Origin of the sequence: Pseudomonas sp. NFACC45 (genome assembly GCF_900113505.1) — a bacterium.
In the GTDB taxonomy this organism is placed as follows: domain Bacteria; phylum Pseudomonadota; class Gammaproteobacteria; order Pseudomonadales; family Pseudomonadaceae; genus Aquipseudomonas; species Aquipseudomonas tehranensis.
Genome location: NZ_FOPO01000012.1, coordinates 1 through 56,440, shown reverse-complemented (window position 1 = coordinate 56,440; position 56,440 = coordinate 1). Strand labels below are relative to the sequence as shown.

Below are 56,440 nucleotides of genomic sequence, written 5' to 3'. Positions count from 1 at the left end.
TCCGCCAGGTGGAGAACGGCCCGGACTACCAGGCGCAGTTGGATGTCAGCCGACCGAAGGCCGACGCCACGGTGTCGGACGCCATCAGTTGCGCAATCCGGCGTATCAGCAACGTATTGCCGGTGGCGGTGCTGGTGAACTACAGCGAATCGGGCAGTTCCAGCCTGCGGGCGGCGCGGGAGCGGCCGACGGTACCGATCCTCAACCTCACGCCCAACTTGCAGGCCGCCCGCCGTCTGACGGTGGCCTGGGGCGTGCATTCGGTGGTCAACGATCGGCTGCGCCAGGTGGACGAAGTGTGCTCCACCGCCCTGGAAATCGCCCAGGCCCAGGGCATGGCCCAGCGCGGCGACACCCTGCTGATCACCGCCGGCGTGCCGTTCGGGCAGCCGGGGTCGACCAATTCGTTGCGCATCGAGACATTGATTTAGCGCGCCTGTATCGGCCTCATCGCGAGCAGGCTCGCTCCCACAGGGGTTTTGTGAACGCCACAGATCCAGTGTGGGAGCGAGCCTGCTCGCGATGAAACCAACCCGGTCCATCAGACACACCCAACCATGCCCAACACCCACTGCCCCGACTGGGCCACCGCCCTACTCAACGGCTTCAGCCAGATTTTCCTCCAGCGGCATCCGCTGTGTGGCCTGTTGTGCCTGCTGGCGATTCTCTGCACCGCCCCCGCTTTGTTGGGGGGCGCGTTGCTGGGCGGCGTGGCCGGGTTACTCACCGCCCAGCGACGCGGTTATGCCAAGGTTGACCGACAGGCTGGGCTGTTCAGTTACAACGGCATCTTGCTGGGTTTGCTATTGAGTCTCGCCATACCTTGGTCAGCCGTGTTACCGCCCTTGATTATTGCCAGCGGCGGCCTCGGCGCGATGTTGACTCAGCAGTGGCTCAAGCGCAGCCGTGGCCCTCAGTGCCTGCCCGCCTACACCGCGCCGTTCGTGGCACTGGCCTGGTTGCTGCTGAGTTTCGCACCACCACCGCCGTCACCCGTTTTGGTTGAACTGACAATGGCCAATCTTATGGCCGCTTACTGGAGGGGACTGGGCCAAGTCATGTTTCTCGACCAGCCATTGGCCGGCGCGCTGATCGCTGTGGGCTTGTTGATTGCCAACCCACGCGCCGCCGGGTGGGCGCTGCTGGGTTGCGCCGCAGGCCTGGCATTCTCCCTGCTGCATCACGACACGACCCAAGCCCTGTCGGGGCTCGGCGGCTATAACCCGGCCCTGGTGGCGCTGGCCCTCAGCCAACAAAGCCATCAGCGATGGTTGCCGCTGGCGGGCATTGTGCTGGCGGTCATGCTCACACCCGGCTTTCTCGCCCTCGGTCTGGCACCACTGACCGCCCCCTTCATCCTGGCCTGCTGGCTGGTTCATGCCACGGCCCGGGTGTGGCAACCGGCCAGTCTCGACACTGCGCCTTGCGCTTTGCGGGACAATCACCCTAGGCTTCGCTGACTATTGGTTCAGGCGAAGGTTATGGATAGCAGCAACTGGCGTGAACGCCTCTACGTGATCATTTTCCAGACCGACACCGTGGCCGGCCGACGCTTCGACAGCACACTGCTGTTGATCATCCTCGCCAGCCTGGTGATCGTGATGCTCGACAGCATCGACAGCGTGCACCAGAACTACGCCTCCCTGCTGGCCGCCATCGAATGGGGGTTCACCTTCATCTTCATCGTCGAATACGGTCTGCGCCTGTACTGCTCGCCCAAGCCCCTGCGCTATGCATTCAGCTTCTACGGCCTGGTGGACTTGCTGGCGATCGTGCCCGGAATCCTGGCGCTGTACTACAGCGACGCCCAGTATCTGCTGATCGTTCGTATCATTCGCATGCTGCGGATTTTCCGCGTGCTCAAGCTCAGCCCCTACCTCAAGCAAGCCAACTACCTGATGACGGCGCTGCGGGGGAGCAAGCAGAAAATCATCGTGTTCCTGGTCAGCGTATCGACCCTGGTGACCGTGTTCGGCACCTTGATGTACGTCATCGAAGGCCCCGAGAACGGTTTCACCAGCATTCCCAAGGGCATCTATTGGGCCATCGTCACGCTGACAACCGTGGGGTTTGGCGACATCGTGCCCAAGACGCCATTGGGCCAGGTGGTTTCGTCCTTGGTGATGATCACCGGTTACTCGATCATCGCCGTGCCGACGGGTATTTTCACGGCTGAACTGGCCACGGCCATGCGCGGTGACCAGCTCAAGCATGATTGTCCGGTCTGCAGTAAAAACAACCACGATCATGGTGCTGCTTTCTGCTCGCGTTGCGGCAATGCGCTGTTCAAGAAACTGGAATAGAAGGCACTTTCAATGTTCACAGCCCCTTGAGGCGGCCTCCATCATCAATGGCAAGCATGTCCGATATCAGCCACAAAGCCTGTTCCAGAGCCCGCTAAGTCTTTAGCCTCACGCCACTCTTCCCATTCACTGACGAGATTGCCATGAGTGCCCACTCACCCACCATACCCGCCAGCACAAGCCTGACTCGCGGCATGGTCCTGCTCTTCGCCTTCTGCTGCGGCGCCATTGTCGCCAACATCTACTACGCCCAGCCCATCATCGAACTGATCGCGCCCGATGTGGGCCTGAGCAGCACCATGGCCAGCCTGATCGTCTCGCTGACCCAGATCGGTTATGCCCTGGGCCTGTTTTTCCTGGTGCCGCTGGGGGACCTGCTGGAAAACCGTCGCCTGATGATCATCACCACCGTCGTGGCGATTGCCAGTCTGTTGGCGGCGGCGTTCACTGATCAGCCCAACGTGTTCCTGCTGGTTTCGCTGCTGGTGGGGTTCAGTTCGGTATCGGTGCAAGTCCTGATCCCGCTGGCGGCGCACTTGGCCCCGGAGGAATCCAGAGGGCGGGTCGTGGGCGGCATCATGGGCGGCCTGCTGCTGGGGATCCTGCTGGCGCGGCCGATCTCAAGCGTGGTGGCCGATCACTTCGGCTGGCGGGCGATGTTCATGATCGCCGCAGCCTTGATGGCGGCGATCAGCATCGTTCTGGCATTGACTGTGCCCAAGCGCCAACCCGACCACAGCGCCTCTTATGGCCAACTGCTGGGCTCGCTCGGCACCCTGTTGCGCCAGCAGCCGCTGTTACGGCAACGGGCGTTTTACCAAGCCTGCATGTTCGCCACCTTCAGCCTGTTCTGGACCGCCGTGCCGCTGGAACTGTCGCGCAATCATGGCCTGTCGCAAACTGAAATCGCCCTGTTCGCCCTGGTCGGTGCCATTGGCGCCATCGCCGCGCCCATTGCCGGTCGCCTGGCGGATGCCGGCCATACCCGCATGGCTTCGTTGCTGGCAATGCTGTTGGCCAGCCTGAGTTTTCTGCCAGCGTTCATCCATCCGCTCTACAGCGTCATTGGCCTGGCGGTGACCGGTGTGGTGCTGGATTTCTGTGTGCAGATGAACATGGTCCTGGGCCAGCGCACCATCTATGCCCTCGATGCCAAAAGCCGCAGTCGTCTCAATGCGCTGTACATGACCAGCATCTTCGTCGGCGGCGCGTTTGGCTCATCGATTGCCAGCGCGGTGTACGAGCACGGCGGCTGGTTGTGGGTAGTGATCGTCGGCAGTGCCTTCCCGCTGATGGCCCTGCTGAGTTTCCTGAAGGCCTCGAAAAAACACGCACTGGCGACGGCCTGATACCGCCGCGGCAGGGTCGCAATGCCCGGCGGCAAAGCCTGCCGGGCAACGTCAAAGAGCGGTCAGATCCGCACGTTGCCTCGCGGCCCGGCAATTGCCCAGATGATCAGGCCCAGCACTGGCAACAGCAGGATCAACAGCACCCACAGGACTTTTGCCCCCGTTCCTGCGCCACTCTTGAGCACATTGATGATCGCCCAGATATCGAGCGCCAGGATGATCAGGCCAATCAGGCCGTTGAAGGTGGAACCCATGGTGTCGCTCCCAGATGGTGATATGCACACTTAGGATAGCGGGGGCCCGGCGAGGGTTCCGTTTTATTGCTTCAGACGTGGATCGCAACCTTCAATGCTTCCAGGGCCGGCGCGGCGGCAATGCCGACTTCGGCGCACAGCTCCAGCACGCGCGGCACGTCGTTGCCGTACACCAGAACCATCTGCAGTTCATCGTCGAGCAACTGGCTGAAATTCATCAGCACATAGCCGCCGTTTTCCTTGTTCAGGCTGCTCATCTGGATCTGGATGCGATTGAGCGCCGTCAGGGCTTCGGTTTTCGCCAATTGCTTGGGCTTGAGATTGAAGGCCACGCCAGGGCCGAACGAGGCGACGATCTGTTCGAACAGGTCTACATAAGTGTCGGCCTGGAACAACACGGTGTCCGGCAGACTCCCCACCACCACCCATTCGCCCAATGGAATCGGGAAGCTGTCGTCGTAGTTGATGTCCGGGTTGGCCGCCAGAAAAGCCGCCGGGTCGGCGTAGGCCTGGGCCGCTTCGTCAGCAATTTTCGCAACGTCGGCATCGCCCAGGCAGCCGGAGCTTATTTTGCTGATGAGTTCGACGAGTGCGGCTTTCATGGGGAAATCCTGTGGCGATTGGGTTTTGAGGGCGCGCAGGATAGCGCATCACATCGGTCTGTAGGAGCTGCCGAGCGAAGCGAGGCTGCGATCTTTTCCCTGGCCATTGAATCTCAAGCGAAAGCTCAAAAGATCGCAGCCTCGCTTCGCTCGGCAGCTCCTACAGGGCCAGCAACTTTTCCAACTGCGCCGTGGTATCCACCGCGCCCATGGTCCGGGCTGCATCCAGGGCCGAGACGCCGTTGGCGTCCTTGGCCTTGGGGTCGGCGCCTTTGCTGATCAGGTAATCGACGATTTCCACACGATTGAACATCGCCGCCATCATCAACGCGGTGCGACCATCGAAAGAAGCGCCTTCCACCTGCGCCCCGCCATCCACCAGCGCGCTGACCACGGCCAGGTCGCCCTTGAACGCTGCGCCGGCAATCGGGCTCTGGCCGTTGTCGTTGCGGATTTCCGGATCGGCCTTGTTTTCCAGCAGCACTTTCACTGTCTCCACATGCCCGTGGTAAGCGGCCAGCATCAGCAAGGTGTCGCCTTTGTGATTACGCAGGTTGGGCGGCAGGCCTTTGCTCAGCAAGGCGGCCATCATCGCAGCGTCGCCCTGGCGCGCGACATTGAACACCTGTTCGGCAAACTCCGCAGCCTCTTCCGGGGTCATCTGGCGGCTTGTATCGGACATGGGGAACTCCACTTAAGTCTTCGCAAAGCGGCTAGTTTCCCGAGGGACTCCAGGCCTGTCATCCCTTTTTTCTCTGCACCGTGCATAGCCAGAATCAATAACGGTACTGCCCTTGCTGAATCTGCGCCGCCAGTTGCCGGTCGACCCGCACATAGGTCGCGGTGCCGGGCAGCCAGGCATAGACCGGCTCATCGCCCGTGGCGCACGGGTCGAAGGCTTCGCTCCTGAGACGGTTTTTCTGGTATTTGAAGGTGCCGGTGGTGTCCATTTTTACCTTGATGCGCAAGAACAACGGCACCGCATAGGCCGGCAATTTGCACTGCAAAAACTGCAACAGCTCAGCAAAATCCAGGGTCGCCAGGGATTCGGACGGGGTAATCGCCGCCATGCCGGCGCGGCCATTGGTGCCATTGATCTCGACGCCATAGGCCACCGCCTCGGCGACCTGCGGGTGCTGCAGCAATACATTTTCGACTTCCGTGGTGGAAACGTTCTCGCCTTTCCAGCGATAGGTGTCACCGAGGCGATCAACGAACTGCCCATGGCCAAAGCCGATGTTGCGCAACAGGTCACCGGTATTGAAATAACGGTCGCCAGGCACGAAGACATCTTTGAAGATGGTTTTTTCGGTCTTGGCCGGATCGGTGTAGCCGTCCAGCGGCGCCTTGTCGTCGATGCGCGCCATCAGCAGGCCCGCTTCGCCCTTGGGTACTTTCTGCATTCGGCCTTGCAGGTTGCGCAACGGCGCCCCGCTGTCATGGTCGTACTGCACCAGCTCCCAGCCCATCAGGGAAAACCCGACGGTGTTGTCGAAATTCAGCACATTGGTGAAGCCGATATTGCCGTCGCTGGCCGCGTACAGCTCGCAGATATGGTCGACACCAAAACGTGTCTTGAAGGCCGACCATGCCCCGGGGCGCAAGCCGTTGCCGATCATCTTCCTGACCTCATGCCGCCGGTCCTCGGCACTGGCGGGCTGGTCGACCAGGTAGCGACACAATTCACCGACATAGCCAAGGGTAGTGGCCCGGTAACGGCGAACGTCACTCCAGAACTGGCTGGCGCTGAACTTGCGCCGGATCGCAAATCCCGAGGCGCCACAGATCGCCGCCCCCCAGCACACGCACAGCCCCGTGGCGTGGTACAGCGGCAACGTGCAATACAAAACATCCGCAGGCTGCATGTCCAGGGCGATCAGGCCGAAACTGGTGGAAGTGCGCATCCAGCGCCCGTGACGGAACACCCCTGCCTTGGGCAAGCCGGTCGTGCCCGAGGTGTAGAGATAAAAACACGGGTCGTTGAAAAAAACCTGCTGGCTGCTGGCCGGGTTTTCGCCTGGGTGACTGGCGCTGCTGCTTATCAGGTCGATGAAACCGCAAGGCACGGCAGCGCTGTCCTGGTCGGCTACCCACCAGGTTCGCTCGCCTGACAGCGAAGTGCGGGCTCGCACGTCGTTGAACGCCGCGACCCGTTCTTCCCCGACCACCACTGCGACCGGGGCGACCAACGCCAGGCTGTGCACCAGCGCATCCCCGGTCTGTGAAGTGTTGACCATGGCGCTGACCGCACCCACTTTCGCCACCGCCAGCACCGTCACCAACAACTGTGGCCGGTTCTCGATGAAAATCGCCACGCAGTCGCCCTTGCCGATCCCCTGCGCCAACAGGTAATGAGCGATGCGATTGGCCTGTTCATTGGCTTGTGCATAACTCAACACCGTGTCGCCACACAGCAACGCCGGCCCTTGGGGATTGCGCTGGGTGGCCTGTTCGAAGCACCAGCCCAGGCCGCAAGGCTGGGTCGGGTCCTGGACGTTGGCCAGCTTCATGCCTCTGACGATACGGGGAATGGCCCTGGCAATAGTGGGTAGCTTGCGCAGCATCTTGCCCCAGGTAATGGCGTCGCTGGGTGTACGACTCATGGTCACTCCCGTTTGACCTCGTGGGTCTGGGTTCTTGTTGTCGGGCTGGAGCTCAATTGCGGTCGAAATTACGCCAGCGATTCCGGCGCTGTACATGCGGTTTTTGCAATGTTTTGTATCCACCCCTCCAGACAGGCGGAACAAGAGCGCCAGAAATTCAATTGGTTCAACAAAAGATCGCCCGACCACGCAAAATGCAGGATGCACGGTGGCCATTCATGCAAGTTGCACGAAAGCAAAAATGAGGGGAAATGTTAACCGATTGTTTTATAACGATTTTTAATCAAGCCCAACGCTGGCACAGACACTGCAACACCCTCTCCACGGTTTGCCACCACCCTGGAGCAGTCAAATATGAACATGATTCAAGAAAAGTTTGCGTCCCTGTTTTCCAACTACGAAGTGACCACCCAGGCCCGCCCGGATGGCGGTATCCTGCTGACCTTGCGCAACAGCGAAGGCAAACTGTTTAAACGCACAATTTCCTACGCCCAGTTGCACGCCGGGGACCAACTGTCCTGGGCAATCAGCGCCATCCGTCGCGACCTGGCGGAACAAGCCAGCGAATTGCCACAGATCGCCATGCTGCAAAGCCAGCATCGTTTTGCGCTACCGACCTATCACAGCGCCTGATTCTCTTTGCAGAATCGTGTGGGAGCGGACTTGCTCGCAAAGGCGGTGTGTCAGCTAACCGATATGCCGCCTGACACGCAGCCTTCGCGAGCAAGCTCGCTCCCACAGGTATCAAAAGGCTGAAGGTTCAATCCGGGCAAAACTGTCCACCGTGACATGCCCTTGCAGTTCACCGCCCTCGCGCGCCAATCCGCACGTCGCCATGCCGGCATCACGAGCCGCGTCCAGCTCCTGGACGATATCCGACAGAAACAGAATCTCCCCCGGCGCTACGCCCACCGCCGCGCTGATGCGCTGGTAGGACTGCACCTCCCGCTTGGGCCCTGATGTGGTGTCGAAATAACCACTGAACAACGGCGACAGATCGCCCGCCTCGGAACAGCCGAAAATCAGCTTCTGTGCCTGGATCGAGCCCGAGGAATAAACGAACAGTTGGAAACCTTCCTGATGCCAGCGCTGTAGCGCCTGCACCGCATCCGGGTAGACGTGCCCTTTCAACTGCCCCGCCTGATACCCCTGCTCCCAGACCATGCCCTGCAACGCCTTGAGCGGTGTGGCCTTGCGGTCTTCGGCGATCCACTCCAGCAGGATCGCGATGACGCGCTCCAGGTCAGCCCCCAGCTCACCGGTGTCCTGACGCACCGCTGCCAATTGCTCGGCCACATCGGCGCGGTCGGCATGCTGGCGAACGAAATCCGGGAGATGTCTGGCGGCATAGGGAAACAACACATCGAACACGAAACTCACCGCGCTGGTGGTGCCCTCGATGTCAGTGAGAATGGCTTTGATCGGCACAGGCTCAGTCCTCCAGGCGCGGGAAACGGCTGGCGATGTCGTCGCCAGTGAACTTCGCCACCCAACCTTCCGGGTTGTTGAACAGGCGAATGGCAACGAAATGCGGATGCTCGCCCATGTCGAACCAGTGCGGCGTGCCCGCGGGCACCGAGATCAGGTCGTTCTTTTCGCACAGCACCGCGTAGACGTAGTCGTCGATGTGCAGGGTAAACAGGCCACGACCGGCGACGAAAAATCGTACTTCGTCTTCAGCATGGCGATGTTCATCGAGGAATTTGGCCCGCAGCTCGGCTTTTTGCGGGTGATCGCTGTTGAGGCTGATGACGTCGACCGTGACGTAGCCACGCTCGCTCATCAACCGGTCGATCTGGGTCTGGTAGGCGGCAATCACTTCGTCCTGGCCGGCGCCGGGCTGGATTTTCGTCGCCGCTTCCCAGCGGTCGAAACGAACACCTTTATCGGCCAGAGTCGCGGCGATGTCTTCGAAGTGGGTCAGCACCTTGTTCGGAATGTCGGGGCTTGAGACGTGGTAGACGGACAGGCTGCTCATGGTTAGGGCTCCAGCAAATTAACGGTTCAGGAGTGCGCGGGTCTTGAGCTCACACTCAAACAGGAACTCGAACGCTTCGATCTGGCGCAGGGCATCGTTCATGCTCGGCCCCCAGGTATACAGGCCATGACCGCGAATCAGGTAACCGACGCAATCGGGGTGAGCCTCGAGCCACGGCTGCACCTGGCCGGCCAGGCGCGCGATGTCCTGGTCGTTGTCGAAAATCGGCACGCGGACACAGGATTCGTGGGTCGACACACCGCTGAAGGCCTTTTGCAATTCGTAGTCTTCAAAATCGATGAAAGTCTGGTGAGTCAGGCGCGACAACACCGTGGCATTCACCGAATGGGTGTGCAGCACCGCGCCGATCTCCGGGCGCCAGCGATACAGCTGGGTGTGCAGCAGGGTTTCGGCGGAGGGTTTCTTGCCGCGCTCCAGGCTGTTGCCGTCCAGGTCGGTGGCGAGCACATCATCGAGGCCCAGTTGCCCCTTGTGCTTGCCGGACACGGTGAGCAAGGCCTGGTCAGGGGCAAGCCGGGTCGAATAGTTGCTGCTGGTGGCCGGGGACCAGCCACGGCCATATAAAAAACGCCCGGCGTCGATGATTTCCCGGGCGAGCTGTTCACGGGTAAGGCTCATGGCCTGTCCTCTTGCATACGTGTGGCAATGATAACGGCTGCAGCGAAGGCTGCGAGGCTGGCGATGCTGAAAGTCCAACTGGCACCCAGGGCGTTCCAGCTGTAGCCGGAATACAACGCGCCCAACGCCCCGCCCATGCCGGCCAGGGCGGCGTACAACGCCTGGCCCTGACCTTGCTGGCGAGGGCCGAAGCTACGTTGCACGAAATGGATGGCAGCGGCGTGAAAACTGCCGAAGGTCGCCGCGTGCAGCACCTGGGCAAACAACAGAACCCAGAGAAACTCGGCCAGTGAACCCAGCAGCAGCCAACGCAACGCCGCCAGCAGGAAACTCACCAGCAGCACCCGACGCACGGAAAACCGCGCCAGGATCCGGCTCATCAGCAGGAAGATCAAAACCTCCGCCACCACGCCAATGGCCCAGAGCATACCGATCAACCCGCGACTGTAACCCAGGCCTTCCAGGTGCAGCGTCAGAAAGGTGTAATACGGCCCGTGACTGACCTGCATCAGCCCCACGCAGCCATAGAACGCCAGCACGCCAGGGTTACGCAACTGCCGCAGAAAACCCTCCCCCGCCACCCGCGGCCCCTGGGTCGGCTGGGCATTGGGGACCCAGAAACTGGCGAGCACGATGCCGCCCATGATCAGCACCAGCGCCACCGGGTAGATGTCCAGGCTCAGCCATTCAAACAGCCGGCCGAGCGCGACCACGGTGATGATGAAGCCGATGGAGCCCCACAGGCGGATCTGGCTGTAGCGCGACGTCTGCCCGCTCAAGTGGGCCAGGGTAATGACTTCGAACTGCGGCAACACCGCATGCCAGAAGAACGCGTGCAGCGCCATGACCAAGGCCAGCCAGGCGTAGCTCTGGTCGATGAAGATCAGCGAGAACGTCAGCAGCGTGCAAATGGCACCAAAGCGCACGATCGCCAGGCGCTGGCCGGTGTAGTCCCCCAGCCAGCCCCAGATATTCGGTGCCACGCAACGCATCAGCATGGGGATCGCCACCAGCTCGCCGATGCGCGCCGCGTTGAACCCCAGGTGATCGAAATACAACGCCAAAAACGGCGCCGTCGAGCCGAGCAGCGCAAAATAGAACAGATAGAAACTGGAGAGCCGCCAGTACGGCAGAGCCGCCATGGTCGTCAGGCCACGGCGGTCGGCAGGCCAACCATCAAAGCTGGCCCAGCACCGGGGTGCTGACCCGCACGTCGGCGTTCTGGCCGCGATGACGCAACAAGTGATCCATCAGCACGATCGCCATCATCGCCTCGGCGATGGGCGTGGCGCGGATGCCGACGCACGGGTCATGGCGGCCCTTGGTGATGACGTCCACCGGGTTGCCATGGATATCGATGGAGCGCCCCGGCGTGGTGATGCTGGAGGTTGGCTTCAAGGCCAGGTGCGCCACGATCGGCTGGCCCGAGGAAATGCCACCGAGGATGCCGCCAGCATTATTGCTCAGGAAACCTTGCGGGGTCAGTTCGTCACGGTGCTCGGTGCCGCGCTGGGCGACACAAGCGAAACCGGCGCCGATTTCCACGCCCTTCACCGCGTTGATGCTCATCAGCGCGTGGGCCAGTTCGGCGTCGAGGCGGTCGAAAATCGGCTCGCCCAGGCCCGGCATCACACCTTCGGCCACCACGGTGATCTTCGCGCCGACCGAATCCTGGTCCCGGCGCAGTTGGTCCATGTAGGCCTCCAGCTCCGGCACCTTGTCTGGATCGGGGCAGAAAAAGGCGTTCTGCTCCACCGACTCCCAGGTCTTGAACGGGATTTCGATGGGACCCAACTGGCTCATGTAGCCACGAATCACGATGCCCTGGCTGGCCAGGTACTTCTTGGCAATCGCGCCGGCCGCCACGCGCATGGCGGTTTCCCGGGCCGAACTGCGGCCGCCGCCACGGTAGTCGCGCTCGCCGTACTTATGGTGATAGGTGTAGTCGGCGTGGGCCGGGCGGAACAGATCCTTGATGGCCGAGTAGTCCTTGGACTTCTGGTCGGTGTTGCGGATCAGCAGGCCAATGGCGCAGCCGGTGGTGCGTCCTTCGAACACGCCGGACAGAATTTCGACTTCATCGGCTTCCTGGCGCTGGGTGGTGTGGCGGCTGGTGCCCGGCTTGCGCCGGTCCAGGTCACGCTGCAGATCGTCCAGGGAAATCTCCAGGCCCGGCGGGCAGCCGTCGACAATGGCGACCAACGCCGGGCCATGGCTTTCGCCCGCGGTGGTGACGGTGAACAGCTTGCCGTAGGTATTGCCGGACATGCAGGGTGCTCCGTGAAATCGCTGAATTCGTGATGGGCGCCAGTATACGCAGGCTCCCTCAGTAGTTCATCCTCGAACCTTATCGGTGGACGCCAGTCCAACCGGCACCTTCGTAACCAATGGCGTAATGATGTTAAAGCTGCTTGCCTTAAGCCTTGCCCTGTTTACCGGCCTGCTTTCCAGCCTGGCCCAGGCCACCGTCCTGCAACGACCGATCAGCCTTGACACGGGTAACGGCGAGCTTTTCGGATCGCTGCTGTTACCCAAGTCCGACGCACCGGTGCCGGTTGTCCTGATCATTTCCGGGTCGGGTCCTACAGATCGTGACGGAAACAACCCCGAGGGCGGGCGCAACGATAGCCTCAAACGCCTGGCCTGGGTGCTGGCCAAACACAACATCGCCAGCGTGCGCTATGACAAACGCGGGGTGGCCGCCAGCCTTGCGGCGACCCCGGACGAACGCAACCTGAGCGTCGAAGCCTACGTGGCCGACGCCGTGGCCTGGAGCCGCAAACTGACTGCCGATCCGCGAATGGGTCCATTGATTCTGCTGGGTCATAGCGAAGGCGCGTTGATCGCCAGCCTCGCCGCCCCCCAGGCCAATGCAGCCGCGGTCATCTCGCTGTCCGGCAGTGCCCGGCCGATCGATCAGGTGCTGCGTCAACAACTGAGCAGCCGCCTGCCTCCCCCCCTGATGGCGCGCGCCAATGAACTGCTGGACAGCCTCAAGGCCGGTCGCCTCGACCAGAACGTACCGCCACAACTGCAGGTCATCTTTCGCCCCAGCGTGCAGCCCTACCTGATCTCGCTGTTCCGCCAGGCGCCGGCCCAGGCTTTCGCGGCGCTGAAGATGCCAGCATTGATTATCCAGGGCAGCCATGACATTCAAGTCAGCGTCGATGACGCCAGGCAGTTGCAAGCCGCCAAACCCGATGCCGAGCTGGCGCTGATCACGGGCATGAACCACGTCATGCGCATCGTTCCCAAGGAGATGAAAGAGCAATTGGCTTCCTACAAAAATCCAAACCTGCCCCTGGCGGCCGAATTGGGTACGAAAATCCTCGGTTTTATTAGCTCATTACCCGCTCGATAGACGGTTTTTCCCCTCCAGTCCTGGCAAAAACGGCCGATAGACCGGTGTCGGACAGCGCTATGGCTGCCGATCAGCCGGCCTGGACAGGATTTTGCCGTTATGACTGACACTCAAACTTCACCCGACACCCCCGCCGAAACGCCCGCCGCTCCAGTGGTGGAGCTGCCTTGGGCGGATGTGCAGGCCGAGCACCATAAAATGCTCCGCCTGGCACCGCTCAAGACCGACCGAGCCACGGGTGCGCGACCGCTGCGGTTTGTCGAGTTCAGCTACGTCGAGCGCCACAGCAAGGAGCGCAGTTTGCTGCGCATGAGCATCCAGTTGCCGGGCCAACGGGTGCGCAAGGAACAGAATCATCTGGACGTCTGGGCCGATCACGTCGAAAAACGCCTGTATTTTTCCCCGGACAGCTTGCAGGTCGAGCCGCTGAACCGTGGCATTGGCCGCTTCCTCGCCGCACAGGGCATTACCTGGGCCAAGAAGCGCTGGTCGAGCTACCGGGTCGATGGCAGCGATCTGAATAACAAGGACGCGCTGAACGAAGACACCCGCCTGCGCCGCGACCACTTCCTGAAAGCCCACGGTTTCGAAGTGGTCTACGCCGACGCCCAGCACCTCAAAGGCAGCGTCAAGCCAGCGCAGGTGGGTAATCTGCTGGGGGACTGGAACACCGAAAAACTGCAGTTCGTGGAAATTCTCGAAGCCGCGCAGATGCTCCAACAAGCCGAGCAGAACCTGGCGGAGCAGGAAGTCAAACTCAAGCAGCAGGAAGAAAAGGTCGCCAAGTTCAAACGCGAAGACAACGGCCTGCGGTTCACCATTACCTGCCTGGTGGCATTTGCCATGTTCCAGGCTGGGTTGTTGATCTGGATTGCGACGCGGCACTGATTGCCGGCTGCTTGACACATAACCCTGTGGCGAGGGGATTTATCCCCGCTGGGCTGCGCAGCAGCCCCCTGCAAGAATTCTGATACTCCGCAGGTGGCTGGTTTTAGGGGTGTTTCGCACCCAGCGGGGATAAATCCCCTCGCCACAAGGACAGTTCCGCCAGATCGACTAGGTCAAACCCGCGAAGCAAACAACCCCTGATGCTGACGGCACTGTTCAGCACTGAGCATGAACACACCGTGCCCGCCACGTTCGAAGTCCAGCCAGGCAAAATCGACTTCCGGGTACAACGCCTCGACGTGAACCTGACTGTTACCGACCTCGACAATCAACAAGCCCTTCTCGGTCAGATGGTCGGCGGCCTCGGCCAGCATCCGGCGTACCAGGTTCAGGCCATCATCGCCACAGGCCAGACCCAGCTCCGGTTCGTGCTGGTACTCCTGGGGCATGTCGGCGAAATCTTCGGCATCGACGTAGGGCGGGTTCGACACAATCAGGTCGAAACGCTGGCCCGGCAATCCCTCGAAACCATCCCCCTGGACGGTGAATACGCGCTCGTCGACGCCGTGACGCTCGATGTTCTGGTTGGCCACTTCCAACGCTTCGAACGACAGGTCAGCCAGCACCACCTCCGCCTCCGGGAACTCAAAAGCGCACGCGATGCCGATGCAGCCGGAACCGGTGCAGAGGTCGAGAATCCGTGCCGGTTCCTGTCCCAGCCAGGGCGCAAAGCGGTTTTCGATCAGCTCCCCGATGGGCGAGCGTGGAATGAGCACGCGCTCGTCGACGATGAAAGACATCCCGCAGAACCAGGCTTCACCCAGCAGGTAGGCCGCCGGGATACGTTCGGCGATACGTCGGCGCAGCAGGCGCTGCACATGAACCAGCTCTTCGTCCTCGAGACGGCAGTCCAGGTAGCTATCGGCAATTTCCCACGGCAGATGTAACGCGCCCAACACCAACTGGCGGGCTTCATCCCACGCATTGTCGGTGCCATGACCAAAAAACAGATCCTCTCCATGGAAACGGCTGACGGCCCAACGTATATGGTCGCGCAGGGTACGGAGACGGGAAGTGATCACGGCGGCAAACTCCAGAAAAAACGACTGGCGAGTCTACCAGCCAAACACTCCCCTCACCAAAACACGCCTCAAACACGCCTCAAACACGAACGAAAAAGGCCTGGGCAGATGTAGGATTTATCCGTTTTTCGCGCCGACTATTGAACAAGACGGACATCTTGACAAGGCTGTAGGCCAGCAACGACGGCCCTTGCGATGGAAGCGATTCACAGAACCGCTCAGCCAGAGGAGAATGTCGCAAAAGCCCCACTCGAAGGAGCCCCAGAATGTCCGTTCCAAAAACGATGTTTCAACTCAGCGGTCGCGGTTACGCGGCGGCCAATCTGAGTCAAGCGACGCTGATCATCATCGATGCCCAGAAAGAATACCTCGCCGGCCCCCTGGCGTTGAGTGGCATGGATGCAGCGGTCGCGAACATCAAGCAATTGCTCGGCGCGGCCCGTGCCGCCGGCCGGCCGATCGTGCATGTGCGTCACCTGGGCACCCATGGCGGGCTGTTCGATCCACAGGGCGAACGCGGGGAGTTCATTAGCGGCCTGGAACCCCAGGGCGACGAAACCGTGGTGGAAAAACTGCTGCCCAGCGCGTTTCACGGCACCGAACTGAAAAAGCGCCTGGAGGACCTCGGCCCCCTGGACCTGATCGTTTGCGGTTTCATGAGCCATTCCAGCGTCAGCACCACCGTGCGTGCCGCCAAGAACCTGGGCTTTCGTTGCACCCTGGTCGAAGACGCCTGCGCCACTCGCGATCTGCCGCACAAGGGCGGTGTCCTGAGCGCCGAACACGTGCACCAGACCGAGATGGCGATCATGGCGGACAACTTCGCCACCCTGGCCCTGACCCGCGATTTCATCTGACACCCCTTCGATAAGCGGCCCGTTGCGCCGCTTATCCGCAAAAGCCTCTCATTTGCCGCAATTGCCGTAGTGTCAGGAACAACCCGAACATCTTCCGGTCGAAGGGCCGATACCCATTGAGGAAGGTCGGAATGAAGTTATCCGATGGTTTTGACGCACGTCGCTTGCGGCCCAAAGGCCCGAGCAACTGGCGCTTGCGTTTCGGTGCCGCGCTCGCGGCGCTCCTGGCAACGCTCGGTGTACTGCTGGCGATGGCCGGTGCCGCCAGCCTGCTGGGTCGCCCGCCCGCCCTAGGCGAGTTGAACGCAACCGCGCTCGGCTCCACGATCATTCTGGTGATCGGCTTGCTGGTACTGCTTTTGGGCGTCTGGCTGTGGCGTCTTTGCCGCCGTCGGGCCCGCCAATCCCTGGAGCTGGCCATGGCTCCTCACTTGATGAAAAAGCACGACTGACCCGCCGCCCGACGTTTTGTCGCGCCGGATCCCGCAGGAGTTGGGTAAACTGGCCGGCCTTCGCGGAGGCTGACATGCAAGACGACGACTTTTCCCTGTTCAAAAGTGCGATCCAGGGCGTTAAACCGATCAAGCACGACCGTGCCGAGACCGGCAAACCCAAGGCGGATCGCGCACAAATCGCAAAGCTGCGCCAGGCCGCCACGGTGCGCACCGATGCCACCACGGTGGATGGCTTGTCCGACCAGTTCGTGATCGACGTAGGTCCTGAAGACGAGCTGATGTGGGCTCGCGACGGCGTTCAGGAAAGCCAGATGCGCAAGCTGAAGGTTGGTCAGATCCCCTTCGAAGGCAGTCTTGACCTGCACGGCATGACAGTGGAAAAGGCCCGGGAAACCCTCTGGGCCTTCCTGGCCGAAGCCACCCGCTTCGAAATCCGCTGCGTGCGCGTCACCCACGGCAAGGCCGTACGACTGGACGGCAAGCGGCCGATGATCAAGAGCCACGTCAACACCTGGCTGCGCCAGCACCCGCAAGTGCTGGGCTTCACCTCCTGCCAGGCAAAACACGGAGGCGCCGGGGCGGTGTACGTGATGCTCAAGCGCACCATGATGGAAGGCCGCGACGAGTAGCGCCCGATTGCCGAGCTTGCAGCGCCGTGTCCGCCACCGTACCCTTGCCCTTTGCGTAAAATCCCACAGGTAGTTTCATGTCTCTGGAACAGAATTACACCGCGATTCTCGGCCAACTGGGCGAGGACGTTTCCCGCGAGGGCCTGCTCGACACGCCCAAGCGCGCTGCCAAGGCCATGCAGTACCTCTGCCGCGGTTACGAACAGACCCTCGAAGAAGTCACCAACGGTGCCTTGTTCAGCTCCGACAACAGCGAAATGGTGCTGGTCAAGGACATCGAGTTGTACTCGCTGTGCGAGCACCATTTGCTGCCCTTCATCGGCAAGGCCCATGTGGCCTACATTCCGAGTGGCAAGGTGCTGGGGCTTTCGAAAGTCGCACGCATCGTCGACATGTACGCACGTCGCCTGCAGATCCAGGAAAACCTCAGCCGCCAGATCGCCGACGCGGTCCAGCAGGTGACCGGTGCCTTGGGCGTGGCGGTGGTGATCGAAGCCAAGCACATGTGCATGATGATGCGCGGTGTGGAGAAGCAGAACTCCTCGATGATCACCTCGGTGATGCTCGGCGAGTTCCGCGAAAACGCCGCGACCCGCAGCGAGTTCCTCAGCCTGATCAAGTAACCCCTGCATGAAAAAAACCGGCATTGATCGCCGGTTTTTTTTGCCCGTGAAAAATCAGGTAAGCTGCGCGCCCTCTTCTTCCCTGTCGCGAGGCTTAATACCGTGATCGTCAAAGCGCTGCGAGTTGGCCTGGGCCAGCTGATTATTTTCATCGACTTCATCACCCGCCCCGGCAAGAAGCAACGTCCGGCCGAGGCCCAGGCGCAAGTCAATCAGGCCGCCCGCAGCCTGACGCTCTATCAGTTCCACGCCTGCCCGTTCTGCGTGAAGACCCGCCGCACCCTGCACCGCCTCAACGTGCCGGTGGCCTTGCGGGATGCAAAAAACAACGAGCAGGATCGCCAGACGCTGCTGGAGCAAGGCGGCAAGATCAAAGTGCCATGCCTGCGTATTGAAGAGAACGGTGAAACCACCTGGATGTATGAGTCCAAGGTGATCATTGAGTATCTGGATCAGCGGTTTGCGGCAGTCTGATAGTTTTATGGTGTATTTGCGGGCTCTATCGCGAGCAGGCTCGCTCCCACAATGGAACTGTGGGTAACTGGGTTTTGTGATCGACTCTGAACCCTGTGGGAGCGAGCCTGCTCGCGATGGGGCAAGTCCAGTCGCCACATAAGTCAGGCTGCTTTTACCGCCAAAGCCTCCCGCACCACCCCCGCCAACCGCTTGAGCCCTTCATCCAGCCGCGCCGGGTCGATGTGGCTGAAGTTCAAACGCAGGTGCCCCGGATGCATGTCCGGCTCGGGAAAGAATGGCTCCCCCGGCATGAACGCCACGTCGGCAGCCAGGGCGGCGTCGAGCAAGGTGCGGGTGTCCAGCGGTTGTTTGAGTGTCAGCCAGAAAAACAACCCGCCCTGGGGCACGTTCCAATCCGCGATGTCGGCAAAATGCTTGTGCAGTGCGGTCTGGAACCGGTCGCGACGATCCCGGTAGAAATCTCTCAATTCACTCAAATGATGGCGATACTGCTCGGTGCCGATCCATTGCAATGCCTGCCATTGACCGATGCGATTGGTGTGCAGGTCCGCCGACTGCTTGAGCCGCAGCAGGTGTGGGAACAGATCCGGGCTGGCGATCAGGTAACCCACCCGTAGCCCGGGCAACAGGGTTTTCGACACCGTGCCGGTGTAGATCCAGCTGGCCTTGCGCAAGCGACTGACAATCGGCGTGGCGCTGGCGCCGTCGAAGGTCAGCTCACGATAAGGTTCGTCTTCAATCAGGGTCACGCCAAACTCATCCAGCAACGCCGCCACCGCGTCGCGCTTGGCCTCGCTGTAGCGCACCGCCGACGGGTTCTGGAAGGTGGGAATCAGGTAGATGAACGCCGGTCGATGCTGTTCCAGCCGGGTTCGCAACTGTTTCAGATCAGGCCCATCGGTCTCCAGGGGCACCGTGATGCAGTCGGCGCCAAACAGCTGGAAAATCTGCAACGCGGCCAGATAGGTCGGCGCTTCCAGCATGACTTGGGTGCCGACATCGATGTGCAGCTTGGCCGCCAGGTCGAGGGTTTGCTGAGAGCCGCTGACCACCAGCACCTGACTGGCCTCACACGCCAGGCCCAATGACCGCGCCTGTGCCGCCAGGGCTTCGCGCAAGGCCGGTTCACCTTCGCTCATGCCGTATTGGCCCATGGACACCGGCATGGCCTCCCATTCGACTTTCGGCAGCATGGCTTCGGCCGGCAGGCCGCCGGCGAACGACATCACTTCAGGGCGCTGCGCCGCGGCGAGGATTTCTCGAATCAAAGAACTTTTGAGGCGCGAGACACGTTCGGAAAAAGCCATGGGAGTCACCTGTAGCGGGTCGCTGGGAGAATGAGTCAAACTAGTTGACCGAAATTACTCCGACCTCCGTGGATACGTCAACATGATTGACCTTAAAAACCCGACCTCCCAGCAGATGGCCATGGAAGCGTTCTTCTTCGGTTACCAGGCGTTTACCGCCAAGGCCGATGAAATGCTTGAGCGTCGCGGGCTGAGCCGGGTGCATCAGCGCATCGTTTTTTTTATCGCCCGCTATCCATCCTTGAGCGTGAAGGAGTTGCTGACCCTGCTCGGCGTGAGCAAGCAGGCGTTGAACATGCCGTTGCGCCAGTTGATGGAAATGCATTTGGTGAACAGTGTTGCGTCCGAAACCGACAAACGTAAGCGGCTGCTGGCGCTGACGGCCGAGGGCGAGCGGTTCGAACAGGCGTTGCGTCGTGAGCAGGTGAAATTGCTGGAGCGCGTGTTTGCCGAGGCTGGAGACACGGCGGTGAATGGGTGGCTGGCGGTGAATCTGGGGTTGGGCAAGGGTTCGGCGAGCTGAGGGATTTGTAGCGTCAGAACCGGCGCCACCGCGAGCAGGCTCATTCCCACAGGGGAGCGGCGTCGTTCACAAAATTTGTGCGCATGGGGATCCATTGTGGGAGCGAGCCTGCTCGCGATGGCGTCCTCACAGTCGATATATCCCTATTCCCCAGACTTTTCGTCGACAACATCAAAAACATTATTTGCTTTATTTGTATACAAAAGCATAATTCGCTTCGTGCGGGTTCCTGACCATCAGGTCAAAAAAACTCGCCAGCCTTACCTGCCTCAAAGCGACGCCGCCACCCTCAGGGGGCGGGCGTGCTGGAAATAACAATAAAACTCTTGAGGAGTACTCGCTGTGGAAAGCCGCAAACCCGAAGCCCGGACGCTGGACCTCTCGCCGCCACTACGCACTGGCTGGCTGGAGCGCATCTTCAAACTCAGCTTGCATGGCACCACGGTGAAGACCGAGCTGATTGCCGGTCTGACGACCTTCATCACCATGGCCTACATCATCTTCGTCAACCCCAACATCATGGCCGACGCCGGCATCGATCACGGCGCCGCATTCGTCGCGACCTGCATCGCCGCCGCCTTGGGTTGCCTGTTGATGGGCCTCTACGCCAACTGGCCGGTGGGCCTGGCACCGGGCATGGGCCTGAACGCGTTCTTCACCTACACCGTGGTCGGCACCATGGGCTACAACTGGGAAACCGCATTGGGCGCGGTGTTTATTTCCGGTGTGCTGTTTATGTTCCTGACCCTGTCGCGGGTGCGTGAATGGCTGCTCAACAGCATTCCGGTGAGCCTGCGTTATGCCATGGGCGCGGGAGTCGGGTTGTTCCTCGGACTGATCGGCCTGAAGACCGCCGGCATCGTCGTGGACAGCCCCGCTACCCTGATCAAGCTCGGCTCCCTGCACGAGCCCGGCCCGTTACTGGCTGCGGTGTGTTTCCTGATGATCGCCGTGCTCAGCTATCACCGCGTGTTCGGCGCGATCCTAATCAGCATTATTGCCGTGACACTGGCCGGCTGGGGCCTGGGACTGGTGCAATACAACGGGGTCATGTCGACTCCACCGAGCCTGGCGCCCACCTGGATGGCGATGGATGTGGTCGGTGTATTCAACGTCAGCATGATCAGCGTCGTGCTGGCCTTCCTGTTCGTGCACATGTTCGACACCGCCGGCACCCTGATGGGCGTTGCCCAGCGTGCCGGGCTGGTCAAACCTGATGGCAAGATCGAGAACCTGTCCAAGGCCCTGAAAGCCGACAGCGCCTCCAGCGTGTTCGGCGCCATGGTCGGCGTGCCGCCGGTGACCAGCTATGTGGAAAGCGCCGCCGGTGTCGCGGCGGGTGGCCGTACAGGGCTTACCGCGGTGACGGTCGGTGTGCTATTTATTGCCGCGATGTTCTTCGCACCACTGGCCGGGATGATCCCCGCCTACGCTACCGCGGGTGCCTTGATCTATGTCGCCATGCTGATGATGGGGGGCATGGCCCACATCGAATGGGACGAAGCGACCGACAGCATCCCGGCCATCGTCACGGCCATCATGATGCCCCTGACCTTTTCGGTCGCCGACGGTATTGCGTTGGGCTTCATCACCTATGTGGTGCTTAAGGCCGGCACCGGTAAACACAAGAAAATTTCTGTCAGTCTGTGGGTGCTTTGCGCGATTTTCATCGCCAAGTTCATCTTCTTGTAGGCACGGGATTATTCATCAGCCTCACCCCGTCGGGTGAGGCGTTCTTGCATCAGGAGCAAAGCAATGAATCTGGAAACCTGGCTGTTGTTCAGCGGCGCCGCTCTGGTGGTGATCCTCATCCCCGGCCCACTGTCGTTGCTGATGATCGGCAACAGCCTGAACTATGGCCTGCGCCGCTCGTATCCGGCGTTCCTGGGTGGCGTGATCGCCTCGATTTGCCTGCTGAGCGCATCGGCGCTGGGGCTCGGCGCTCTGTTATTGGCGTCGGAACAGCTGTTCAGCGCCCTGAAGATGGTCGGCGCGTTGTACCTGTTTTATCTGGCCTGGCAGAGCTGGCAGCAATCGCGCCAGCCGTCCCAGGGTGCCGAAGTGCCCCAGGCCGCTGCCATCCCACGCTTTCGCGCCCTGTTCGGCCGGGCGTTCGTGCTGGGTGCCAGCAATCCCAAGGACATTCTGTTCTTCGCCGCTTTCCTGCCGCAATTCTTGAGCGCCGAACAACCGTTCCTGCCGCAACTGCTGATCATGATCGCCACCTGGACCGCTCTTGATCTGCTCTGCAAGCTGGCTTACGGCCTCGGTGCCCACGGCGCGGCGCGGTATCTGCGCACGGGTAAAGGCCAGAGTTGGTTCAATCGCGTCAGTGCAGGACTCTTTGGCGGTGCAGGCGCGGCCTCTTTGATGTCCACTCACTGAGTCCCTGATTTTGCGAAACAGCCTCATTTTCTATTCGAGGCTTTCGCAAAACGTAGAAACAACCCATCGATATACACCCCGCCAGGAAGCATCTTACATATAGGGCCACTCAATCATCGTTGAACAAGGACGTTCACAATGGCCCAGATTTTCCAGCCCGGCTCCGTGCCCGACGACTATGCCGTAGTCATTACCGATTTAGGCGTGCGTACAAATAAACACGCCATGGAAACACTCGATTTCAAGACTGCCGATGGGACGCAGTTGAGTTCGGAGCACAAACATAGACAAACCCAACTTGAAATCGTCGATAAACTTTACGGCCCGATGCACATCGGTTCCGTGACTGTCACCCGTTCAGCCCTGGATGCGCTGGGCGCAACCACCGATGGACAGCCGCTGAACGGCGACAATACTTTTTTCCGCAGTCCCAATCGCTTTTTCGTGAACTCGTTACAATTCAACGCAAGCAATATTGAAACACGGCTCAAACTAACCGCCGACGCAAACGACTATCGGTTACCCACGTTGCTGTTTGAAATGGCGAGCCAGCGCTTACCCGCCGCGCCCCCATTATTGAGGCAAACGCCCGAAACCCAGGCCGAACCTGCCAGCCATCGAAGAACGCTGGAGAAACTCCTGAATTCTGCCCAAAAGCTCGATATACAAGGGCTTAGCCATAGAGCATTCAGTTGGGCAAATACGACCAAGAGCAATATCCTCATCCCTACAGGGCTTGGACTTCAGGCCTTCGGCATCTACAGCGGTCTGCGAGGCCTGCAAGACGCCATCCGTAACAAGGACGCCTACCAGACCATTTTCAATGGGACCAGCGTGGCCGCCGAAGTCGCTTCTATCGGTGTCGAAGCTGCGGTGACCAGACAAGCCTCTCAGATGATCAGGGCCGGCCAACGCTCCCTCGGGGATTTTGCCAAAACGACCTTTGCCACGCGCCTCGCTCGTGGAAGCGGGCTGATTGCCAGCGTCCTGACACTTCCTTTCGATGTCATCGCCGCGGTCGATTCTTTCAAAGCGGCCGCCCACGCCACCGGCAAAGAAGCCACCGATCACTATGTCAGCGCAGCCTTGAGCGTCACCAGCGCCGCGATGACCTTAACCATTGGCATAGCGGCGCTGGCGGGATTTGGGTCAGCCGGTCCTGCGGGCCTTGCCGCCGGGCTTATCCTGGTGGTGGGCTCACAAATCTGGGGCGCGATTCGTCAAGTCGATGAAATCGATGACTATATAGAACTCACCGTACACGAGCGTCTGCGCACCGGTTGGTTCGCCTTCTGGGCAATGGGCCCTGATAAAGATATCCAGGATCGCTACACCATCACCAAGGCTACCGCCGAACATACAAAGCTGCTGCAGGCCAATGCCTCGCACTTGCTCAAAGGCCCACTAAGAGACAGCACCGAGGCAATCGTAAACGGTACATTCACCGTGGAACTCGAACCGGTGCCCTACAACACTTGGAACTGGTGGACCGGTGCCAGGTATCGGGCGACGACAGTCCGTCCGAAGATCAAAGACAACGACGACCGGGTCGATGCACGCACAGGGGTTACTGCTCGGACGCCGGGTGCAGTCATTGAGGCGTCGGCGGAGCATAAAGCTATCCACTGGTACATAGGCGGCGGCAACGACACTGTAGAAGGCGTCGAAAACAAGCCGAACGTCTTTCACTACGGGGCGGGTCATAAAAAACTCACCGGTGGCACAAAAGACGACGTGTTTATCTTCGAAGGCTCGACAGAGGCCCTCAGTGAAACTTCGGCTAATAAACTGGCAGGTGGCTTGGGCAATGACACTCTCGTGTTATCGGGCCGTAGCCGCAGTCACCACGAGCCACGCCTGGGTTATCAGGTCGATCTGGACGCCGGGCAAGTGTCCATCATCACTCAAGCAAGTCATGACACGCAGAGCAAGCATCATCGCCATGCGGACCTTGAAAGTATTGAAAACGTAGAAATCCCTGAGGGCGGTGCCAACATCATCAAAGGGACAGCCGGCCCAAACATCATCAAGTCCCGCGGCAATGATTCAATCGAAGCCGGCGCGGGAGACGACCGAATTTATATTCTCAATGGAAATAACCGTAACGCAGACGGCGGACCTGGCGAGGATATCTATGCCATCGCTCATAAACCCGGCCACGTTTCCATCACCGAAGATGGCGTGGACAACAGCGTCATCGCACTGGAGTGGAGAGCTGACTTGATTGAAAGCTGGCGAATTGAAGAAGGTCATCTGGTCATTACTTCATGCTTTGATGCAAGCGATCGGGCGTTTTGCAAAGTCACCATCAGGGAAGTCTATGAAGACTCTGATTTTCCAAGAACCCTACAAAACAACAGGCTGACGTTCATCACTCAGGATGGCTACCATTTGGTACCCGACCTGCCCGACACGATCGAAAGCAGCCCGCTCGACATTGAAACAGTCGTGGTGCAACCCGGCACCCCCCGAAACCCGGCTATCCTGCCCGATCGAAGCGAGCAGCAGATCAGCCATGACAAAGACACCAGCTACTATGTTTCACATCTCAATGAACTGACCACACTCAAGGTCAAACAAAAAAGCGAGTTTTCCACCACCCTTCATCTGGACTACGCCAACGCCGAGCTGAGTCGTATCGAGGCCTACTACAAGGCTCATGTCACTCAGAAAGATGAAGGGGACAGTATCAAATACGGCGAATGTGGCCTGACCTTACACTTTGGTGCTCGCCGAGTCGTATTGAAAAATCTGGCAAGTTCCGATGAGCGCTATAGCGCGCAAAACCCGAAGACCGGCCGGCGTGCATTTTCCACCCTGGGTTCGCATCATACTTTTATCCTCACCATGAACGACGGCTCGTCCTACCGCCTGGTCCAACCCTCGCCCGACTACGGCCTGTTGCTGGACGAAACATTCATCGGTAAAGATCCGGTGGAATGGAAAACAGACGCTCCATTGCCATTGACGCCTACCAAAAAGAAATACGCCTATCTACCACCCTTGGACAAAAAACCTTATTACATGCGCAGATGGGCAACCTGCGCCATGCTGACATCGCCCACAGAACAGACGGGTATCGAAGTCCTGATTGGCGAAGGCTCCACCTACCTTGTTCACCTGAGCCCGAACATGACACTGCGCCTGTCCACGCCGGGTGCATTGGCCGGCGCCAATCCTCGGTTACCCCGTGCCTCCCTATGGGAGTTGGATGCCACGCGCCTGGGTCAAGTCGAGATAAAACTGTCCTCCAACCTGCTTCAAATGGGTGGAACGACTATCCATCTTCCCGTCTATGAAGCTGAAGACCTTGTCGACCCGATACGAGTCATCACTGCACAAGGCGTTGTTTATGCTGTCGACAGCCTGTTTGAGCGGGTTTATGTAGAAGCGCTTGATGGCCGCTATTTTACCCCGTTAACCGACCCCAACACCGCATTGCCCAGCGAACTGTCGAGCCTGACATCCGAAGAACTGAAGGTGCTTCACGTTGCACTCAAAGACGGCTCTCCCGGCACATTGAGCTACAACCTCAGAACCCGCAAATGGATCCTGGACACCGATAAGTCCCGAGTCATTGAAGTGGCGAACCTGAGAAAAACAGACCTGTGTGACCACGCCCTCAAGATCTATCAGGATCTGGCTCGCGAGGGGCTCAATCAGTCGCCCCCCCTGGGTGATGACGCACTTCGTCTGTTGCGGGAGAAGTGCGTGGAGCTGATAGAAAGCTTCACATTGGACAACTCAGTGATGTTTGCGCGGGCGTTGGCGCTGAGCGCAGTCTTCGGCATAAGGCTCTCGCAATTGAGCTGGTTCCTCTCATTGGCTGAGGCGTCTCCCGAACCTACCTGACCTTGAAAAACGTCTTCGACGGTTTCTTTCACACGCCATACATATGTAGTGCACCTGTCTGCTGGTTTTCCACGAACATTCTTGAACCCAGGGCCTGTCAGCCTCCGGCTATACGACAGGCCATGAGCTTGATACCTACATGAATCATTCATATTCAAACTCAAGAGCAGACATTTTCAATGAGTCCAAGACGAAACACCCGCCCCTCTCTTACAAAGTCGTCCCCTGATACGCCTCACTCCAGTCGCGATACGTCGCTGGACACAATACTCGGCAATCCCACGAGAGGCGCGGACACCGATCAGGCATCCGGTTCGCCAACCGGACGACAACTTGATGCAACTGAATCGCAGCACCCGACTATTCAGGTATCCGAAATCACATCCGCGACAGCTATCCGTGATGGCTCCCTGTCGGTATCGCTGGACAATTATTACCTTTCACCCGAGCTGATACCCCTGTTATCGGAGCCGGACGCAACCTCTGGAATCCGCACGTTCAAGACACGCACCTACGTTGAGCTTGAAGAAGGTGGGACGGTGCTGCTTGGTCGCGACTCCGAACAGAACTACAGAGCCCGAGCAGGCACTGAACTTGTTGCCTCTGGACCACGCCTGGAACAAGTGGAGGGCAGCCTCCTATGGCGTCGAATTGCGCACCTCGACGTGACACAGCACGCAGACTCCAATCTCCCGCCTACACGGGCATTCAGGAAGAACTGGGGGGTTGACCCAAGATTCACATTGTCCGAATTGCTCACCATCGACAATGTTCACTATAAGGTGGTGACACGTACCGACGCGCGAGAATCCCCAATCACCTACATTCAGTCACCCGCCCATCCCATTTATGATTTTGACCTGCTCGAAGCCACCCTCAGGCATGTGCCTGACGAACAACCCCGAGGCGCAATACAAGTTCCGCCGGACCAGCATTGGGAAATTGACGCCAGACTACCCTTTGAAAAACCACTGACCGCTTACGTCCGGGATTTTTTTCCAGAAGTCACCACGGTCACCCTGGAAAACATCGCAAGAAAGCAATTTGAACTGAGCAATGACTCGCCGTTCGCCGACGCTGCGGGTTTGACCGCACTCCGGCAGATTTACAGCAGTTGGCAAAACGCGACCCTCTCGCCACATCCGCAATGGTCCGATCCACTACTGATGCTTCCGATTCTTCCCACCTCTTCGGCATCCCGAGGCGCTGCCCGCTCGATAGCCCTGCCCCATCCTTCCTCAACAGGAACATTGAATCGATTGGATTTTGATCCCCTGCGGTTCCAGCGACAGTGGCTTCTTTATCTGACGTCGTACTCGCCAGTGGAATTCAAACGCTTTATGGCCGCCCTTCTGACGCGTAATGGCTACACCGTCATTGAGCCCAACTCGTTCAATAGCTTTCCAGCATTGGTATTTCGCCGCACAGGGCATGACTATGTATTTTTCATGAGCCTGCACCGCACCAGAATTCCGAAGATTTCCCTTCCCATGTATATGGATCCCAAGACCGCCGACCTGCGTCTGGAAACCCAGGTCGGCGGAGTCGCTGCGAAAGCCGTCAACGATGCCCACAGTGCCAATAAAATCATCTGGCTCAAGGGCGGTACGGAAATTCGTCCAGGCGTTGCAGACACGATTTTTATCATCCGGGATGACAATGCCAGGCTGTAAATACATGGCTCAAAAAAAAGCCCGCAGTGTGAGCGGGCGAAAAACCAAAGAAGCTACATGCGCAGTCGCTTCCAGGACAAGGCAACGACTTGGGGGATCAGCTGCCTCGATACGTTGAATAAGCGTAGGGCGAAATCAGCAGGGGCACGTGGTAGTGCTCCTGCTCGGCCGAAATGCCGAAGCGCAGCACCACCACATCCAGGAACGCCGGCTCGGACAGCTGGACGCCACGGGTGCGGTAGTAATCGCCGGCATGGAATTGAATCTGATAGACGCCGCTACGGTAGTCATCCCCTTGCAATAACGGTGCATCGCAACGGCCGTCGCTGTTGGTCAGCGCGCTGGCGACCCATTGCAGTTGCGCACCTTCGACGCGGTACAACTCGACCTTGATCGAGCTGCCCGGGCAGCCGTGCGCGGCATCCAAAACGTGAGTAGTCAAACGTCCCATTGATTGTGCGCGCCTCGCTGCAAGCAGTCCGGCCCGACGCCTCCTGAATCAGTTGAAAGACAGGCCGCACCATTTCGGAGCGCGAAACGCTGCGGCGATGAGCGAATTAAGACACTTCAAACGAAAATTGTACACAATAAAAAACAGAAATTTATCCCTTTCCTCATTCGCGGCGGGTTCTGACCCGATCGGCAATCAAACCAGCCTATACAATGGATTGTCCTGATTTAGCTGACCAAGTGGGCAGGTTTCTTGCAGTGTAGACCCGCAAGGGACGGCGATGAAAAATGCAAAAATTCAGGCTTACAAAGCGCACATAAAGTTGTATACAATCAATCCATCGCTGTGACGCCATCCTGTGACTCATCCCCCAGGGCGCCACCTACATGGCTCGAACAAGAAGGAAAACTGCAGTGAGCGCTGACTACCCACGCGACCTGATCGGTTACGGCAGTAACCCTCCCCACCCTCAGTGGCCGGGCAACGCCCGCATCGCCCTGTCCTTCGTGCTCAACTACGAGGAAGGCGGCGAGCGCAACGTGCTGCATGGCGACAAGGAGTCCGAAGCGTTTCTCTCGGAAATGGTTTCGGCACAACCGCTGCAGGGTGAGCGCAACATGAGCATGGAATCGCTCTACGAGTATGGCAGCCGCGCCGGTGTCTGGCGGATCCTCAAGCTGTTCAAGGAATTCGATATTCCGCTGACGATCTTCGCGGTGGCCATGGCTGCCCAGCGCCACCCTGACGTGATCCGTGCCATGGTCGCCGCCGGTCACGAAATCTGCAGTCACGGTTATCGTTGGATCGACTATCAATACATGGATGAAGCCCAGGAACGCGAGCACATGCTCGAAGCGATCCGCATCCTCACCGAAATCACCGGCGAACGCCCGTTGGGCTGGTACACCGGCCGCACAGGCCCCAACACCCGCCGGCTGGTCATGGAAGAAGGCGGTTTTCTCTATGACAGCGACACCTACGACGACGACCTGCCCTACTGGGAACCGAACACCCCCAACGGCAAGCCGCACCTGGTGATTCCGTACACCCTGGACACCAACGACATGCGCTTCACCCAGGTCCAGGGTTTCAACACGGGCGACGATTTTTTCCAATACCTCAAGGATGCCTTCGACGTGCTGTATGCCGAAGGCAGCGAGGCGCCGAAGATGCTTTCCATCGGCCTGCACTGCCGCCTGATCGGCCGTCCTGCCCGCCTCGCAGCCCTCAAGCGGTTTCTTGAATACGCCAAGGGTCATGAGCATGTCTGGTTCAGCCGTCGCGTCGACATCGCCCGCCACTGGCAGCAGACCCACCCGCATCCGGGCGCTTCGAAATCAGGGGCTTCAAAATGACCGCATTCCAGACCCTCAAGCCTTCGACCTTGAGCCGCGAAGCGTTCGTCAAAGCCTTCGCTGACATCTACGAACATTCGCCATGGGTCGCCGAAAAGGCTTTCGACCTGGGCCAGGACCCCTCGATCGACCAGATCGAGACCCTGCACCAGCGCATGAGCGACATCCTGCTGTGCGCCGATCATGCCAGCCAACTGGCACTGATCAACGCACACCCGGACCTGGCCGGCAAAGCCGCCGTTCAGGGCCAACTGACCGAGGCCAGCACCAACGAACAGGCTGGCGCCGGTATTCACCAATGCTCGAGCGATGAGTTCCAACGCTTCACCGAGCTGAACGAGGCCTACAAAGCCAAGTTCAAGTTTCCCTTCATCATGGCGGTAAAAGGCAGCAACCGGCATCAGATCCTCGCGGCGTTCGAAACGCGCATCCACCATTCGGCAGATACCGAGTTCAAATGCGCGCTGGCAGAGATCAACAAGATCGCGTTGTTCCGATTACTGATTCTTTAGCGCGCAGCCCTGAGACCCAGGCCCCTGCAAGCATCCCCAGCCAACTTACTAAAGGCAGACAAGAAGAATGAAAGCTTACGCCGTACCCTTCGAGAAGTTCGTCAACCTGGCCGACGCCCGCCTGGGCACCAAGATCATCTCGGTCACCGATGACTGGTTCGCCGACGCCAACCGTCTGTTCCAGCCGACACCGGCCGTATGGAAGGAGGGCGTATTCGATGACAACGGCAAGTGGATGGACGGCTGGGAGTCGCGCCGCAAGCGCTTCGAAGGCTACGACAGCGCGGTGATCCGCCTGGGCGTGCCCGGTTCGATCAAGGGCGTGGACATCGACACTTCATTCTTCACCGGTAACTACCCGCCGTCGGCGTCCCTGGAAGCCTGCTTCCTGGCCTCGGGCGAGCCAGACGAACATACCCAATGGACTGAAGTGCTGTCGGCCGTGGAACTGCAAGGCGACAGCCACCACTACCATGAAATCAGCAATGACCAGGCCTTCAGCCACCTGCGCTTCAACATCTACCCCGATGGCGGCGTGGCCCGCCTGCGGGTCTACGGCATTCCGTACCGCGACTGGTCGGCCGTGGGCGACAATGAACAGATCGACCTGGCCGCGGCCCTCAATGGCGGTCGCGCCCTGGCCTGTTCCGACGAACACTTCGGTCGCATGAGCAACATCCTCAACCCCGGTCGCGGAGTGAACATGGGCGATGGCTGGGAAACCGCCCGTCGTCGTACCCCCGGTAATGACTGGGTAATCGTCGCCCTGGGCCATGCCGGCGAGATCGAGAAAGTCATCGTCGACACCTTGCACTTCAAGGGTAACTACCCGGACAGTTGCTCGATCCAGGGCGCGTTCGTCAAGGGCGGCACCGACAGCCAGATCGAAACCCAGTCGCTGTTCTGGCGCGAATTACTGCCCAGCCAGAAGCTGGAAATGCACGCCGAACACACCTTCGCCGAGCAGATCAAAGCCTTGGGGCCGATCACCCACATCCGCCTGAACGTGTTCCCGGATGGTGGCGTGAGTCGCCTGCGGGTGCTCGGCAAGGTCGCGAAGTAATGCTGAGCCTGTAGGAGCTGGCGAAGCCTGCGATCTTTTGATCTTTGTTTCTCAAAGGGCAAGATCAAAAAGATCGCAGGCTTCGCCAGCTCCTACAGGGAATGCAGTGAACTGAAAATACATTTCAAAGATAAGAAGACCAGCATGCGCACACTCAAGATCGAACCGTTGACCAAAGAAGCCTTCGCCCCGTTCGGTGACGTGATCGAAACCGACGGCAGCGATCACTTCATGATCAACAACGGTTCGACCATGCGCTTCCATCGCCTGGCGACGGTTGAAACCGCCGAGCCGGACGACAAGGCGATCATCAGCATCTTCCGCGCCGATGCGCTGGACATGCCGTTGACCGTGCGCATGCTGGAGCGCCATCCGCTGGGCAGCCAGGCGTTTATTCCGCTGCTCGGCAACCCCTTTCTGATCGTGGTCGCGCCACTTGGCGATGTACCTGTATCAGGTTTGGCCCGCGCCTTCGTCACCAACGGCAGGCAGGGCATCAATTACCATCGCGGCGTCTGGCACCACCCGGTGCTGACGATCGAAAAGCGGGATGACTTCCTGGTGGTTGATCGCAGTGGCACAGGCAATAACTGCGATGAGCATTTCTTCAAAGAGGATGAGTGTTTGATCCTCGCCCCCCACCAATAAGAGAAGCGTCCGATCACGCGAAAACAAGCGTGACGGGCGAGAGGTAAAGACTGTGGAAGCACATATGCTGGAATGGCTGAACCTGAGTGTGCGCTGGGTTCATATGATCACTGGCGTGGCCTGGATCGGCGCGTCGTTCTACTTCGTCTGGCTGGAAAACAACCTCAATCGCGTCAACCCCAAAAGCGGTCTGGCCGGTGATTTGTGGGCCATCCACGGTGGCGGCATCTACCACCTGGAGAAATACAAACTCGCGCCGCCGTCCATGCCGGACAATCTGCACTGGTTCAAATGGGAAGCCTACTTCACCTGGATGTCGGGCGTCGCCCTGCTGTGCCTGGTGTTTTATTGGAACCCGACCCTGTACCTGCTGGCACCGGGCAGCAGCCTGAGCGGGGCCGAAGGCGTCGCCCTGGGCATCGGCTCGTTGTTCGTCGGCTGGTTCGTGTATTCCTTTCTCTGCGACTCGGCCCTGGGCAAACGCCCTGCCCTGCTCGGCCTGATCCTGTTCGTGCTGTTGATCGCCGCGGCCTACGGGTTCAGCCAGGTGTTCAGCGGTCGCGGTGCCTACCTGCATGTCGGGGCAGTTATCGGGACGATCATGGTCGGCAACGTGTTCCGCATCATCATGCCGGCCCAACGCGCGCTGGTGGCAGCCATTGCCGAGAACCGCACCCCGGATCCGGCACTGCCGGCCAAGGGCCTGTTGCGTTCGCGCCACAACAACTACTTCACCCTGCCGGTGCTGTTCATCATGATCAGCAACCATTTCCCGAGCACTTATGGCAGCCAGTACAACTGGTTGATCCTGGCTGGGATCGCCGTGGCGGCGGTGTTGGTGCGGCATTATTTCAATACCCGTCACGACAGCAACAAGTATGCCTGGACGCTGCCGGTCGGCGCGCTGGCGATGATCTGCCTGGCTTATGTCACGGGTCCAAAACCCATGGCCACAGCGCCGGAAGTCGCCAAAGCCCCTGGCGTGATCGAGTACCAACCGTTGCCGGAAACGGCAGTGGGCGGCGGCGCGAAACCGGCAACGCCCGCGGCCGCACCGGCATCGACGCCGGCCCAGGCCGCCAATGTCCAAGGTCCTTCCTTCGAGAAAGTCCATAGCGTGATTCAGGAGCGCTGCTCGGTCTGCCATTCGGCCAAACCCACCAGCCCGTTGTTCAGCGCCGCGCCGGGCGGTGTGATGTTCGATACCCCGCAACAGATCCAGCAACAAGCCGCGCGCATCCAGGCCCAGGCCGTGGCGACGCAGATCATGCCTCTGGGCAATATCACCCAGATGACCCAACAGGAACGCGACCTGATCGGCGCGTGGATCACCCAGGGGGCGCGGACCAACTGAGTCCCGCCGACATCAAACCTGACATCACCCGCTACACGTAATACCGCTGACAGGCAGACCGGCACACCACCGGTCGCCCGTCAGCGACTGCCTGCGCCTCAACAATAAAAACAAGAGGAAAGCATCAGATGACCCAGCCCCGCCATCACGCCCCAAATTTGCCACGAATGCGCCGTTGCAGGGCACTTGAGCCCATGAATGCAGGGCCGTATCCTGCGCGGCCGTTTGAATCCGGTACCGCATAAAACCAGCAGATCCTGACCGATACGCCAACTATTGCAGTGTTGGCAGATATCGGCTCCCGCTGAACACACTTTTTCGACCGCTTCACACCACTGAACAAGCCATTTTTCCGATTTATCCCGGTCTTGGCTCAGCTCTTGCTGTCAGCGCTTGTCACAAACAAAAAGCTGACCGAACGGATGTTTTTTCCGTAGAAAAAAGCGCCACACCAGAGCGCTGATCTTAAAAAAAAAAGCAGTACCACTTACCTTTGGGAGCAAACCGAATGAAACATACGTGCACCAGCCTGATACTTGCGGGATCTTTGCTGACCGCCGGCCAAGCGATGGCCGACGACCTGTTCCAATGGCAGAACAACAGCCTGACTTACCTCTATGGCAAGGATTTCCAGGTCAACCCGCGCATCCAGCAAACCGTGACCTTCGAGCACGCCGATGCCTGGAAATACGGCGACAACTTCTTCTTCCTCGACCGGATCTTCTACAACGGCCAGGACGACAGCAATTCCGGCCCGAACACCTACTACGGTGAGTTCAGCCCACGCCTGTCGTTCGGCAAAATCTTCGACCAGAAGCTGGAACTGGGTCCGATCAAAGATGTGTTGCTGGCCATGACCTATGAGTTCGGTGAGGGTGACAACGAGTCCTACCTGATCGGTCCGGGCTTCGACCTGGCGATCCCCGGTTTCGATTACTTCCAGTTGAATTTCTACAACCGCCAGACCGAAGGTCCGCGCGCTGGCGACAACGTCTGGCAGATTACACCGACCTGGGCCTACACCCTCCCGGTGGGCTCATCCGACATCCTGATCGACGGCTTCATCGACTGGGTGGTGGACAACGACAGCAACTCCAAAGGCACCTACCACGCCAACCTGCACATCAACCCGCAGATCAAATATGACTTGGGCAAGGCACTGAAGCTGGGCGCCAAACAGTTGTATGTGGGTGTGGAATACGACTACTGGAAGAACAAATACGGGATCAAAGACAGCGAGGGCTTCAAGACCGATCAGAGCAATACCAGCTTCTTGCTCAAGTATCACTTCTGATTGATTCACCTGAACTCTGGAAACACAAGGATCCAGGTGGGAGCGAGCTTGCTCGCGATGGCGGTGGGTCAGGCTAAATAGCTGTTGGATATGCCGCCGTCATCGCGAGCAGGCTCGCTCCCACAGTTTTTTCCGGGTGGCTGCAAGATTCACATCCACCACAAATCCCCTGTGGGAGCGAGCCTGCTCGCGATAGCGGTGGGACTGCTTGCATCAATCTTCAGGACAACCGCAAAAACCGGCTCAACGCCTCGCGCTGGGCCAAGGCATCCTGGCGCCCCAACTCGATCAGTTCACTGCAATAGCCCGCTTCGAACAGCAGATAACTCAGCACCCCGGCACCGCTGGTCTTGGTTGCGCCCGGCCCGCGCAGGAACATGCGCAGCGCGCGGGGCAATTCCAGGCGATGGCGGGCGGCGATTTCGTCGATCGGCTGGCTCGGCGAAATCACTAACACCTCCACCGGCGCCGCGCCCAGCGCATGCGCCGGCACGTCATCGGGCAGCAGATGACTGAAGCCATTCAGACGCTCCAACAACTCGATGTCGCTTTCCAGGCTGTCAATGAACGTGCTGTTGAGCATGTGGCCACCGATCTGCGCCAGCGTCGGTTGCTGGCCGGTGTAACTGCGCTGCAACGGCTCTGACGAACCAAGGCCACGCGGATTGCCGCTGACCCCGATGACCAGCACGCGATTGGCCCCCAGGTGCAGGGCCGGGCTGATGGGAGCCGATTGACGCACCGCGCCGTCGCCGAAATATTCCGGGCCGATCCTGACCGGCGCGAACAGCAGGGGGATCGCTGAACTGGCGAGCAGGTGCTCCACCGACAACAGCGCCGGTACGCCGATTCGCCGATGCCGCAACCAGGCGCCGATGGTGCCGCGGCCCTGGTAGAAGGTCACAGCCTGGCCGGACTCATAACCGAACGCAGTCACCGCCACGGCCCGCAATTGCTGCTGCGCGATCGCCTGTTCGATACCGGAGGCGTGGAATTGAGACTGGAGCAGTTCGCGCAACGGCGAACTGTCGATCAGCGCCACCGGTAACCGCGCGCCCAGGCCCAGCAAGCTGTGGCTGATGAAACGGGTTGCCTGGGCAATCACGCCCCACCAGTCGCTGCGCATCACCTGATGGCTGCGCACCGCTTGCCAGAAGGCAGTCAGGCGCTCGATGGCCGTTTTGAAGTCCATCGCCCCGCTGGCCAGGCTGACCGCGTTGATTGCCCCGGCTGAGGTGCCGACAATCACCGGGAACGGGTTATCCGCCCCGTCCGGCAACAATTCGGCAATCGCTGCCAATACCCCCACTTGATACGCTGCCCGCGCCCCGCCGCCGGAAAGAATCAAACCTGTCACCGGTTCAAGTGGGGTCATCGCAACGCTCCGTGTTCAATAAGTGGACGACAGGCCTAACCGCGTTTGTCATACAGCTTCGGCTCGCCCGGCGGACGGCTCTTGAAGCGCCGGTGAGCCCAGAGGTATTGCTCGGGGCATCTGCTGACCGACTGCTCCACCCACCGATTGATACGGATGCAATCGGCCTCTTCGCTCTCCCCTGGAAAATCTTCCAGTGGCGCCTGGATCACCAAACGGTAACCACTGCCATCAGCCAGACGCTCCTGGATGAACGGCACCACCCGTGCCTTGCCCAGGCGAGCGAACTTGCTGGTGGCCGTAACCGTCGCGGCCTGGATTCCGAACAGCGGCACGAAGACGCTTTGCTTGGCGCCGTAGTCCTGGTCCGGCGCATACCAGATCGCCCGACCGGCCCGCAGCAGCTTGAGCATGCCGCGCACGTCGTCACGTTCCACCGCCAGGGAATCAAGATTGTGTCGCTCGCGCCCACGCCGCTGGATGTAGTCAAACAGCGGATTCTTGTGCTCGCGGTACATGCCGTCGATGGTGTGCTGCTGGCCGAGCAAGGCCGCGCCGATTTCCAGCGTGGTGAAGTGCAGCGCCATCAGAATCACCCCTTTGCCCTCGCGCTGGGCCTGCTTGAGATGCTCCAGACCTTCGACATGGGCCAGCTTCGCCAGGCGCGAGCGCGACCACCACCAACTCATGGCCATTTCAAAGAAGGCGATACCGGTGGAGGCAAAATTTTCCTTGAGCAGGCGCTTACGCTCGGCAGCGGACTTTTCAGGAAAACACAGTTCCAGATTGCGCTGGGCGATGCGCCGTCTGTCGCCGGCCACACGATACATCAGCGCACCCAATACACGACCGGCGCGCAGCAGCAGCGGATAGGGCAACTGAACAATCAGCCACAACAGCCCCAGACCGCACCACAGCAGCCAGAAACGCGGATGAAAAAATGCAGCTCGAAAACGCGGGCGATCCATTACAGCTTCCATAAAGACATGGGCCGCGCATTCTACATCGTTCGACCCGGCTTGCGGCCCGGGGACGATCTCGTTATAAGTCTCGGCACTTTTAGTGACAAGCCGTTGTACGCCGACCATGAGCCAAACCGAACCGCTAGACCAAGATCCCGTGTTCCAGCTGAAGGGCAGCATGCTCGCCATTACGGTGCTGGAGCTGGCCCGCAACGACCTGGAGAGCCTTGACCGGCAGTTGGCGGCCAAAGTCGCCCAGGCCCCGAATTTCTTCAGCAATGCCCCGTTGGTACTGGCCCTGGACAAGCTGCCGGCCGGCGAAGGCGCCGTGGATCTGCCGGGCCTGATGCGGGTTTGCCGCCAGCACGGCCTGCGCACCCTGGCGATCCGGGCCAGCCGTATCGAAGACATCGCCGCCGCCATCGCCGTGGACATTCCGGTGCTGCCGCCCTCCGGCGCCCGGGAACGGGTGCTGGAGCTAAGTCCGGCCGAGCCCCGGAAAAAGCCGGAAAAACCGCCAGAACCGACCATCAAGCCGACCCGGGTCATCACCTCTCCGGTACGTGGCGGGCAGCAGATCTATGCCCAGGGTGGCGATTTGGTCGTGGTGTCCTCGGTCAGCCCGGGCGCGGAACTTCTGGCCGATGGCAACATCCATGTATACGGCCCGATGCGCGGCCGTGCCCTGGCCGGTGTCAAGGGCGATACGAAAGCCAGGATTTTCTGTCAGCAGTTGAGCGCTGAACTGGTCTCTATCGCCGGACAGTACAAGGTTTCCGAGGATCTGCGTCGCGACCCGCTGTGGGGGGCCGGTGTCCAGGTCAGCCTGTCGGGCGACGTGTTGAACATCATTCGGCTTTAACGGATACTGCCGCATTTTCCAAGCATCTCTAAAACGTAGCGAAAACGGCTTAAACGACGTAGGAAAAAGGATAAGGCAGTGTTTACCGGAGGTAGACCCGTCCAGCATCCGATTCCAGCCAAGCCTGTCCAATTGCAGCAGTTTCAGAGATGTTTTTCAGGGGCTGAAAAAGTCCTTTTTCCTTAGGGGTGAAACACCTTGGCCAAGATTCTCGTGGTTACATCCGGCAAGGGTGGTGTGGGTAAGACCACCACCAGCGCCGCTATCGGTACCGGCCTCGCTCTGCGCGGCCATAAAACAGTCATCGTCGATTTCGACGTCGGCCTGCGTAACCTCGACCTGATCATGGGTTGCGAGCGTCGCGTGGTCTATGACTTCGTCAACGTGGTCAACGGTGAAGCGAACCTGCAACAAGCCCTGATCAAGGACAAGCGCCTTGAGAATCTGTACGTGCTGGCCGCCAGCCAGACCCGCGACAAAGACGCGCTGACCCAGGAAGGCGTGGAAAAAGTGCTGATGCAACTCAAGGAAGACTTTGAGTTCGTGGTGTGCGACTCCCCGGCCGGTATCGAGAAAGGTGCCCACCTGGCCATGTACTTCGCTGACGAAGCGATCGTCGTGACCAACCCGGAAGTCTCGTCGGTACGCGACTCCGATCGCATGCTGGGCCTGCTGGCGAGCAAATCCCGTCGCGCCGAGAACGGCGAAGAGCCGATCAAGGAGCACCTGCTGCTGACCCGCTACAATCCGCAACGCGTCAGCGATGGGGAAATGCTGGGCGTCGAAGACGTCAAGGAAATCCTCGCTGTTACCCTGCTGGGTGTGATTCCTGAATCCCAAGCGGTACTCAAGGCCTCCAACTCGGGCGTGCCGGTAATTCTCGACGACCAGAGCGACGCCGGTCAGGCGTACAGCGACGCGGTCGATCGCCTGCTGGGCAAAACCGTAGAGCATCGATTCCTCGATGTAACGAAGAAAGGTTTCTTCGAGCGCCTGTTTGGAGGTAGGTAATGAATCTTTTTGACTTCTTTCGTGCCAACAAAAAGCCAAGTACCGCCTCGGTCGCGAAAGAGCGTCTACAGATCATCGTGGCGCACGAGCGCGGCCAGCGCAGTACCCCTGATTATCTGCCAGCCTTGCAGAAAGAACTGGTGGAAGTGATCCGCAAGTACGTCAACATCGGGTCTGATGATGTGCATGTGGCGCTGGAAAGCCAGGGCAGTTGCTCGATTCTGGAACTCAATATCACCCTGCCGGATCGCTGATAGATCCTGCGGGAGCCACGGCGGCTCGGGCCTCATCGCTCTGTGTGTGTAGGAGCTGGCGAAGCCTGCGATCTTTTGATCTTGCACTTGAGACTCAAGTAAGTTCGAAGATCGCAGGCTTCGCCAGCTCCTACATACAGGACGGCGATAGGCCCGAGCCGCCGTTGGCGTTTGTTACGAGACTGTTTGAATGCCCCTGTCCAACATCCGCATCATCCATCAGGACGCCGCCGTCCTGGTGGTCGACAAGCCGACCCTGCTGCTGTCCGTGCCCGGCCGGGCCGACGATAACAAAGACTGCCTGATCACCCGCCTGCAGGAAAACGGCTACCCGGAAGCGCGAATCGTGCACCGGCTGGACTGGGAAACCTCTGGCATCATCCTGCTGGCCCGAGACCCGGACACCCATCGCGAACTGTCTCGGCAGTTTCATGACCGGGAAACCGAAAAGGCCTACACAGCATTGTGCTGGGGCCAACCGGAGCTGGACAGCGGCAGCATCGACCTGCCCCTGCGCTACGACCCACCGACCAAACCGCGCCACGTGGTGGATCATGAGCACGGCAAGCACGCCCTGACCTTCTGGCGCGTGCTGGAGCGTTGCGGCGACTGGTGCCGGGTCGAACTGACGCCGATTACCGGGCGCTCGCATCAGTTGCGCGTGCACATGCTGTCCATCGGTCATCCGCTGCTGGGCGACGGCCTCTACGCCCATCCCCAGGCCCTCGTTGCGCGGCCACGGCTGTGCCTGCACGCCAGCATGCTCAGCTTCACCCACCCGCAAAGCGGCGAACGCCTGCGCTTCGAGTGCCCGGCGCCGTTCTGAAAAATAGCGGCGCTTGCATCGCGAGCAGGCTCGCTCCCACATTGGATTGCAGGCGTACACAAAATTTGTGTTCACCCTGAGCCCCCTGTGGGAGCGAGCCTGCTCGCGATGGGGGCGGCACATTCAACGCAGATATCAATCACTGGCCACCCTCCCCATCGCCCCCCAATACGGTAAACTCCCGCGCATTGCTGTCTGGAGTTATTTATGCGCGCAGAGTTGAACCAGGGCCTGATCGACTTTCTCAAGGCCTCTCCCACCCCGTTCCATGCCACCGCCAGCCTTGCCCAACGCCTGGAGGCGGAAGGTTATCAGCGTCTTGACGAACGCGAGACCTGGACCACCGAGGCCAACGGCCGTTACTACGTCACGCGCAACGACTCTTCAATCATCGCCTTCAAGCTGGGCCGCAATTCGCCGCTGCACGACGGCATCCGCCTGGTCGGCGCCCACACCGACAGCCCCTGCCTGCGGGTCAAGCCCCAGCCGGAACTGCAACGCCACGGGTTCTGGCAACTGGGCGTGGAAGTCTATGGCGGCGCGTTGCTGGCGCCGTGGTTCGACCGCGATTTGTCCCTGGCCGGGCGCGTGACCTTCCGCCGCGATGGCAAGGTCGAAAGCCAGTTGATCGATTTCAAGGCGCCGATCGCCACGATTCCGAACCTGGCCATCCACCTCAATCGCGAAGCCAACCAGGGCTGGGCGATCAATCCACAGAATGAGTTGCCACCGATCCTTGCCCAGTTCGCCGGTGACGAGCGCGTCGACTTCCGTGCCGTGCTCACCGATCAACTGGCCCGCGAGCACGGCCTGAACGCCGACGTGGTACTCGATTACGAGCTGAGTTTCTACGACACCCAAAGCGCCGCGCTCATCGGCCTGCATGGCGATTTCATTGCCGGCGCACGCCTGGACAACCTGCTGTCGTGCTACGCCGGCCTGCAAGCCTTGTTGAACGCAGACACCGAAGAGACCTGCGTGCTGGTGTGCAACGACCACGAGGAAGTCGGCTCTTGCTCGGCCTGTGGCGCCGACGGTCCGATGCTGGAACAGACCCTGCGTCGTTTGCTGCCTGAAGGTGAAGAGTTCGTACGGACCATTCAGAAATCCCTGCTGGTTTCCGCGGACAACGCTCACGGCGTGCACCCCAACTACGCCGACAAACACGACGCCAACCACGGCCCGAAACTCAACGCCGGGCCGGTGATCAAGGTCAACACCAACCAGCGCTACGCCACCAACAGCGAAACCGCCGGGTTCTTCCGTCACCTGTGCATGGCCGAGGAAGTACCGGTGCAGAGCTTCGTGGTGCGCAGCGACATGGGCTGCGGCTCGACCATCGGCCCGATCACCGCCAGTCAGTTGGGTGTACGCACAGTGGACATCGGCTTGCCGACGTTCGCCATGCACTCGATCCGCGAACTGTGCGGCAGTCACGACCTGGCGCATTTGGTGAAGGTGTTGAGCGCGTTTTATGCCTGTCGTGAGTTGCCTTGAGCCTTTGTGGCGAGGGCGCTTCCTCCCGCTAGACCTGTAGGAGCTGCCGAGTGCAACGAGGCTGCGATCTTTCCCCAGACACTTGAGTTTCAAGCGAAAGATCAAAAGATCGTCCGAACGCGGCCCGAGCCTTCGGCAGCTCCTACAGGTCTAGCGGGAGCTTGCTCCCTCGCCACAATGATGTCCGCCTCAAGATTCGAGGTGGCCATGACCCACATCATCACACCCCGGCAAAACCCCAACTAAACTGACCTTATCGCCCCCCGACAAGGCCGTCGCCATGATCCCGATGTCTGCATTCAACGCCATGCTGGTGCCCATCATCGCCGGCATGATCCTGCTGGCCATCGGCTTCAACTTCCGAGACAAGAACGTCGGGGTGTTTGCCATGTGGATCGGCATGTTGTTGATCCTCGCCACGGTGGTGTTCAGGATCCTGGCCAAACTCAACGAGTCGATCTGACCTCACCTCAGGCAGCCGGGGGTTGTTCCGGCACGTCTACCCCAACGTGAATCGCATCGTGACGCCAGAACTCCAGGTCACAATCGATCAGCCGCTGATGCTGGTCATAATTGACCCGGGCAATCCGCAAACCAGGGCTGCCAACCGAGACTTTCAACGCCGCCGCCGCTTCAGGCTGTAGCGAGGTCGGCACAATCTCGAACTTCACCCGACCGTAGTGCAAGTCGTAATGACGGGCGTACAACTCGGTGATGGACTGATTGAGGTCGAATTCGAGGATGTCCGGAAAGTACTGCGGGTTCAGGTAGTGCTCGACATACAGCACCAGCCGCTCATCGATACGCCGCACACGGCAGATCTGGATCACACTGGACAGCGCCGGTAATTGCAGCCAGGCACACACTGCCGCCGAAGCCGGCTGCAGGCGGGCCGAGATCACCTGAGTGGAAGGCACTCGCCCCTGGGCGGTCACCATGGCGTGGAAATGGCTGCGCTGCATCAGGTTATAGGCCAGGCGTGGCGGCGAGACAAACCAGCCACGGCGCTCCTCGCGATAGATCTGCCCCTGGGCTTCGAGCTGCAACAACGCTTCACGCACGGTGATACGGGTAGTGCCGAACAATTCGCTGAGCTTGCGCTCGGCCGGCAACTTGCTGCCGGGCGCCAGTAAGCCGTGGTCGAGCTGCTCCTGCAGGACTTGCCCGATGGTTGTCACCGCTTTGGTTGTTTCGATGCGCATCAACGTTACCTATCTGGACTAGACCAGCACTCTTTCGGGGCGAAATCGATGGAGCATCCATCCGTTTCTCATGCTTGCAAGCCTAGGCACTGCACATGACTGGTAGATGACAGAACCGCCGAACGGTTCATTGTCATGCCTGCAAGTTAGCGGCCAAGTCCTTGCATATCAGCCGGTTAACCATGGTCTACGCTTAGTTGGCAGCCACTTTGCCCCAGCCTGACACGGGCTAACCTTTCCTGCACCGACATCAAAATGTCACAGGGCTCGCCTACATTGGCTCAGGTATTGCTGACCTAGACCAACACAACCGCAATCGCAGCGTTGAAAACGCCCATAGGAGCTTCGGATGAAACAGTTTTTCCTGGCATCACTGTTAGGCTCGACCATTGCCATGTGCACTGCTGCCATGGCCGCTGACACCGATTTGAAAACACTGGAAGCCGCTGCGAAAGCGGAAGGCACCGTGAACAGCGTCGGCATGCCCGATGACTGGGCGAACTGGAAAGCCACCTGGGATGACCTGGCCAAAATCTATGGTTTGAAACACATCGACACCGACATGAGCTCGGCCCAGGAAATCGCCAAGTTCGCCGCCGAGAAAGACAACGCCAGCGCCGATATCGGTGACGTTGGCGCCGCTTTCGGCCCGATCGCGGTCAAGCAAGGCGTGGTTCAACCCTACAAGCCGAGCACCTGGGAACAGGTTCCGGACTGGGCCAAGGACAAGGACGGCAACTGGGCCCTGGCCTACACCGGCACCATTGCTTTCATCGTCAACAAGAAGCTACTGCATGGCTCCGAAGTGCCGACCAAATGGGCCGACCTGAAAACCGGCAAATACAAAGTTTCCATTGGTGACGTGAGCACCGCCGCCCAAGCCGCCAACGGTGTGCTGGCCGCAGCCCTGGCCAATGGCGGCAACGAGAAAAACATTCAGCCGGCGCTGCTGATGTTCGCCGATATCGCCAAACAAGGGCGCCTGTCCATGGCCAACCCGACCATCGCCACCATGGAAAAGGGTGAAGTCGAAGTCGGTGTGGTCTGGGACTTCAACGGTCTGAGCTACAAGGCCAAGATGGCCAATCCGGATGATTACGTCGTACTGATTCCGTCCGACGGCTCGGTCATCTCCGGCTACACCACCATCATCAACAAATACGCCAAGCACCCGAACGCCGCCAAACTGGCTCGCGAGTACATTTTCAGCGACGCCGGCCAGATCAACCTGGCCAAGGGCAACGCCCGTCCGATCCGCGCCGAGCACCTGACCTTGCCTGAAGAGGTCAAGGCCAAGTTGCTGCCCAACGAACAGTACAAAGGCGTGACCCCGATCAAGGATGCGGATGCGTGGGAAAAAACCTCCAAGGAACTGCCGCAGAAGTGGCAGGAAGAAGTGATCATCAATATGGAGTAAAGGGGTGATGCCCCACTCGGATATCTGAAGATCATCCAACTGTGGGAGCGAGCCTGCTCGCGATAGCGGCAGGTCATTCAACATCATTGTTGAAGGTCGGCCGCCATCGCGAGCAGGCTCGCTCCCACAATGGATCCAGATAAACCCGAAATCTAATCGATACCTGCTGGAGTCCCGGTACCCATGAAGCACAACGTCATCCTGGTGGTGCTCGACGGCCTCAACTATGAGGTCGCCCGGCATGCCATGGGGCATTTGCAGGCCTATGTCAGCGCAGGACGCGCGGCGCTCTACACACTGGAATGTGAACTGCCCGCCCTGTCCCGTCCGCTCTATGAATGCATTCTCACCGGCGTTGTGCCGCTCGACAGCGGGGTCGTGCACAACAACGTCTCGCGCCTGTCGAACCAGCGCAGCATCTTCCACTACGCCACTGCAGGCGGCTTGAGCACGGCAGCCGCGGCCTATCACTGGGTCAGCGAGCTTTACAACGCTTCGCCGTTCGTGGCCGGTCGCGATCGTCATACCGACAACCCCGATCTGCCGATTCAACACGGCCATTTCTACTGGAACGACCATTACCCTGACTCTCATCTGTTCGCCGACGCCGAACACCTGCGTCAGCGCTACCTGCCGAATTTTTTGCTGGTGCATCCCATGAACATCGACGATGCCGGCCACAAGCACGGCCTCGACAGCCCGCAATACCGCAACAGCGCCCGCTCGGCCGACATCAACCTGGCGGTTTACCTGCAAGCCTGGCTCGACGCCGGTTATCAGGTGCTGGTGACATCCGACCACGGCATGAACAACGACCGCTCCCACAACGGCCTGCTGGTTGAAGAACGGCAAGTGCCACTGTTTGTCCTGGGCAGCGGCTTCAGCCTCAACCCCGATGCCGCGCCCAGGCAGACCGAACTGTGCGGCAGCATTTGCCAACTGCTCGGTGTTGCCCACGACAAACCCTATTGCCAGGAGTTGCTCAAGTGAATGCCATGACGCGCGGCAAATGGCTGGCAGCGTTGTGCCTGGTGCCCTTCGCGATTTTCTTCATCGTGTTCCAGATCGCCCCGCTGCTGTGGGTGCTGGTCAACAGCCTGGAATCGCAAGAATTCGGTTGGGGCCTGGCCAATTTCAGCAAGATTTTCAGTTCGAAGTTCTACCGCCAAGCGATCCAGCACAGCCTGGAAATCAGCTTCTGGTCCAGCGTGTTCGGCATCATCATCGCCGTACTCGGCAGCTATTCCTTGCGTCGGGTCGATTCGCGCCTGCGCAACTTCGTCAACGCCTTCGCCAACATGACCAGTAACTTCGCCGGCGTGCCCCTGGCTTTTGCCTTCATCATTTTGCTGGGGTTCAACGGCAGCATCACCATCATGCTCAAGCAGGCGGGGATCATTGAAGATTTCAACCTGTACTCGAAAACCGGGCTGATCATTCTCTACACCTACTTCCAGATTCCCCTGGGCGTGCTGCTGCTCTATCCGGCGTTCGATGCGCTGCGCGAGGACTGGCGCGAGTCCGCCGCGCTGCTGGGCGCCAAAGGCTGGCAGTACTGGCGGCACATCGGCCTGCCGGTGCTGACCCCGGCGCTGCTGGGCACCTTCGTGATCCTGCTGGCCAACGCCCTCGGCGCCTACGCCACGGTGTATGCGCTGACCACGGGCAATTTCAACGTTCTGCCGATTCGCATCGCCGCCATGGTCTCCGGGGACATTTCCCTGGACCCGAACATGGCCAGTGCCCTGGCCGTGGTGCTGGTGGCGTTGATGACCCTGGTGACCGTCGTCCATCAGTTGCTGCTCAAGAGGAGCTACCATGTCTCGCGCTGAATCGAGCTCTGCCGGGCTCTATCATCGGGTGGTGGTGTACCTGCTGTTCGCCATCCTGCTGCTGCCCCTGGCCGGCACGCTGATCTACTCCATCGCCAGCAGTTGGTCGGCCACCGTGCTGCCCAGCGGCTTCACCTTCAAATGGTATGTGCAGTTGTGGAGCGATCCGCGCTTTCTCAACGCCTTCGGCCAATCGCTGATCGTCTGCGTCGGCGCACTGGTGCTCTCGGTGGTGTTGATCCTGCCGCTGCTGTTTGTGGTGCATTACCACTTCCCGAAACTCGACGCGCTGATGAACATCCTCATCCTGCTGCCCTTCGCGGTGCCGCCGGTGGTGTCGTCGGTGGGGCTGTTGCAACTCTACGGTTCCGGGCCGCTGGCGATGGTGGGCACGCCGTGGATCCTGATCGGTTGTTACTTCACCGTCGCCCTGCCGTTCATGTACCGGGCGATCACCAACAACCTGCAAGCGATCAACCTGCGCGACCTCATGGATGCCGCCCAACTGCTCGGCGCCAGCACCTTCCAGGCGGCTTTGCTGGTGGTGCTGCCGAACCTGCGCAAGGGCTTGATGGTGGCGTTGCTGCTGTCCTTCTCGTTCCTGTTCGGTGAGTTCGTGTTTGCCAACATCCTCGTCGGCACCCGCTATGAAACCCTCCAGGTGTATCTGAACAACATGCGCAACAGCAGCGGTCACTTCACCAGTGCGCTGGTGATTTCCTACTTCTTCTTCGTACTGGTCCTGACCTGGGCGGCCAACATCTTGAACAAGGACAAAAGCCAATGAGCTACGTCAGCGTCCAACACCTGCAAAAAAGCTATGCCGGCACACCAGTGTTCAGCGACATCAATTGCGAAATCCACAAGGGCGAGTTCGTCACCCTCCTCGGCCCTTCCGGCTGCGGCAAGTCCACACTGCTGCGCTGCATCGCCGGCCTGACCACAGTGGATGCCGGTCAGATCCTGCTGGACGGCCAGGACATCGTCCCGCTGAGCCCGCAGAAACGCGGGATCGGCATGGTGTTCCAGAGCTACGCCTTGTTTCCCAACATGACCGTGGAACAGAACGTCGCCTTCGGCCTGCGCATGCAAAAGGTTGCGACCGAGGACAGCCGTCAGCGGGTGCTGGAGATTTTGCGGCTGGTGGAGCTGCACGACTTCGCCGCTCGCTACCCCCATCAACTTTCCGGCGGCCAATGCCAGCGCGTGGCCCTGGCCCGCTCCCTGGTGACCCGCCCGCGCCTGTTGCTGCTGGACGAACCGCTGTCGGCCCTGGATGCGCGGATTCGCAAACATTTGCGCGAACAGATCCGACAGATACAACGCGAACTTGGCCTGACCACAATCTTCGTCACACACGATCAGGAAGAAGCGCTGACCATGTCCGACCGGATTTTCCTGATGAACCAGGGAAAGATCGTACAAAGCGGCGATGCCGAAACCCTTTACACTGCGCCGGTCGATGTCTTTGCCGCCGGCTTCATCGGCAACTACAACCTGCTGGACGCCGACAGCGCCAGCAAACTGCTGCAACGGCCAGTGACCGGTCGCATCGCCATTCGTCCGGAAGCCATAGAACTGAGCCGCAGCGGCGAGCCCGATGCACTGATCCGCAGCCACAGCCTGCTGGGCAACGTGATCCGCTACCGGGTCGAGGCCCGCGGCGTAGAGCTGGTGGTCGACGTACTCAATCGTTCCGCCGCCGATTTGCACCCCGATGGCACACGACTGTCACTTTCCATCGATTCGACGGCGCTGTGTGAGGTAGCCTGATGGCTTTATTGATTTTGAAATTGATTTTGAAAAGGGAAACGCGCTGATGGCCCTGGCAATTTTTGATCTGGACGAAACCCTGATCCACGGCGATTGCGCCACCCTCTGGAGCGAGCAGATGGGGCGCCTGGGCTGGGTCGATCCAGAGTCGTTCATGCGTCGCAACAACGAGCTGATGGACGCCTACAGCCACGGCAAGCTGCGCATGGAAGAGTACATGGACTTCAGCCTGGAACCGATGATCGGCCGCACCCCGGAAGAAATCGAACACCTGGTGGCGCCATGGGTGGAAGACTTCATCGAACCGATCATCTTCAGCGACGCCACCAAGACCATCGCAGAACACCGCAAGGCCGGTGACCGGATCCTGGTGATCTCCGCCTCCGGCACGCACCTGGTCAAGCCGATTGCCGAACGCCTGGGCATTGATGAAATCCTGGCGATTGAACTGGAAGTGACCCATGGGGTGTACAGCGGCAAGACCGTCGGCACCCTGACCTATCGCGAAGGCAAGATCGCACGGCTGCTGGATTGGCTGGATGCCGAGGAAGAAAACCTTGAGGGTGCGAGTTTCTATTCCGACTCGCGCAACGACCTGCCGCTGCTACAGCGGGTGGATTATCCCCATGTGGTGAACCCGGATGCGGTGTTGAAGGCCCATGCCGAATCGGCCGGGTGGCCAATCCATACCTGGAAATGAACACTGAGCAGTCCCAGGAAGAACACCCTGGCTTTTGTGGCGAGGTGTGTCGGTAACTCCCGGCAATAAGGCTCCCACAGGTCAGCCTAGCCCAGCAGCAACCACAAGCTCCAGCCGAGCAACAACACACCGCAGATGCGACTGAGCCAGAGTCCCTGCGGCAGGTTTTTCTCCAGCAGGATGAAGGCGCCGATCACTGCGACCCAGAGCAGGTTCATCACGCCGACAACGAACAACAGGCCCATCAGGGCCCAGCAGCAGCCCAGGCAGTAAGCGCCATGGGCCAGACCCATGCGCCAGCCGCCGAGCACGTCGGGGCGCCAGTAGCTGAGAAGAAAATGCAGCGGACCGCGACAATGCTCAAGGCAGACCGCCTTGCTTGGCAGCCACTGATAGACGCCTGCGACCAGCAGCAGGCCGGCGCCCAACGCGGTACTGCTGACGCGCATCCCCGGACTGAGCAGAGTGAGCTGCTCGAGCGCCCATTGCAGCGCCGTGGCGCCCAAGGCGAAACCAACCCAGACCAGGCCATAGGCGCTGCAGAACAGCAGCAGGGCCAGGTGTCGCTGCGGTGCCGGCATGCGCTTGCGCAGCATCTGCTGGTAGATCAACAGCATAGGCAGGGCGCTGGGCAGCATCATGCCGATCATCATCACCACCCACATGGCGAACATCAGCAGCGCATCGCCCAGGCTCCAGGGCATGAGCATACCGGCCATTGCCGCATCGGCCATGCCGCCCGGCGCACTCATGTCGCGAGCCATCTGCAGCAGTATCAACCAGGCCAGGGCAGTCAACGCGAGCAGGCAGAGCAAGAACAACAACTGCTCGCCTGTCAGTCGCTTGCTCTGCGTCACCGCCTGAGGCTCTGCCATCTTTACGGCTCTATGCCATGACCGGTGAAGTGCACGTGGGCGAGGTGGCTATGACTGCCCTGGGATTGTAGTTTGAGGGCTGCATGCGTCTGGTAGCTGCCGCTGGCGACTTCAGCTTCAAGGAACTCGAAGCCGTCAGGCAGGGACAGGCGGACTCGATGCGGCGAACCGTCGATGGGGCTGCGGATCGGCTCGCCGCTGGCCTGCAGCACGCCGGGAATGTCCAGGTGCGCCAAACGCTGATCGACATCGATGGACAGGGTGATGGGCACGAACTGCGGTTCGAACATTTCACTCATGGTGCTGCTGAACACCTGAAACACGTTGGCCCCGGGGTCGCTCTCCAGACCAGAGAGGATGGTCAGCAGGGCCTGGCGTTGCGCCTCATCGGCGCGTTCATCGATGAACACCTGACAACTGCCGTTGCCCTCATGGATGGCGCCCGGCCAAGCGAAAGTGGCGGCCCAACACAAACCTCCCAATGCCACCTGATTGAAATACCCCTGTTCCACCCGCATCGACGCCACCGCATGGCAGTGGCCATGGGTCGGTGGTGCATTGAATTGACACGGGCAGCCCCAGTTGCAGTTGCAGGCAATGAATTCGACGCCCTGCATGCGCCATTCGGCGATGGCCATGATCAACCTCTTCACCTGGTTGGTGAAATGAAAGCTGCGGTTACCCCATCCCTCCATTAGTTAACGCTAGCAGGGCACATGAATCGGATACGCGCTACCGACCAAAGGTCGGCTTGCCCGTGGGTGCCGGTCAGAGGTGCGAGTCATGTCGGCAGCGGCCTGTAGGAGCTGGCGAAGGCTCGGGCCGCGTTCGGACGATCTTTTGATCTTTCGCTGAGATTCAAGGGCCTGGGGAAAGATCGCAGCCTCGTTGCACTCGACAGCTCCTACACCGCTGCCGCAGGGCACACATAGCTGCCGAAATCAGCTCAGGCTCTCATCGATTATCAGCACCAACTTGCCTGAAACCTTATTGGTCGCCAGCTCCGCGAACGCCGCTTCGGCATCCTTGATCGCAAAGGTCCTGGCCAGTTGCGGACTCAGGCGTTTGTCGGTGAACAGCGGCCACACCTGCTGCCCCAGCTCACTGATCAGATCGGCCTTGAACTGATCGTCACGACTGCGCAAGGTCGAGCCGAGCAATTGGATGCGCTTGCCCAGCACTTGCGCCAGATCGAGTTCGGTCGAGCGCCCGCCCATCAGGCCAATCAACACCCAACGGCCGTCAACTGACAAAAGTTTCACGTTCAACGCGGCGTAGTTCGCGCCCACCGGATCGAGGATCACATCGAAAGGGGCGAAGTCGTTCAGGCTCTCGAGGCCATCGGTGCGCACCACCCCGCCCTGGGCCCCCAGCGCCTCGCAATAACTCAGGCGATCAGCCGAACCGACGCTGACCCAGCACGGGTTGCCGAAGGCCTTGCACAACTGGATCGCGGCCGAACCGACACCACTGGCCCCTGCGTGCAACAGCACTTTCTCACCCGGTTTGAGGGCAGCCAGCTGAAACAAGTTGAGCCACGCGGTGCTGTAAACCTCAGGCAACGCGGCCGCTTCAGCCAGGGATAACCCTTCGGGCACCGGCAGGACATGCCGGCCATCGACCACCACCTCTTCGGCCATCCCGCCGCCAGCCAGCAGGGCACAAACGCGATCGCCAACCTGCCACGAGGAACCCGGTCCGACCTCGCTGATCACCCCGGAGCACTCCAGGCCCAGCACCTGACTGGCACCGGGCGGCGGCGGATAATGCCCGGCCTTTTGTAACAAATCGGCTCGATTCAGACCGGCGGCCGCCACGCGGATGCGAACTTGCCCTACATCACACGTCGGACTTGGCTCATCTGCCCATACCACTTGGCCTTCAACGCCTTGCAATGCTTTCACGGTGCCTCCATAGTGAGTCTCGACTGGGCCCGCTGCTGTAACGCCGGGCTTTCTTGCATTATGCGCCCGGGCCACATGGAACCGGCGACTTCAAAGACGGCCTAATATGCGTTATCAATTGTCCCTGCGTCGAATCAGCATGAAGCACCTGTTCCCCAGCACCGCCCTCGCGCTTGTCATTGGCCTCGGTCTGTTGCCGCTGTCGAGCGATACGTTCGCAGCCAATAGCTGGGACAAGCTTCAGCCTGATCGCGACGAGGTGATTGCCAGCCTTAACGTCGTTGAATTGCTCAAGCGCCATCACTACAGCAAGCCGCCGCTCGATGACGCGCGTTCAGTCATCATCTACGACAGCTACCTGAAGCTGCTTGATCCCTCGCGCAGCTATTTCCTGGCCAGCGATATCGCTGAATTCGACAAGTGGAAAACCCAGTTCGACGACTTCCTCAAGAGCGGCGACCTGAACGCCGGGTTCATCATCTACAAGCGCTATCTGGATCGCGTGAAGGCGCGTCTGGATTACACCCTTGCCGAGTTGAACAAAGGTGTCGACAAGATCGACTTCAATACCAAGGAAACCTTGCAGGTGGATCGCAAGGACGCCGCCTGGCTCAGAAGCACCGCTGAACTGGACGACCTGTGGCGCAAACGCGTCAAGGACGAAGTGCTGCGCATGAAGATCGCCGGCAAGGACTCCAAGCAGATCCAGGAAACCCTGACCAAGCGTTACAAGAACCAATTGGCGCGCCTGGACCAGACCCGCGCCGAAGATATCTTCCAGGCGTACATCAATACCTTCGCCATGTCCTACGACCCGCACACCAATTATCTGTCACCCGATAATGCGGAAAACTTCGACATCAACATGAGCCTGTCCCTGGAAGGCATCGGCGCGGTGCTGCAGAGCGACAACGATCAAGTGAAGATCGTGCGCCTGGTGCCGGCGGGACCTGCCGACAAGACCAAGCAGGTCGGCCCGGCGGACAAGATCATTGGTGTCGCCCAAGGCAACAAGGAAATGGTCGACGTGGTCGGCTGGCGCCTGGACGAAGTGGTCAAGCTGATCCGCGGGCCGAAAGGCTCCGTGGTGCGCCTGGAAGTCATCCCGGCCAGCAATGCGCCGAACGATCAGACCAGCAAAATCGTGGCCATCACCCGTGAAGCGGTGAAGCTGGAGGAGCAGGCGGCCAAAAAATCCGTCCTCAAACTGAAACAGGACGGCAAGGACTACAAGCTCGGTGTGATCGAGATCCCGGCCTTCTACCTGGACTTCAAGGCCTTCCGCGCCGGTGATCCGAACTACAAGAGCACCACGCGCGATGTGAAGAAGCTGCTGACCGAGTTGCAGAAGGAAAAAGTCGACGGTGTCGTCATCGACTTGCGCAACAACGGCGGCGGCTCCCTCCAGGAAGCCACCGAGCTGACCAGTCTGTTCATCGACAAGGGCCCGACCGTGCTGGTGCGTAATGCCGATGGCCGTGTGGACGTGCTGGAAGACGAAAACCCGGGCGCGTTCTACAAAGGCCCGATGGCCTTGCTGGTCAATCGCCTGTCGGCATCGGCCTCGGAGATTTTCGCCGGCGCCATGCAGGACTACCACCGGGCACTGATCATCGGCGGCCAGACCTTCGGCAAAGGCACCGTACAGACCATCCAGCCGCTCAACCATGGCGAACTGAAGCTGACCCTGGCCAAGTTCTACCGGGTTTCCGGCCAGAGCACCCAGCATCAGGGCGTGCTGCCGGACATCGACTACCCGTCGATCATCGACACCAAGGAAATCGGTGAAAGCGCCCTGCCCGAGGCCATGCCGTGGGACACCATCCGGCCGGCGATCAAGCCGGCGGTGGATCCGTTCAAGCCGTTCCTGGCGCAACTCAAGGCTGATCACGATGCTCGCACGTCCCAGGATGCGGAGTTTGTCTTCATCCGTGACAAGTTGGCTTTGGCGCAAAAGTTGATGCTGGAGAAAACCGTCACCCTCAACGAAGCCGAGCGTCGCGCGCAGCATGCCGACATCGAAGCCAAGCAACTGACCATGGAAAACCTGCGGCGCAAGGCCAAGGGTGAAGCGCCGCTCAAAGAACTGAAGAAAGAGGATGAAGACCTGATTGCCGAGCCGGAAAAAACCAAACCGGAAGACGATGCCTACCTGAGCGAGACCGGTCGTATCCTCATCGATTACCTGAAACTCAACACGGCGATTGCCAAGCACTGACGTGATGGCCATTTAATGCTGACGCTCCCCGGAGCGTCATCAAACTGACATCATTCTGTCGTGAAATACAGGACCGGGCGCCCCCTTGAACGGGTGGCGCCCAGTCCTTTTTTTATCGCCAGAGATTGCCATGACCACGACAGAACAGCTGAGTGCCTTGAGTTCAATCCTGGCTCAAAGCGGTTTACACAGCCTGTTCCAACCCATCATTTGCCTTTCCGAACGGCGTATCGTCGGCTATGAAGCCCTGACCCGGGGCCCCTCCAACAGCCCGCTGCACTCGCCCATCGCCCTGCTCTCCGTAGCCCGCCAGGCCGGACGCCTCAGTGAGCTGGAACTGGCCTGCCGACGCAGCGCCTGCCAACGTTTCAATGAACAGAAACTGCCGGGCAAGCTGTTTCTCAACGTGTCCCCCGAATCCTTGCTCGAAGCCGCCCACCAGACCGGGCGCACCTTGCAACTGCTGCAAGACTTCGGCATCCCGCCCAGCCAGGTGGTGATCGAACTGACCGAACAAACGCCGATCGACGACTTCCAACTCCTGCAAACCGCCCTGCATCATTATCGGGCCATGGGTTTCTCCATCGCCCTGGACGATCTAGGCGCCGGGTATTCGAGCCTGCGGTTGTGGTCCGAATTGCGCCCCGATTACGTGAAGATCGACCGGCACTTCATCGATGGCATTCACCAGGATGCCCTAAAGCGCGAGTTCGTCGGCTCGATCCTGAAAATTGCCCGGGCTTCCCGTGCCCAAGTGATTGCCGAGGGCATCGAACTGCCGGAAGAACTGGCGGTATTGATAGAGATGGGCGTCGATCTGGTTCAGGGTTATCTGCTCGCCCGCCCTCAGGAGCAGCCATCCCGTGACGCCAGGGCGCTGATGCCCCGGCAGGACGCCGGTGCGGTGGCGTTGACCGACGAAGTCAACGACCTCGGGGCGCTGCTCAACGAACAACCGGCGGTGACCCATGACACGCCGACGGCCACCGTACTGGAGGCATTTCGGCGCCAGGCCAACCTCAACTCCCTGGCGGTATTGGATGATCAGGACCAGCCCTGCGGCATCGTCCATCGTCATTCGCTTTCGGACGCCTTGCTCAAACCCTTCGCCACCGACCTCTTCGCCCGCAAACCCATCAGCCGCCTGATGAGCGATGACTTCCTGGCGGTGGAACTGAACCAGTCGTTGCAACAGGTCAGCCGCCTCATCACCAGCCGCGCCCGACAACGCATCGAAGAAGACTTCATCATCACCCTCAACGGCAGTTACCTGGGCCTGGGCCGGGTGATCGACGTACTCAAGCTCATCACCGAACTGAAAATCCAACAGGCCCGCTACGCCAACCCGCTGACCCTGCTGCCGGGCAACGTGCCGATTCAGCAGTGCCTGACGCGGCTGCTGCAACAACGACAGGAATCGGTGATCTGCTACGTGGACATCGACAGCTTCAAACCCTTCAACGACATCTACGGCTACGGCCGCGGCGACGAAGTCCTGCTGTGCCTGGCCCAATGCTTGAACGAACGCATCGACCCCAGCCGCGACTTCGTCGGTCACATCGGCGGCGATGACTTCCTGCTGGTTCTCGGTCCGGAAGACTGGCGCAAACGCCTGAATCAGCTACTGAGCGACTTCCAGACCCACTGCCGGCGCTTCTACCGTCCTGAACATCTGGAGGCCGGATGTTTTACCGCGTTGAATCGCCAGGGGGTTCGGCAGGAATTTGCCTTGCTGTCGCTGTCGATCGGGGTGGTGCATTTACGCTCGGAGGCTTGTGGGGAGTTGGATGCGAGCCAGTTGGCGGAACTGGCTTCGCAGGCCAAGCATCATGCCAAGGAGATTTTGGGCGGGAGTGTTTATTTGGTTGATGGGTTGGCTGAGCGCGTGCCTTTGGTGGAGGTGGGTTTGTCGGTGTGATGACGGCTACACCGCAGGATTTTGTAGGAGCTGGCGAAGCCTGCGATCTTTTGATCTTGATCTTTCGCTTGAGATTTAACTGTCTGGAAAAAGATCGCAGCCTCGCTTCGCTCGACAGCTCCTACAGGCCCAGTGGGAGCAAGCTTTGTCGCCACAAGCGCAATTCGCTGGAGTGTTGATTAAGAAGTGGGAAACCGCTCATATCCTGATTACCAGGTGGATGAGTCTTCTAGGGCTGCTTTTTGAAGATCTTCTTTCCAAGTTTCTTTTGCCAACACGAACACCGCCTGAAAAAACTCTCGAGGATTTTCCAGGTTGTACCACTCATCACGAGGCCAGCTACCTGCACAATCCTCATCTATCTCAAATAATTTTTGAAAGTCAAAATCCTGTTCACTAAGCCTATCTTCCAAATACGCCACAAGCACATATTTATGCCTATAGGACAAACACTCTAGATCCAAGCCATATTTAACGATCAGTTCGGACCGATCACACTTATCATTCGGGTTGTAGACTTCCAGAGTAGCTCCACGTGTTTCTTCACGATCATAGACGTCGAACTGACCAATAAACCACATAAGATCAGGAACGAATTTCTCATTTAGAAAAGGATCTTTCAGCATCATTTCCTCCCCGTAGGAAAGCCAGTGTACGGCACTTTATTTTTGTCAAACCTAACCTCAAACCAATTTAGGTTTTCGTTCAGCTTTGGATTTTTCATATCTTTCTTATTTGGCCTATAACCACGCCCCGCCCCCGGTAACTCTTGCCTTACAATGCCATCTTTTTTGTGGTCCCGCCCCGTAAATGGTTCCAATCCAAGATTTTCTCGCGTCATAGCTTTATTCAGTGCATTGAAATGAATCCGCCAATTACTAAATTGGGAGCTTAAACTCCCATAAGCGCCTTTTGGGATCTTTCCAGTATGCGGATTCGCACCATCAATAGCCCTCTGTTTTAGCGCGGCATCTGATATTTCTGGACTATGTTTTTCAACGGTATGCATACGGTACTCTTCTTCCATTCGAATGACTCGCCCTCGAGCATTCGCCTCCCCCAACTCATCAATCCGAGCCCGCCGCTGCTCCGCCGTCATCGGCAGCGCCGGCTCACCCTCATCCACCCCGACCTTAACCGCCGGATCCCGCTCCCCAACCGCCGACCTGCACCCACCCTTCCCCGGACAATCCACCAACCCCAACGGATCCACCCACCCCGTCGGGTTCAGGGTGTAGCGATATCCGTTAAGCCCACCCGCCAGTTTGCTCGGGTCGGGCGTCAAGTAACGGCCGGT

Annotated in this window: 57 protein-coding genes (1 of these 57 cut by a window edge); 37 read left to right on the top strand and 20 right to left on the bottom strand. The window is 59.6% G+C overall.

Annotated features, from left to right (window positions below):
• The 4 genes from pyk to BM132_RS21490 form a co-directional block, all read left to right on the top strand.
• Window positions 1–431: the final stretch of a pyruvate kinase gene (pyk, locus tag BM132_RS21505; protein WP_092458636.1), read on the top strand. 985 nt of this gene lie to the left of the window's left edge; the window shows 431 of its 1,416 coding nt (coding positions 986–1,416); its start codon lies beyond the left edge, outside the window; its stop codon occupies window positions 429–431.
• A 126-nt stretch (window positions 432–557) separates the two neighbouring features.
• Window positions 558–1,460, top strand: a complete 903-nt coding sequence (locus BM132_RS21500) for an urea transporter (RefSeq protein ID WP_092458634.1) — start codon at window positions 558–560, stop codon at window positions 1,458–1,460.
• A 21-nt stretch (window positions 1,461–1,481) separates the two neighbouring features.
• Window positions 1,482–2,303, top strand: a complete 822-nt coding sequence (locus BM132_RS21495) for an ion transporter (protein ID WP_092458632.1) — start codon at window positions 1,482–1,484, stop codon at window positions 2,301–2,303.
• Window positions 2,304–2,446: 143 nt separating this feature from the next.
• The gene (locus BM132_RS21490; RefSeq protein ID WP_092458629.1) at window positions 2,447–3,652 is read left to right on the top strand and encodes an MFS transporter; all 1,206 of its coding nucleotides are present in this window, start codon (window positions 2,447–2,449) and stop codon (window positions 3,650–3,652) included.
• A 62-nt stretch (window positions 3,653–3,714) separates the two neighbouring features.
• Here the strand turns inward: BM132_RS21490 and BM132_RS21485 are convergent, their stop codons facing one another.
• From BM132_RS21485 to BM132_RS21470, 4 genes are all read right to left on the bottom strand, one after another.
• Window positions 3,715–3,906, bottom strand: coding sequence for a PLDc N-terminal domain-containing protein (locus tag BM132_RS21485; RefSeq protein WP_047229615.1), 192 nt, complete (start codon window positions 3,904–3,906; stop codon window positions 3,715–3,717).
• A gap of 71 nt (window positions 3,907–3,977) precedes the next feature.
• The gene (locus tag BM132_RS21480) at window positions 3,978–4,508 is read right to left on the bottom strand and encodes a hypothetical protein (protein WP_092458627.1); all 531 of its coding nucleotides are present in this window, start codon (window positions 4,506–4,508) and stop codon (window positions 3,978–3,980) included.
• Window positions 4,509–4,668: 160 nt separating this feature from the next.
• The gene (locus tag BM132_RS21475; protein ID WP_092458625.1) at window positions 4,669–5,190 is read right to left on the bottom strand and encodes an ankyrin repeat domain-containing protein; all 522 of its coding nucleotides are present in this window, start codon (window positions 5,188–5,190) and stop codon (window positions 4,669–4,671) included.
• Window positions 5,191–5,284: 94 nt separating this feature from the next.
• Complete coding sequence (locus BM132_RS21470; RefSeq protein WP_092458623.1) at window positions 5,285–7,111, bottom strand: long-chain-acyl-CoA synthetase; 1,827 nt, start codon at window positions 7,109–7,111, stop codon at window positions 5,285–5,287.
• 354 nt (window positions 7,112–7,465) lie between these two features.
• On the opposite strand from BM132_RS21470, the gene BM132_RS21465 reads away from it, so the two are divergent.
• Complete coding sequence (locus BM132_RS21465) at window positions 7,466–7,744, top strand: DUF3509 domain-containing protein (RefSeq protein WP_042732342.1); 279 nt, start codon at window positions 7,466–7,468, stop codon at window positions 7,742–7,744.
• A gap of 111 nt (window positions 7,745–7,855) precedes the next feature.
• Here the strand turns inward: BM132_RS21465 and mtnC are convergent, their stop codons facing one another.
• The 5 genes from mtnC to aroC are packed head-to-tail and all read right to left on the bottom strand — an operon-like array spanning window position 7,856 to window position 11,996.
• Window positions 7,856–8,539 (bottom strand): acireductone synthase, encoded by a 684-nt coding sequence (gene mtnC / locus BM132_RS21460; RefSeq protein WP_092458621.1) that lies wholly within the window; start codon window positions 8,537–8,539, stop codon window positions 7,856–7,858.
• A 4-nt stretch (window positions 8,540–8,543) separates the two neighbouring features.
• On the bottom strand, window positions 8,544–9,089 hold the full coding sequence (locus BM132_RS21455) for a 1,2-dihydroxy-3-keto-5-methylthiopentene dioxygenase (RefSeq protein WP_092458619.1): 546 nt from the start codon (window positions 9,087–9,089) through the stop codon (window positions 8,544–8,546).
• Between the two features lie 18 nt (window positions 9,090–9,107).
• Window positions 9,108–9,728, bottom strand: coding sequence for a methylthioribulose 1-phosphate dehydratase (locus BM132_RS21450; RefSeq protein WP_092400220.1), 621 nt, complete (start codon window positions 9,726–9,728; stop codon window positions 9,108–9,110).
• Window positions 9,725–10,870: an MFS transporter gene (locus BM132_RS21445; protein WP_047229622.1), complete on the bottom strand. Its 1,146-nt coding sequence runs from the start codon at window positions 10,868–10,870 to the stop codon at window positions 9,725–9,727. The genes BM132_RS21450 and BM132_RS21445 overlap by 4 nt, the downstream gene beginning before the upstream one ends.
• Before the next feature lie 34 nt (window positions 10,871–10,904).
• Complete coding sequence (gene aroC / locus BM132_RS21440) at window positions 10,905–11,996, bottom strand: chorismate synthase (RefSeq protein ID WP_024618518.1); 1,092 nt, start codon at window positions 11,994–11,996, stop codon at window positions 10,905–10,907.
• Between the two features lie 127 nt (window positions 11,997–12,123).
• Here aroC and BM132_RS21435 point away from each other — a divergent pair, with 127 nt between their 5' ends.
• Both BM132_RS21435 and BM132_RS21430 read left to right on the top strand, forming a co-directional pair.
• Complete coding sequence (locus BM132_RS21435; protein WP_092458617.1) at window positions 12,124–13,089, top strand: alpha/beta hydrolase; 966 nt, start codon at window positions 12,124–12,126, stop codon at window positions 13,087–13,089.
• Between the two features lie 99 nt (window positions 13,090–13,188).
• Window positions 13,189–13,977, top strand: coding sequence for a hypothetical protein (locus BM132_RS21430; RefSeq protein WP_092400226.1), 789 nt, complete (start codon window positions 13,189–13,191; stop codon window positions 13,975–13,977).
• Window positions 13,978–14,150: 173 nt separating this feature from the next.
• On the opposite strand, the gene prmB is transcribed toward BM132_RS21430, so the two are convergent.
• Window positions 14,151–15,059: a 50S ribosomal protein L3 N(5)-glutamine methyltransferase gene (prmB, locus tag BM132_RS21425; protein WP_092400228.1), complete on the bottom strand. Its 909-nt coding sequence runs from the start codon at window positions 15,057–15,059 to the stop codon at window positions 14,151–14,153.
• A 266-nt stretch (window positions 15,060–15,325) separates the two neighbouring features.
• Here prmB and BM132_RS21420 point away from each other — a divergent pair, with 266 nt between their 5' ends.
• The 5 genes from BM132_RS21420 to BM132_RS21400 all read left to right on the top strand — a co-directional run bounded on the left by BM132_RS21420 (window position 15,326) and on the right by BM132_RS21400 (window position 18,097).
• Window positions 15,326–15,916 (top strand): cysteine hydrolase family protein, encoded by a 591-nt coding sequence (locus BM132_RS21420; RefSeq protein WP_047229626.1) that lies wholly within the window; start codon window positions 15,326–15,328, stop codon window positions 15,914–15,916.
• A 131-nt stretch (window positions 15,917–16,047) separates the two neighbouring features.
• Window positions 16,048–16,368, top strand: a complete 321-nt coding sequence (locus BM132_RS21415) for a hypothetical protein (protein ID WP_092400230.1) — start codon at window positions 16,048–16,050, stop codon at window positions 16,366–16,368.
• Between the two features lie 74 nt (window positions 16,369–16,442).
• The gene (locus BM132_RS21410) at window positions 16,443–17,000 is read left to right on the top strand and encodes a Smr/MutS family protein (protein WP_045156639.1); all 558 of its coding nucleotides are present in this window, start codon (window positions 16,443–16,445) and stop codon (window positions 16,998–17,000) included.
• Between the two features lie 77 nt (window positions 17,001–17,077).
• Window positions 17,078–17,623, top strand: coding sequence for a GTP cyclohydrolase I FolE (folE, locus tag BM132_RS21405; protein WP_003204506.1), 546 nt, complete (start codon window positions 17,078–17,080; stop codon window positions 17,621–17,623).
• 102 nt (window positions 17,624–17,725) lie between these two features.
• A complete protein-coding gene (locus BM132_RS21400; RefSeq protein ID WP_092400302.1) occupies window positions 17,726–18,097 on the top strand; it encodes a glutathione S-transferase N-terminal domain-containing protein in 372 nt (123 codons plus the stop codon).
• 143 nt (window positions 18,098–18,240) lie between these two features.
• Here BM132_RS21400 and BM132_RS21395 read toward each other — a convergent pair whose 3' ends face one another.
• The gene (locus BM132_RS21395; protein WP_092458615.1) at window positions 18,241–19,407 is read right to left on the bottom strand and encodes an aminotransferase-like domain-containing protein; all 1,167 of its coding nucleotides are present in this window, start codon (window positions 19,405–19,407) and stop codon (window positions 18,241–18,243) included.
• An 82-nt stretch (window positions 19,408–19,489) separates the two neighbouring features.
• Between BM132_RS21395 and BM132_RS21390 the strand changes: the two genes are divergently transcribed.
• From BM132_RS21390 to BM132_RS21370, 5 genes are all read left to right on the top strand, one after another.
• Window positions 19,490–19,930 carry a MarR family winged helix-turn-helix transcriptional regulator gene (locus BM132_RS21390; protein WP_092400234.1) on the top strand — a complete coding sequence of 147 codons (441 nt, stop codon included), beginning with the start codon at window positions 19,490–19,492 and terminating at the stop codon, window positions 19,928–19,930.
• Window positions 19,931–20,272: 342 nt separating this feature from the next.
• The gene (locus tag BM132_RS21385; RefSeq protein ID WP_092458613.1) at window positions 20,273–21,622 is read left to right on the top strand and encodes an NCS2 family permease; all 1,350 of its coding nucleotides are present in this window, start codon (window positions 20,273–20,275) and stop codon (window positions 21,620–21,622) included.
• 63 nt (window positions 21,623–21,685) lie between these two features.
• Window positions 21,686–22,315, top strand: coding sequence for a LysE family translocator (locus tag BM132_RS21380; protein ID WP_092458610.1), 630 nt, complete (start codon window positions 21,686–21,688; stop codon window positions 22,313–22,315).
• A gap of 138 nt (window positions 22,316–22,453) precedes the next feature.
• Complete coding sequence (locus BM132_RS21375; RefSeq protein WP_177218203.1) at window positions 22,454–26,167, top strand: calcium-binding protein; 3,714 nt, start codon at window positions 22,454–22,456, stop codon at window positions 26,165–26,167.
• A gap of 743 nt (window positions 26,168–26,910) precedes the next feature.
• The gene (locus BM132_RS21370; RefSeq protein WP_092458608.1) at window positions 26,911–27,840 is read left to right on the top strand and encodes a hypothetical protein; all 930 of its coding nucleotides are present in this window, start codon (window positions 26,911–26,913) and stop codon (window positions 27,838–27,840) included.
• 97 nt (window positions 27,841–27,937) lie between these two features.
• Here BM132_RS21370 and uraH read toward each other — a convergent pair whose 3' ends face one another.
• Window positions 27,938–28,291: a hydroxyisourate hydrolase gene (gene uraH, locus BM132_RS21365; RefSeq protein ID WP_092400242.1), complete on the bottom strand. Its 354-nt coding sequence runs from the start codon at window positions 28,289–28,291 to the stop codon at window positions 27,938–27,940.
• Between the two features lie 413 nt (window positions 28,292–28,704).
• Between uraH and puuE the strand changes: the two genes are divergently transcribed.
• The 6 genes from puuE (at window position 28,705) to BM132_RS21335 (ending at window position 34,517) form a co-directional block, all read left to right on the top strand.
• Window positions 28,705–29,646, top strand: a complete 942-nt coding sequence (gene puuE, locus BM132_RS21360) for an allantoinase PuuE (RefSeq protein ID WP_092458605.1) — start codon at window positions 28,705–28,707, stop codon at window positions 29,644–29,646.
• Window positions 29,643–30,158, top strand: coding sequence for a 2-oxo-4-hydroxy-4-carboxy-5-ureidoimidazoline decarboxylase (gene uraD, locus BM132_RS21355; protein ID WP_092458603.1), 516 nt, complete (start codon window positions 29,643–29,645; stop codon window positions 30,156–30,158). The genes puuE and uraD overlap by 4 nt, the downstream gene beginning before the upstream one ends.
• Before the next feature lie 67 nt (window positions 30,159–30,225).
• Window positions 30,226–31,221, top strand: a complete 996-nt coding sequence (gene alc, locus BM132_RS21350; RefSeq protein WP_092458601.1) for an allantoicase — start codon at window positions 30,226–30,228, stop codon at window positions 31,219–31,221.
• Between the two features lie 144 nt (window positions 31,222–31,365).
• Window positions 31,366–31,869, top strand: coding sequence for an ureidoglycolate lyase (locus BM132_RS21345; protein WP_092400304.1), 504 nt, complete (start codon window positions 31,366–31,368; stop codon window positions 31,867–31,869).
• 52 nt (window positions 31,870–31,921) lie between these two features.
• A complete protein-coding gene (locus BM132_RS21340) occupies window positions 31,922–33,223 on the top strand; it encodes a urate hydroxylase PuuD (protein ID WP_092458599.1) in 1,302 nt (433 codons plus the stop codon).
• Between the two features lie 508 nt (window positions 33,224–33,731).
• Window positions 33,732–34,517, top strand: a complete 786-nt coding sequence (locus tag BM132_RS21335; RefSeq protein WP_092458597.1) for an outer membrane protein OmpK — start codon at window positions 33,732–33,734, stop codon at window positions 34,515–34,517.
• A gap of 220 nt (window positions 34,518–34,737) precedes the next feature.
• On the opposite strand, the gene BM132_RS21330 is transcribed toward BM132_RS21335, so the two are convergent.
• Window positions 34,738–35,892 carry a patatin-like phospholipase family protein gene (locus BM132_RS21330; protein ID WP_092400252.1) on the bottom strand — a complete coding sequence of 385 codons (1,155 nt, stop codon included), beginning with the start codon at window positions 35,890–35,892 and terminating at the stop codon, window positions 34,738–34,740.
• A 35-nt stretch (window positions 35,893–35,927) separates the two neighbouring features.
• Complete coding sequence (locus BM132_RS21325) at window positions 35,928–36,860, bottom strand: lipid A biosynthesis lauroyl acyltransferase (RefSeq protein ID WP_092458595.1); 933 nt, start codon at window positions 36,858–36,860, stop codon at window positions 35,928–35,930.
• A gap of 118 nt (window positions 36,861–36,978) precedes the next feature.
• On the opposite strand from BM132_RS21325, the gene minC reads away from it, so the two are divergent.
• The 6 genes from minC to BM132_RS21295 all read left to right on the top strand — a co-directional run bounded on the left by minC (window position 36,979) and on the right by BM132_RS21295 (window position 41,767).
• A complete protein-coding gene (minC, locus tag BM132_RS21320; RefSeq protein WP_092458593.1) occupies window positions 36,979–37,716 on the top strand; it encodes a septum site-determining protein MinC in 738 nt (245 codons plus the stop codon).
• 198 nt (window positions 37,717–37,914) lie between these two features.
• Window positions 37,915–38,727 (top strand): septum site-determining protein MinD, encoded by an 813-nt coding sequence (minD, locus tag BM132_RS21315; protein ID WP_042728954.1) that lies wholly within the window; start codon window positions 37,915–37,917, stop codon window positions 38,725–38,727.
• A complete protein-coding gene (minE, locus tag BM132_RS21310; RefSeq protein WP_003179111.1) occupies window positions 38,727–38,981 on the top strand; it encodes a cell division topological specificity factor MinE in 255 nt (84 codons plus the stop codon). Before minD ends, minE begins: the two co-directional genes overlap by 1 nt.
• A gap of 190 nt (window positions 38,982–39,171) precedes the next feature.
• A complete protein-coding gene (locus tag BM132_RS21305) occupies window positions 39,172–39,807 on the top strand; it encodes an RluA family pseudouridine synthase (RefSeq protein ID WP_092458591.1) in 636 nt (211 codons plus the stop codon).
• A 207-nt stretch (window positions 39,808–40,014) separates the two neighbouring features.
• Complete coding sequence (locus BM132_RS21300) at window positions 40,015–41,304, top strand: M18 family aminopeptidase (protein WP_092458589.1); 1,290 nt, start codon at window positions 40,015–40,017, stop codon at window positions 41,302–41,304.
• A gap of 280 nt (window positions 41,305–41,584) precedes the next feature.
• On the top strand, window positions 41,585–41,767 hold the full coding sequence (locus BM132_RS21295) for a hypothetical protein (RefSeq protein WP_047229644.1): 183 nt from the start codon (window positions 41,585–41,587) through the stop codon (window positions 41,765–41,767).
• Between the two features lie 7 nt (window positions 41,768–41,774).
• Here the strand turns inward: BM132_RS21295 and BM132_RS21290 are convergent, their stop codons facing one another.
• Window positions 41,775–42,506, bottom strand: a complete 732-nt coding sequence (locus BM132_RS21290; RefSeq protein ID WP_092400262.1) for a UTRA domain-containing protein — start codon at window positions 42,504–42,506, stop codon at window positions 41,775–41,777.
• Window positions 42,507–42,855: 349 nt separating this feature from the next.
• Here BM132_RS21290 and BM132_RS21285 point away from each other — a divergent pair, with 349 nt between their 5' ends.
• From BM132_RS21285 to BM132_RS21260, 6 genes are all read left to right on the top strand, one after another.
• Complete coding sequence (locus tag BM132_RS21285) at window positions 42,856–43,923, top strand: ABC transporter substrate-binding protein (protein ID WP_092458587.1); 1,068 nt, start codon at window positions 42,856–42,858, stop codon at window positions 43,921–43,923.
• Window positions 43,924–44,106: 183 nt separating this feature from the next.
• On the top strand, window positions 44,107–44,913 hold the full coding sequence (locus tag BM132_RS21280; RefSeq protein ID WP_092458585.1) for an alkaline phosphatase family protein: 807 nt from the start codon (window positions 44,107–44,109) through the stop codon (window positions 44,911–44,913).
• Between the two features lie 5 nt (window positions 44,914–44,918).
• Window positions 44,919–45,755, top strand: coding sequence for an ABC transporter permease (locus tag BM132_RS21275; protein ID WP_177218206.1), 837 nt, complete (start codon window positions 44,919–44,921; stop codon window positions 45,753–45,755).
• On the top strand, window positions 45,742–46,542 hold the full coding sequence (locus BM132_RS21270; RefSeq protein ID WP_092458581.1) for an ABC transporter permease: 801 nt from the start codon (window positions 45,742–45,744) through the stop codon (window positions 46,540–46,542). Before BM132_RS21275 ends, BM132_RS21270 begins: the two co-directional genes overlap by 14 nt.
• Window positions 46,539–47,528, top strand: a complete 990-nt coding sequence (locus BM132_RS21265; protein WP_092400274.1) for an ABC transporter ATP-binding protein — start codon at window positions 46,539–46,541, stop codon at window positions 47,526–47,528. The genes BM132_RS21270 and BM132_RS21265 overlap by 4 nt, the downstream gene beginning before the upstream one ends.
• Window positions 47,529–47,574: 46 nt before the next feature.
• Window positions 47,575–48,228 carry an HAD family hydrolase gene (locus tag BM132_RS21260; RefSeq protein ID WP_092458579.1) on the top strand — a complete coding sequence of 218 codons (654 nt, stop codon included), beginning with the start codon at window positions 47,575–47,577 and terminating at the stop codon, window positions 48,226–48,228.
• Window positions 48,229–48,314: 86 nt separating this feature from the next.
• Here BM132_RS21260 and BM132_RS21255 read toward each other — a convergent pair whose 3' ends face one another.
• The 3 genes from BM132_RS21255 to BM132_RS21245 form a co-directional block, all read right to left on the bottom strand.
• Window positions 48,315–49,103 (bottom strand): DUF2182 domain-containing protein, encoded by a 789-nt coding sequence (locus BM132_RS21255; protein ID WP_092458577.1) that lies wholly within the window; start codon window positions 49,101–49,103, stop codon window positions 48,315–48,317.
• Between the two features lie 2 nt (window positions 49,104–49,105).
• Window positions 49,106–49,741, bottom strand: coding sequence for a DUF1326 domain-containing protein (locus BM132_RS21250; RefSeq protein ID WP_092458874.1), 636 nt, complete (start codon window positions 49,739–49,741; stop codon window positions 49,106–49,108).
• Window positions 49,742–50,044: 303 nt separating this feature from the next.
• A complete protein-coding gene (locus BM132_RS21245) occupies window positions 50,045–51,007 on the bottom strand; it encodes a zinc-binding dehydrogenase (RefSeq protein ID WP_092403471.1) in 963 nt (320 codons plus the stop codon).
• Between the two features lie 139 nt (window positions 51,008–51,146).
• Here BM132_RS21245 and BM132_RS21240 point away from each other — a divergent pair, with 139 nt between their 5' ends.
• Both BM132_RS21240 and BM132_RS21235 read left to right on the top strand, forming a co-directional pair.
• Window positions 51,147–53,225 (top strand): carboxy terminal-processing peptidase, encoded by a 2,079-nt coding sequence (locus BM132_RS21240; RefSeq protein ID WP_177218205.1) that lies wholly within the window; start codon window positions 51,147–51,149, stop codon window positions 53,223–53,225.
• A gap of 130 nt (window positions 53,226–53,355) precedes the next feature.
• Window positions 53,356–55,143 (top strand): bifunctional diguanylate cyclase/phosphodiesterase, encoded by a 1,788-nt coding sequence (locus tag BM132_RS21235; protein ID WP_092458572.1) that lies wholly within the window; start codon window positions 53,356–53,358, stop codon window positions 55,141–55,143.
• Window positions 55,144–55,352: 209 nt separating this feature from the next.
• Here the strand turns inward: BM132_RS21235 and BM132_RS21230 are convergent, their stop codons facing one another.
• On the bottom strand, window positions 55,353–55,769 hold the full coding sequence (locus BM132_RS21230) for a hypothetical protein (RefSeq protein ID WP_256244294.1): 417 nt from the start codon (window positions 55,767–55,769) through the stop codon (window positions 55,353–55,355).
• Window positions 55,769–56,440: RHS repeat-associated core domain-containing protein (locus BM132_RS21225; protein ID WP_305728329.1), on the bottom strand; the 672-nt coding region annotated here is incomplete at its 5' end. The genes BM132_RS21230 and BM132_RS21225, both read right to left, overlap by 1 nt.

What these genes read in the sequence shown, in the direction of transcription:
- BM132_RS21500 (WP_092458634.1), top strand. Translation starts at nt 558, where the DNA reads ATGCCCAACACCCACTGCCCCGACTGGGCCACCGCCCTACTCAACGGC.
- BM132_RS21495 (WP_092458632.1), top strand. Translation starts at nt 1,482, where the DNA reads ATGGATAGCAGCAACTGGCGTGAACGCCTCTACGTGATCATTTTCCAG.
- BM132_RS21490 (WP_092458629.1), top strand. Translation starts at nt 2,447, where the DNA reads ATGAGTGCCCACTCACCCACCATACCCGCCAGCACAAGCCTGACTCGC.
- BM132_RS21485 (WP_047229615.1), bottom strand. Translation starts at nt 3,906, where the DNA reads ATGGGTTCCACCTTCAACGGCCTGATTGGCCTGATCATCCTGGCGCTC.
- BM132_RS21480 (WP_092458627.1), bottom strand. Translation starts at nt 4,508, where the DNA reads ATGAAAGCCGCACTCGTCGAACTCATCAGCAAAATAAGCTCCGGCTGC.
- BM132_RS21475 (WP_092458625.1), bottom strand. Translation starts at nt 5,190, where the DNA reads ATGTCCGATACAAGCCGCCAGATGACCCCGGAAGAGGCTGCGGAGTTT.
- BM132_RS21470 (WP_092458623.1), bottom strand. Translation starts at nt 7,111, where the DNA reads ATGAGTCGTACACCCAGCGACGCCATTACCTGGGGCAAGATGCTGCGC.
- BM132_RS21465 (WP_042732342.1), top strand. Translation starts at nt 7,466, where the DNA reads ATGAACATGATTCAAGAAAAGTTTGCGTCCCTGTTTTCCAACTACGAA.
- BM132_RS21455 (WP_092458619.1), bottom strand. Translation starts at nt 9,089, where the DNA reads ATGAGCAGCCTGTCCGTCTACCACGTCTCAAGCCCCGACATTCCGAAC.
- BM132_RS21450 (WP_092400220.1), bottom strand. Translation starts at nt 9,728, where the DNA reads ATGAGCCTTACCCGTGAACAGCTCGCCCGGGAAATCATCGACGCCGGG.
- BM132_RS21445 (WP_047229622.1), bottom strand. Translation starts at nt 10,870, where the DNA reads ATGGCGGCTCTGCCGTACTGGCGGCTCTCCAGTTTCTATCTGTTCTAT.
- aroC (WP_024618518.1), bottom strand. Translation starts at nt 11,996, where the DNA reads ATGTCCGGCAATACCTACGGCAAGCTGTTCACCGTCACCACCGCGGGC.
- BM132_RS21435 (WP_092458617.1), top strand. Translation starts at nt 12,124, where the DNA reads ATGATGTTAAAGCTGCTTGCCTTAAGCCTTGCCCTGTTTACCGGCCTG.
- BM132_RS21430 (WP_092400226.1), top strand. Translation starts at nt 13,189, where the DNA reads ATGACTGACACTCAAACTTCACCCGACACCCCCGCCGAAACGCCCGCC.
- BM132_RS21420 (WP_047229626.1), top strand. Translation starts at nt 15,326, where the DNA reads ATGTCCGTTCCAAAAACGATGTTTCAACTCAGCGGTCGCGGTTACGCG.
- BM132_RS21415 (WP_092400230.1), top strand. Translation starts at nt 16,048, where the DNA reads ATGAAGTTATCCGATGGTTTTGACGCACGTCGCTTGCGGCCCAAAGGC.
- BM132_RS21410 (WP_045156639.1), top strand. Translation starts at nt 16,443, where the DNA reads ATGCAAGACGACGACTTTTCCCTGTTCAAAAGTGCGATCCAGGGCGTT.
- folE (WP_003204506.1), top strand. Translation starts at nt 17,078, where the DNA reads ATGTCTCTGGAACAGAATTACACCGCGATTCTCGGCCAACTGGGCGAG.
- BM132_RS21395 (WP_092458615.1), bottom strand. Translation starts at nt 19,407, where the DNA reads ATGGCTTTTTCCGAACGTGTCTCGCGCCTCAAAAGTTCTTTGATTCGA.
- BM132_RS21390 (WP_092400234.1), top strand. Translation starts at nt 19,490, where the DNA reads ATGATTGACCTTAAAAACCCGACCTCCCAGCAGATGGCCATGGAAGCG.
- BM132_RS21380 (WP_092458610.1), top strand. Translation starts at nt 21,686, where the DNA reads ATGAATCTGGAAACCTGGCTGTTGTTCAGCGGCGCCGCTCTGGTGGTG.
- BM132_RS21375 (WP_177218203.1), top strand. Translation starts at nt 22,454, where the DNA reads ATGGCCCAGATTTTCCAGCCCGGCTCCGTGCCCGACGACTATGCCGTA.
- uraH (WP_092400242.1), bottom strand. Translation starts at nt 28,291, where the DNA reads ATGGGACGTTTGACTACTCACGTTTTGGATGCCGCGCACGGCTGCCCG.
- uraD (WP_092458603.1), top strand. Translation starts at nt 29,643, where the DNA reads ATGACCGCATTCCAGACCCTCAAGCCTTCGACCTTGAGCCGCGAAGCG.
- alc (WP_092458601.1), top strand. Translation starts at nt 30,226, where the DNA reads ATGAAAGCTTACGCCGTACCCTTCGAGAAGTTCGTCAACCTGGCCGAC.
- BM132_RS21345 (WP_092400304.1), top strand. Translation starts at nt 31,366, where the DNA reads ATGCGCACACTCAAGATCGAACCGTTGACCAAAGAAGCCTTCGCCCCG.
- BM132_RS21335 (WP_092458597.1), top strand. Translation starts at nt 33,732, where the DNA reads ATGAAACATACGTGCACCAGCCTGATACTTGCGGGATCTTTGCTGACC.
- BM132_RS21330 (WP_092400252.1), bottom strand. Translation starts at nt 35,892, where the DNA reads ATGACCCCACTTGAACCGGTGACAGGTTTGATTCTTTCCGGCGGCGGG.
- BM132_RS21325 (WP_092458595.1), bottom strand. Translation starts at nt 36,860, where the DNA reads ATGGATCGCCCGCGTTTTCGAGCTGCATTTTTTCATCCGCGTTTCTGG.
- minC (WP_092458593.1), top strand. Translation starts at nt 36,979, where the DNA reads ATGAGCCAAACCGAACCGCTAGACCAAGATCCCGTGTTCCAGCTGAAG.
- minE (WP_003179111.1), top strand. Translation starts at nt 38,727, where the DNA reads ATGAATCTTTTTGACTTCTTTCGTGCCAACAAAAAGCCAAGTACCGCC.
- BM132_RS21305 (WP_092458591.1), top strand. Translation starts at nt 39,172, where the DNA reads ATGCCCCTGTCCAACATCCGCATCATCCATCAGGACGCCGCCGTCCTG.
- BM132_RS21300 (WP_092458589.1), top strand. Translation starts at nt 40,015, where the DNA reads ATGCGCGCAGAGTTGAACCAGGGCCTGATCGACTTTCTCAAGGCCTCT.
- BM132_RS21295 (WP_047229644.1), top strand. Translation starts at nt 41,585, where the DNA reads ATGATCCCGATGTCTGCATTCAACGCCATGCTGGTGCCCATCATCGCC.
- BM132_RS21290 (WP_092400262.1), bottom strand. Translation starts at nt 42,506, where the DNA reads ATGCGCATCGAAACAACCAAAGCGGTGACAACCATCGGGCAAGTCCTG.
- BM132_RS21285 (WP_092458587.1), top strand. Translation starts at nt 42,856, where the DNA reads ATGAAACAGTTTTTCCTGGCATCACTGTTAGGCTCGACCATTGCCATG.
- BM132_RS21280 (WP_092458585.1), top strand. Translation starts at nt 44,107, where the DNA reads ATGAAGCACAACGTCATCCTGGTGGTGCTCGACGGCCTCAACTATGAG.
- BM132_RS21275 (WP_177218206.1), top strand. Translation starts at nt 44,919, where the DNA reads ATGACGCGCGGCAAATGGCTGGCAGCGTTGTGCCTGGTGCCCTTCGCG.
- BM132_RS21270 (WP_092458581.1), top strand. Translation starts at nt 45,742, where the DNA reads ATGTCTCGCGCTGAATCGAGCTCTGCCGGGCTCTATCATCGGGTGGTG.
- BM132_RS21265 (WP_092400274.1), top strand. Translation starts at nt 46,539, where the DNA reads ATGAGCTACGTCAGCGTCCAACACCTGCAAAAAAGCTATGCCGGCACA.
- BM132_RS21260 (WP_092458579.1), top strand. Translation starts at nt 47,575, where the DNA reads ATGGCCCTGGCAATTTTTGATCTGGACGAAACCCTGATCCACGGCGAT.
- BM132_RS21255 (WP_092458577.1), bottom strand. Translation starts at nt 49,103, where the DNA reads ATGGCAGAGCCTCAGGCGGTGACGCAGAGCAAGCGACTGACAGGCGAG.
- BM132_RS21250 (WP_092458874.1), bottom strand. Translation starts at nt 49,741, where the DNA reads ATGGCCATCGCCGAATGGCGCATGCAGGGCGTCGAATTCATTGCCTGC.
- BM132_RS21240 (WP_177218205.1), top strand. Translation starts at nt 51,147, where the DNA reads ATGAAGCACCTGTTCCCCAGCACCGCCCTCGCGCTTGTCATTGGCCTC.
- BM132_RS21235 (WP_092458572.1), top strand. Translation starts at nt 53,356, where the DNA reads ATGACCACGACAGAACAGCTGAGTGCCTTGAGTTCAATCCTGGCTCAA.
- BM132_RS21230 (WP_256244294.1), bottom strand. Translation starts at nt 55,769, where the DNA reads ATGCTGAAAGATCCTTTTCTAAATGAGAAATTCGTTCCTGATCTTATG.